Genomic DNA, 56738 nt, shown 5'->3' on the forward strand with positions numbered 1-56738 from the left:
GCCTGTACGGTCGCCGGTCGGCGAAGAACCGTGCCCGCAAGGCTTTGCAGGCCGCCGAGCATGGCTGACTCCACACTGCGCACGATCGAGGCGCCGTTCGTTGCGCTGGGCCCGTCCGGGGTGGCGATCCGCACCAGCATCAAGGGCATGTCCCAGCGGGACCGTGAGGTGCTGCCGCTGGTGGGCGCACACCTGGGTTCGCTGGCTTGTGCCGACCTCAAGGCCCGTTGCCGGGCGGGTACCGATCACGACAGCGACCAGTGGGCGGAGCGCAAGCGGGCCCTGACCAAGGAGTCGTCCTCCCGCTGGGCCGGGAGTATCACGAAGGCCACCCATGACCAGTGGGGCCTCTCACGCCGTGCCCAGCTCGCCCACATCCACAACCTTGAGGCCGGGGTGCGCACGATCGCGCACCGCCTGTCCCAGCCGGTCGGGGAGAAGGGCACGAAGCGGGCGCCGGGCGGCTACCGCACCAAGCAGGAGTGGTTCGAGAAGACCCGGCGCCTGCATGTGCTGGAAGAGCGGCTGGAACGCGAGCGGTCCGACCGTGAGGCCGGTGTCGTGCACGTGGTGCGGGGCGGGAAGCGACTGGCTCGAGGCCGGCACAATCTGGAAGCTGCCCAGCTCACCGAGTACGAGTGGCGCAGGCGCTGGGATGCCGAACGCTGGTTCTTCCAGGCGGACGGGGAGTCGGGGAAGCGTGTTGGGAACGAAACCATCCGCGTCAGCTCCGAGGGCGAGGTCGGCATCAAGCTCCCGGCTCCGCTGGCTCACCTGGCCAACGCCCCGCGCGGCCGGTACGTGCTCGACGGCCGGATCGGCTTTTGGCACCGCGGCGAAGAATGGGCCGACCGTGTATCGGCGAACCGTGCTGTCGCCTACCGCATCCACCTGGACGTGGACCGGGGCCGCTGGTACCTCACCGCGTCGTGGACGATCCCCCCGGTCCAGGCCGTTCCCCTGGCCGTAGCCAGGGCGAACGGGCTCATTGGTGTGGACACCAATGCCGACCACCTCGCAGCGTGGCGTCTGGATGAGCACGGCAACCCGACGGGTGAGCCCCGCCGGTTCTTCTACGACCTCGACGGGCCGGCCACCTACCGGGACGCCCAGGTGAGGCACGCCCTCACCCGCCTCCTGCACTGGGCACGGCGCGAAGGCGTCTCCATCGCGATCGAAGACCTGGACTTCGGCGCGGAGAAGACGCGGGAGAAGCACGGCCGCAGGAAGCGATTCCGCAAGCTGATCTCCGGCATACCCGTCGCCAAGCTGCGGGCACGGCTCGTGTCCATGGCCGCCGAACTCGGCATCAGCATCGTCGTCGTCGACCCCGCCTACACCTCCCGCTGGGGCGCCGAGCACTGGCAGAAGCCCCTCAGCAGCAAGAACCGCAAGATCACCCGCCACGACGCCGCCGGCGTCGCGATCGGACGACGCGCTCTCGGGCACCGCGTCCGGCGACGGACGGCACCGCCCCCACACGACCAGAGCGATCGTGTGGGGCATCGGACCGCCCAGGCCGGACACGGAGCCCGCGGGCGTGAGGAAACCCGCCCCCGCATCCCCGGACCACGGACACGATCCATGTCGCCGGACGCGGCGCGAACGCGGGTGACCAGTGCATCCACAACCGTTCGGGATACGCCAGTTGACCAGGTTTGGACCCAAGACCCACTCCTGCTCACTGATCAGGAACGGTAAATCCCCTGGTCCCTCTCCCTGCAGTCTTTCAGCCGCCGGACGCCGGGCAGCTACAGGTCCGCAGCCGACTCGCCCCCCACTGCCCGGCGACATGGCTTGTGCCGGGAGGGAACCGCGGCCTTGAGCTGGCTCGTGTCCTGGTACGTGTAGGCGGGAAACCGGGCGAGGTTCGGGGGGAATAATGCAGATCATCGAGGTAACCGGGTATGCCGTCCGATCTGCTGTGATCACCATGAGGCGGACAGGGACGCCACTTGAATTCGTGATCTTCCCGATGCTGCATGTGGCTTCGCCGACGTTCTACTCTCAGGTCCGCATCAGGCTCAGGGAATGCGACCTCATAGTCATGGAGGGAATCCGAGGGAAGTCGGTCGGAGTGAGTGCCCTCACGCTTGCTTACCGGTTCGCCCCACGGCGTCGGCGCAACGGCCTGCAGGAGCAGCGCGATGAGCTGCTGCTTCCCGAGTCCGTGCCGGTTATCAATCCGGATGTGACCGCGGTGGAGGCGATCGAGGACCTGAAGACACTGCCGCGGTGGACGTACCTCCTTCTCATGACGGCGGCTCCGGTGATGGGCCTGGTATTCGCGCTGCGCGGTCCGCGCGCTTTCCTCGACGAGGACCTGGTAGTCGACGATCTGCCGTTGACGCTGCGGGCGGAGATGATGGCCGACGATCCTGTGGCGCATGCGATGACCCGGCGGCGCGACCAGCGGTTGCTCGACGCGCTCGGCGAGATCCACGCGGAGCGCGCCGACGAGCCGATGCGGGTTGCCGTCGTCTACGGAGCCGACCACGTCCCGGCGATCGTGTCGGGGCTGATGGATCGTTACGGGTACCGGGCACGTGCAGCGGAATGGCTTACCGTCCTTGTCCCGGCGTAGATCGCCGGGGGAAACCGTTGCTGCGCAGTCCGGAGGCGATGTTGTCGCAGCCGGTCAGGCGGAGGGCGCCAATGGCCAGGCTGCGCAGGGATGCCATGGCGCGTGGGGGCGGTGCCGGTGCGTACGCGGGAGGCGTCCTCGGCGTACGTGGTGTCCCTGACGTCGCGGATCTTGTTCTCGATGTCCCAGTGGTCGCGGATGTGGCGGGCGACTGCGCCGACGCCAGCGGTGGTGAGCGCGGGACGCTCCGGCTTGACGTGAGAGAGGCCGGGATCGGTGTGAGACTGGGCGCGGAAGGGGTGATCCCCGTGTCGGACCCACTGCTGCACGCGTCCGCCGGTCCCGACGTCGCCGTTGACGAGAGTCAGCTGGAAGAACTGATCATCGACGCGCAGACGGCCCTGCCGTTCGAACTGCCCGCCCTGGCGAACCGGTGCGCTTTGGCCCTTGGCCTGGACACCGTCCTGATCTACCTCGTGGACCTGCAACAACGGCTGCTCATCCCACTCGACGAGGCCTTGGAGCCGCTGCCGGTGGCCGGCTCGTTGGCTGGCTGGGCGTACCGCACCGTCTCCCCGCGAGTGGACGACGCCGACGACGGCGTGATCGTCTGGATGCCTCTGGTCGACGGTGCGGAGCGGCTGGGGGTGCTGGCGGTGCGGGCCGTCTCGCTCGACGGGGTGCGTATGCGTCGCAGCCGGATGCTGGCCCATCTGTTCGCCATGCTGATCACCTCCAAGCGCGACTACAGCGACTGGCTCGCCGCCCGCATCCGCACCGCGACCATGCGGTTGCCCGCCGAGATGCTGCGGGCCTTTCTGCCACCCCACACTGTCGGCAGCAGCAAGTGCGTCTCGACCGCGGTCCTGGAACCGGCGTACGACATCGCCGGCGACGCCTACGACCACTCAGTGGTCAAGAACGTGCTGCACACCATGATCCTCGACTCCATGGGTCACGATCTGGCCTCCGGCCTGACGACGTCGGTCGCCATGGCGGCTGCGCGGAACACCCGCCGCGGCGGTGGCGACCTGGCCGACATCGTCGGCTCCGTCGACCAGGCGCTCGCCCAGTGGCTGCCCGACCATTTCTGCACAGGCGTGATGTGCCGGCTCGATGCGGAGACCGGGGTGCTGCAGTGGGTCAACTGCGGTCACCCTCCGCCACTGCTGATCCGTGCCGATCGGGTGCTCGACGGGGCGCTGGACAGCCGCCCGCAGCCCCCGATCGGCCTAGCCGGCCAACTCGCCCCGACAGCCCGGCAGGTCCACGAGACGACACTGAAACCGGGCGATCACGTCCTGCTCTACACCGACGGCGTCGTGGAGGCACGCGACACGGAAGGTCTGGAGTTCGGCCTCGACCGGTTCACTGACTTCATCATCCGCTCCTACGCCGCCGGCCAGCGCCCCGCCGAGGTGCTGAGGCTGCTCATCCACGCCATCCTCGACCACCAGCGCAACCAACTGCGGGACGACGCGACCATCCTGCTCTTCGATTGGCACCCGCACCACCAGTGACGCGGCATGGAGCCGAGCCTCGCTGCGCTCATTCCTCGCCCGAGCCGTGTATCAAGATCACTGCCCGCGGCTGTTGCCGGACCGGTGGCGACATGGTCCCTTCCAGGCGCTTTGGCGATAGCAGCGAGCGTGGCGGTCCTGGCGGCACTGGCTTTCTTCGCTTTCCCGTCGGTAACCGTCAGCTCGTTCGAGGGCCGCGCTTGTCCAGCCGATCGAAACCGACCTTGAGCGTATGCCAATGAAGTTTGAGCGACCTGGGTCCCGCCCACCGCGCGGAATGTTCGTGAGTTTCGGCAGCACCGGCCTGTCCAGCTGGTCGCTCGGCCTCCACCACCTCGCTGGAAACCTCACCTGCGCGAACGCTGGTGTGCAAAATGCCGCCCTGGACACAAGTGCACAGGGCGAGACCATCGTCGAAGCGGGCTGGCAGGCGGTTCGCGCGGGCGGCCGCGTGCGTGCGGAGCTGATCGAAGCGGCGTATGCGGAGCCACGCCTATGGCAGCTATTCCCCTGGACGGGCATGGCAGAGCTGCACTTCAGTCGCTGTACCGGCCACCCGTGGACGTGGGACATCCCGTACGTTCAGCCTGCTTTGGGAGGCGGCTACTGGGTCGCCGGCCCCCTTCGGGACGAGGCCGTGGGCCCAGCGGCAACAGCGGCACACGCCATCGCCATGGTGGTGGAGCGCCTCCCACCCCACTGCGGACCTGCCCTTGTCGGCGGTCCGAAGGAAAACGCCGCTCACGAAGCGGCTGCGCGTGCACAGACAGCAGCAGACAGCTGAAAGACAAACTGGCAAGGCACACCTACTCAACGGCCGGCCGATGGACGCTGTCCAAACTGAAGTCAGTAACCCGAGAGTGAGGGACGGCGCGCCGTCGAGGCCGTGTGGACGCGGGTGCGCCGCATGAATGCGGCGAGGGCGATGGCGGACAGCGCGGCGAGCCAGGCGAGGCTGTTGGCCAGCGGAGTGACGGTGAGGCGGTGAGTGAAGCCGGCCTGAAGGGCGGTCTGCAGGGAGCCGTAACTGGGCAGCAGCGTGATCAACGGGTTGTTGGCGGTGGTTGCGGCGACGGGGTTCTGGGGCGCGAGGTCGATGATGCTGGTCATGATGATGGCGACCATGCCTTCGACCTCGCCGGGCAAGAACAGCGACAGGAACAATCCCATAGCCCCATAGATCAAGGACGCGGCGAGCACGGCGAGGACGAGCAGGCCGGGCTGGAGCGGCCGCCAGTACAGCAGCATCCAGGCCACCGCATAGGCGCTGACCACAGTGGCGGTGGCGAGCAGCGCGGTGAGTTTGGCTGCCAGCAGCGCGCCGCGCGGGTAGCCGGCCGCGGCCAGACGCCGGTCGAAAGCACTGGTGCGGCGGGCGGCACTGAACATCCAGAACCCGACCAGCAACGACACGGCGTTGAGGGACCCGCTGATCATGGTGATCTTGTCACCGCCCGCGTGCAGGACCTCCCCGCTGGCGCGCAGCCGGAACGGGAAGAGGGCGGGAGTGGCGACGGTCTTGGCCACTGTGATCCACAAGGGCACGAAGACGGCCAGCAGGATCAGGGCGAGGCGGTTCTTCGCCTGAGCCAGCAGACTGTAACCGGTGGCGGTGCGGTAGGCGCTCACCCGTGTGCTCCCGTGGCCGGGGCCGGGTGGAGTCGGCCGTCGCTGAGCCGGTACAGGGCGTCCAGGCGCTGGGTGTCATAGGCGAGGTGGGAGACGATCACCACGGTGCGGCCGGCTTCCCTCAGGTGATGGGCGATGTCCCAGAAGCGCATATAAGTCTCCCAGTCGAAGCCCTGGTAGGGCTCGTCCAGCAGCAGCACCTCCGGATCGTGCATCAGCGCCACGATCAGGTTGAGTTTCTGCCGGGTGCCGCTGCTGAGCGTCTTGACCGGCTGCCGCTCATAAGCGGCAAGCCCGAGTTCCTGGAACAGGCTCTCGGCCCGATTCAGGCCGGGCAGCCGGTAGGCGATCTGGAACAGGCGCAGGTGCTGACGGGGCGTCAGCTCGTCGTCCAGCACCGGGTGCTGGGGGCAGTAGCCGAGCGTGCCGTCGACGTGGACGGTGCCGGCGTCCGCGTCCAGGTCGCCGCTGAGGATGCGCAGCAACGTGGTCTTGCCCGCGCCGTTCTCTCCGACGACGCCCACCAACTGCCCGTGGCCGGCGTGCAGGCTCGCATCGCGCAGGACGGCCCGCGAGCCGTAGCTCTTGGCCACATGCTCCACCGTCAGGACCATGGCCTGTGACTCCCTCACCGACCTGACGGGACACGGAACCAAGCGTGTCCGGGTCCGCGCCAGGCGCGGCAACGAAGACTACCCCTGGGAGTACGACGAAACCGACTCCACCACTCCCGGCGCGCAGGCCACGACGGTCATCACTGTCGAATGGCTCGAGTACGAGGACGTCGCCGTCCAGTCCCAGTGCTCCGCCTGCGACCGGCCCAGCCGGTCCACCCGCCTCACTACCGGGCCGGGCCGCTGCGGATGGGTAGGTGTACTGCCAGCCTGGTCGGCAGCGAGCCGGGTACTCACCGGAACCGGTGTTCTCGGGCTCTCCGCTGGGACTACACCGGAGCGTCGTCGTGGAGGCCAGAAGACCCTTGCGGAAGTCGATCGGAAGAACCGTCTGGCCGTCGAGGACTCGCCGTACCTGGTCTTGGGGGCGATCGACGGAAATACCCCCGATGGGGTGCATACAGTCGTAGGCTATCCGTATGACAGCCAAGGAGCGGGTGACGATCTCCCTCGACGCAGACAGGGCCGCCGCGCTGCAGCAGGCGGCCAGGGACGGGCGGATCGAATCGGTGTCGGCGTATATCGGCGCGGCGGTCGAGGAACGGATGGGCCGGGAGGAGCGAGCCCAGCGCATCATCGACGGCTGGGCCCAGACCGCCGAGCAGGATGACCCTCAGGCATGGCAGGAGGCCCTGGACTGGGCCCGCCAGACTGATCAGCGGGGCCAGGACGTGGCCGGCGCGGCCGCGTGATCGGCGGATACATCCTCGACGTCGGCGCGATCCGGCAGCTCGCCCTCGGGCGGCCGTTCATGGTTGCCCGAGTGGTCGTCTCGGTCGAGCACATTCAGGTTCTCCTCGTCCCCACCACCGCGCTCGCCGCTGGGCTGGTCGGCGGCGACATCTCGCCCCGCCGGCGCGAGCAGGTCGACGACGCGCTCGCCGCACCGGTCTTCGAGTTCCACAACCTGGACCAACCCACCGCGCTGGCGGTCTCGGAACTGGCGACTATGGCCGGTGTCGAACTCGCCGCCGCACACGCAGCCCACCTCGCCCTGCGTCGCCCCGGCTGGCCCGTGATCAGCGACCGTCCGGCCGAACTACACAAGGTGCATCCAGGGATCGAGACCGTCGAACTCCCCTGAACGAGCAGACGCGCGGGTCGGGCCAGTGCGGAGAACCGGCCCGGCCCGCTGCCTGTCCGGTAGCCGTGGCACCGGAGCGAACGCAGACTCGTCCAGGGGCGCCCGCCGCGTTATCGGCGGGCCAGGCCAAGGATGACCGTTACGAGCAAAGTGACGCGCCGCGCACCCGGTGGATCTCCTCCCACGACCGGCCGCGACGGCCCGGTGCTCGTTTCGGCTAACCCCAAGCAACTGATCACTGTGCCTCATCCACGCACAACGGCGAAGCGGACAAAGAGTTACATTCACCCTCTTAGGAGTCGCGCGGACAGGCGTGCGGTCACGGGCGTCGGTTCGAGCGTTCGTCCCAGCGGTGGATGGTCCAGGTCCATCGGATCAGGTTGTGCACGGTGCTGATCGTATGGGCGAGGTCGAAGAAGGCGTCGATGACGGTAGTGCGCCGCTCGTAGCAGCGGGCGAGCCGGTAGAAGGCGTTTTGCCAGGCGTGGGTGCGTTCGACGTGCCAGCGCCGACTGGCCTGGATCGGCGCCTTCTCGCCTTTGTGCGTGATACGGCCGTGCAGGCCGCGTTCATTGAAGCTCCGCCATCTTGAAATGGCTGGTCGCGGGGTGGCGTGTCCTCGTTTCGGGGTGCTCGTGCTGGTCGTGGGCGGCAGTCTGTGTTGTAGGTCGTCCGGCGGGGTGGTTTTGCCGATGAGTTCACCGTCCTCGAACGGTCTATCCAGCGACACGACCGTTCTCGACAGGGGTGCCATGTCCACCATCCAGCCAGTGATCGTGACTGCCGACCAGGACGTTCTGCTCGGCTTCTATACGAAATTGTTCGGCGCTGAGGAGATCTTCCGGGTGCCGGCGGAAGGCCCGGCCTTCTACCTCGGCTTGCGCATCGGCGACACCGACCTCGGGCTGGTGGCCAAGGCGAACCCGGGGACTGGGGCGGGGCCGCGGATCCTGCTCAGCATCGGTGTCGACGACGTCGACGAGACGCTCGGCCGGGTGGCGGCGCTGGGCGGCTCGGTCCGCGGCGGCCCCAACGACATGCCGTGGGGACAGCGCGTCGCCCACATCCAGGACCCCGACGGCAACCCGGTGAACCTCACTCAGCCGATCCCGGCCCGGTGACGCTGTTCCGGGGGCATGTGCTGATCGTGGGCTACCTGCGGTAGAGATCAATTGCCGGTAGTGGCCTCGATGTTCGTCAGGACGAGCAGCGCGCGAAACAGGTGGGTGGCGCGGGCGGGGTCAGTACGGAGCTTGGTGAGGATCCTCCAGTTCTTCAGGTGGGCGAAGCCGTGCTCAACGGGGGCGCGTCCGGCGGCGAGGACCCGGTCGGCCTCCGTCTCTGCGGGGGTGAGCTAGCGGGCGCGGGTCGCTTTGAAGCCAGTGACGACCACGGGGTCGTCCGGTTCGTCGTCCAGGCCGAGAGAGCCGAGGTCGGCCAGGGCGCCGAGGCCGGCGGTGCGCAGGTGGGCGAGGACGGGCGGGGGCGTCACTTCAGTTCCATGAGGATGTCGGCGCGAGCGTAATAGTCGGCCACCGGGAGACGGTTGCGGGTGATCCTGACGAACCCGGCTTCCTCGTACAGGTGGATGGCGGGAGCCAGCTTGCTGTTCGTGCCGAGGAACAGTCGGGCGGCACCAAGTGCCTGGGTACGTCCGATCGCTGCGGCTATGAGTTGGCGGCCGATGCCGCGTCCTTGCGCGGTGGGGGCCACGGCCATCTTCGCCAGCTCGAACACGGCGTCCGGATATGCCAAAAGTGCGACGCACCCGACGACGGCGCGGCTGCCCCGCTCGCGCGCCAGGAGCACGTCACCGCCCGGGCCCACGATGCGGCCGAACGGATCTCCGAGAACCGCCCGGTCCTCTTCCTGCAGGGTGAACAGCCGGGAGATCCACTCCTCGTTCAACACGCGGAACGCGTCGGCATCCCTTTGTGAGGCGATCGAGGAGACGACGGGCGGAGCACAGGCGTACGGCATGAGGCGGATTTCCCTTCAGGTGTAGCTTCCCGTTAGCCTCCGGCCCCCTCACCCATATGTCCAATACATGCAGTAGCCTCCATCAATAAGCTTGAACTATGGATCAGCGCATCGAGCTCCGCCACTTGCGGTACTTTCTGGCTGTGGCTGAGGAACTCCACTTCGGCCGTGCCGCCCTGCGGCTGAACATCGCTCAGCCCGCCCTGTCCCAGCAGATCAGGCAGCTCGAGAAGATCGTCGGTGTTGAGCTGTTCCGGCGGACCTCTCGAAGCGTTCGCCTCACAGACGCGGGAGCGACGTTCCAGCCACGGGCGAGGGACCTTCTGGGCCGTCTGGCGGCCGATCTCGACGAGGCCGGCCGCGTCGGGCGCGGCGAGGCCGGTCGCCTGGATGTCGCCTTCATCACCTCCGCCACCGCGATCGTCAGCGAACGGCTCCGTGAATTCTCCCGCTGCCGCCCAGACGTCCAGGTCAAACTGCACGACGGCTTCACCGTCGATGTCCTGGCGGCCCTGGAGCGGGGCACGGCCGACGTCGGGATCGTGCGGGATGCTGAGGAGCGAGACGACATCGACCTTTCGCTGCTGACAACGGAACGGTTTGTCGCCGTCGTCCCCACAGACCATCCCGCCGCAAGGGCTGATCATGTGGAAGCAACGGCGCTGGCCGCTGATCCGCTCATCCTGTTCCCGCGTTCAGCAGGTGCCCAGGCGTTCGACGTGAACACACAGCTGTTGCGGCACGCCGGCATCGACGTCCAGGTCGCGCAAGAGTTCTCGAACTGGCACACCATCATCATGTTCGTCGCCGCCGGCCTCGGCGTCACCATGGCCCCCTACAGCGTCACGACACTGCTTCCCGCAGGCGCCCAACGTCTTGAACTCGACGGACCTCCCACAATGAGCCAGATTTTCATGGCCACCCGCCGAGGCGACGACCGTCCCCTCGTACAAGCCTTCATCGCAGCCTCTGAGTCCGTGACAGGTCGTGGTCACGATCAGACGTCGAGACCACGTTGACCTGCCGAGCGAGCGCCTCCAAGTGCAAGGGTGCGGTCGGTCCCGACGGGCCGGGGACCGGCGGCAACTGCCGCCAGGTGCAGCCTGTCGTGGCGACGAAGATGATCGCTGCGAGGACTTCACGGTCACCGTGCCGACGTCGTCCCCCGCCCTGTGGGCGTGTGGGGGCGGGGGGCACCACCCGCTGGAAGAGGTCGTACAACTCGTCTGGCACCAAGCGTTCCACGATCAGCACAAGCCCACTACCGACCACCCCAAATGAGACGAGTCCTAGCACTGACACTGAACGGTCCCCGCCCGCCGCGGGCCGGCAGGGGGCAGCGGGAAACGCGACTCAGCGCCGGACCGGGCGGACCGGGAGCGCTTCGACGCTGTTGCCGATGAAGCTGCGCTGGCGGGGCAGTTCGGCCTCGGAGACGGCGAGGTCGAGGTCCGGGAAGCGGGTGAAGAGCCGTTCCAGGGCGATCGTGGCCTCTAGGCGGGCGAGCGGGGCGCCCACGCAGTAGTGCACGCCCTGGCCGAAGGAGAGGTGGCGGGCCGCGCCGGGCCGTGTGACGTCGAAGCGGTCGGCGTCCGGGCCGTGGAAGGCCTCGTCGCGCCCGGCGGCGGTGTAACCGGCGAGGACCGGGGTGCCCTGCGGGATCACGGTGTCGCCGAGGGCCAGGTCGCGGGTGGGGTAGCGGAAGGGGAACCAGCTGACCGGGCCGTCCCAGCGCAACGTCTCGTCCACCACGTCCGACCAGGTGGCCTTGCCTTCCAAGACCAGCGCCAGCTGGTCACGGTGGGCGCACAGTGCCCGTACGGCATTGGTGATCAGGTTGAGGGTGGTCTCGTGGCCGGCGACCAGCATCAGGCGCATCGTGCCGATGAGTTCGGCCTCGCTGAGCCGGTCGCCGCCGTCGTCGCGGACGGCTATCAGGGCGCTGGTCAGGTCGTCGCCGGGGGCGGTCCGGCGGGCAGCCGCGATCGTGCCGAGCAGCTCGACGAGCTCGCGTACGGCGGCCGTCACCTCCGCCGGGGTGGTGTCGGTGGCGATGACCACCGTGTAGGTGAGGTCGTGCAGCCGGCCGCGGTGCTCGGGGTCCACGCCGAGCAGCTCGCAGATGACGCTCATCGGGAGCGGGAGCGCGAAGTGGGTGCGCAGGTCCGCGATGCCGTCCGGGTCCTCGGCGGCGGCCTGGCCTAGGCCGTCGAGGAGGCCGGCGGTCAGCTCCTCGATGCGCGGCCGCAGCCGTTCCACCTGGCGGGCGTTGAAGGCGTTGCCGACGAGGGAGCGCAGCCGGCGGTGGTCGGCGCCGTCGGCGGTATGCATGCCCTGGGCGTTGGCGAAGACCCGCAGCGGCCAGTCCTCGGGGATCGTGCCGTCGTTCAGGGCCGGGCAGTGGCGGGCGTCCTTGGCCACGTCGGGGTGGGAGAGGAACTCCTTGAGCGCGTCGTGCCCCAGGACGACCGCTGCGGGCACCCCGCCGGGCAGGACGATGTCCGCAACGGGCCCCCGGGCCCGCAGGTCGGTGTTCACGGCGTGCGGGCAGCCGCCGACGGGGTCGACGACGTGGGCGGGCGCGGGAGCGGGGGTGTGGGAGGACAAGCCGGGACTCCTGACCGTATGAACGAATATCGGCCAACAGTGCAGTGTCGAAGGCCTGTTGTACAAGTCCGTCCCGCCGAGGTCTCGGCCGCTTACGAAGAAATCGGTGACGTACACCGTCAGCTACTGTCGAGCCTGTTCTGACCCCTGCCGCCGGCCCGCCTCTTCCTCGATTCCGAGCCACACTCGTTCGGCCCAACCAGGCGCAGCACGGCAGGGAAACGGGAGACCTGACGCCCCGAAAGCTACCTGGTGATTCCCACTGCCCCTGGCGACCGGCTCGTCTTCCCGCTGCCAGAGCGCCATCTCGAGGGCGTCCAGGACGAGTCGGGGGTCTCTATGTCGGCTCCGTGCTGGCCGGGCTTGGGCATGTTGCTGCCTCCCGGCGGGGGCCCGCCCGCAGGGGAGCCTCCGGGCGCAGCGGGCGGCACAGCGGCGGTGGAGGACCCGAAGAGTTTGGGCCTGCGCACCTTCAGGGCTGCAGCGACCTCGGCGAGGGCCGTCTCGTCGGCGCCGCGACCGGATCGGTGCCGGCAGGAGGCCGATAAGCTGTGGGCCGCTGCGGCTCCCCCCTCACCCGCTCCCGTGCGGGTGTTGCCCTGGCCTGCAGTGGTCGCGTCGTCTCATGGCATGAGGATGAAACACAGATGTTGATAGCGGGCCGGTACCGGCTGCACGACCCGATCGGGCGGGGTGCGATGGGGGAGGTCTGGCGGGGAAGCGACGAAACTCTCGGCAGACCGGTGGCCGTCAAGCTCCTGCTCGCCCAGGAAGCCGACCCCACGGCCGCCTCCCGCTTCCGCCTGGAAGCGCAGACCGCCGGCCGCCTCAACCACCCCCACGTCGTCAGCGTGCTGGACTTCGGCGAGCAGGAGGGCCGCCTGTTCCTGGTGATGGAGCTGGTCGACGGCGACAGCGTCGCCGGCCTGCTGTCCACCACTGCGCCCCTGCCCGCCGAGCGCGTCGCCCGCATCGCCGCCCAGGCCGCGGCCGGACTCGCCGCCGCTCATCAACAGAGCATCGTGCACCGCGACATCAAGCCCGCAAACCTGCTCCTGAACGCCGACGGCACCCTCAAGATCGGCGACTTCGGCATCGCCCGTTTCCTCGACGACCCGGCCGCAGCCCTCACCGCCACCGGGCAGATCATCGGCACCAGCCTCTACCTCGCCCCGGAACGCGCCCTGGGCAAGCCCGCAGTTCCCGCCTCCGACATGTACTCTCTGGGCTGCGTGCTCTACCAGCTCCTCACCGGACGCCCGCCGTTCCAGGCCGACACCGCCATCGCCATCCTCCACCAGCACCTTGACGCCACGCCCGTACCTCCCCGTGAGCTTGGCATCGTGCTCCCGCCCGCCTTCGAGAACTACCTGCTCGGCCTCCTCACCAAGCAGCTCGAGGACCGGCCTACCGCCCAGCAGATGGCCGACTGGTTCGCTGCCGGCGCCTGGCAGGGCCACCCCGTGCCACTGCCCTCCGCTGTCCCGGCTCCGGTCGCCTCCTTCGCCCAGGACCCTCCGGTCCCCGAACCCGGCCCCGCGACCACATACGTCCTCCCATCCGCCACTGTGCCCGCGGGCGGGCGCGGCCGCTGGGACCGCCGGCAGTGGGCCGGCGAGGTCCGCCGCCTCGTCGGCCGTCGGCCCAGGCTGCTGGGTACCCTCGCCGCTGCCCTGGTCTTCCTGGCCGCGCTGCTGCTCGGCATGACCTTGTTCTCACCGGAGCGGAGCTCGGCGGACACCCCCCAGAACGACCCGACGACCCGTACGACAAGCCCCGCCCCGGCGCCGCCACATTCCTCTCCGGAGCCGAGCACGGCCCCAGCCACGTCCCTCGCACCCGAGCCGCCTCCCTCCACCGACGAGGACCAGGACGAGGACGGCTGAGCGAGCTGACGGTGCGACACCTGCGCTCTGCTCAACGAACGCGCCGTCCACGGCCGCATCGCGCACAAAGGTGAGAAGGCACCGATCCAGGCCAGTGAGGTTTTCTCAGCGAAATGATCTCCGCGTAGTGGTGTGATTCGCCCGTTCCTGGATGGATCGGGTGAGCGGCATCCGGATGCGAGCAGACGTAAAGCCCCTGGTAGGACAGGTCTCACCACGAGATCATGTCCGTAACCACCAGAGGCTTCGCGTTGGTCGCCTATGTTGCCACGCTCGACGTCCCGCGCCACGTCGTGGACTACCTTTCGCGTCTGCTGGCCACGCGCCGGCGGCAGATCGGCACTCCGCGCTCGGACCGTTCCAGCAGGCGGTGCTGGTGCTGCGCTGGTTCCGGCTGCGTGCACTGCCTGGTCCGCGACACCGGCATCTCCCAGGCCACCGGCTACCGCTACCTGCACGAAGGCATCGACGCCCTCGCAGGTCAGGCCCCGGATCTGCACGAGGTCCTGGTGCCCGTTGTCGGCAGGAAAGCATGACGCACGTGGTCCTGGCCGGCACGCTATTTTCGCGCAGCGGTCGAGCGGTCGCCCCCCAAGGTACGTATGGTCTGTTGAGGGGCCACGGGCACGGCGGGCGAAAGGCGGCGGGCACGATGGTTCATGGCATTCGCAGGGACTCAGCTGTTGGCGAGGGCCGCGGGTGGCGGGACACCGCCACCCGCTACGCCCTGCTTCCCCTGCGCGTCTTCCTGGGCGTCACCTTGATCTACGCGGGCCTGGACAAGCTCACCAACAGCGCCTTCATGCACGCCTCGGGCGCCGGCTCCATCGGCGAACTGATGCGCAGTGTGCGCGGGACGTCGGCGATCCCCGCTCTGGTCGACCTGGCGCTGAAGAACCCCGTGGGCTTCGGCTACGCCATTGCCTTCGGTGAACTCGCCGTCGGCATCGGCACGCTCCTCGGCCTGCTGGCCCGCCTCGCCGCGCTCGGCGGCGTGCTGATCTCGCTGAGCCTGTGGCTGACTGTGAGCTGGGCCATCAGCCCCTACTACTACGGCAACGACCTCGCCTACCTGATGGCCTGGATCCCCTTGGTCCTCGCCGGCGCCCCCATGCTGTCCCTGGACGCCGCCATACGCGCCCGACGTCGCCAACGCACTGGCGGAAACCGGTGAGCCTGGCGGGTTGTGGGGTGGGGCATCGTCAGCACCTCGGCCGACAGCGCCGCCTGTGAAAGTTTCCACGCGTCCCTCAAGCGGCAGACGCTCCAAGCCGCCACCCTCGGAAGTTCACCTGTTCGCGGGCGACCGGATGGCCCACTTCCACAAGTCGGCCGTTCACCAGGCGACAGGCATGCAGGAAGGCCCCCGCAGCACCATGCCTTTCTTCCACTCCACAGCGTCGGCGTCCGGCTCCATCCTCAGCACGGGGAAGCGCCTCAGCAAGGTGTCCAGTGCAATCTCGATTTCCACCTTCGCCAAGTGGGCGCCGAGACAGGTGTGCGCGCCGTAGCCGAAGCCGAGGTGGGGGTTGGGAGTGCGAGTGAGATCCAGCGTGTGCGGATCGGGGAAGACGAGGGGATCGCGGTTGGCGGCGTGCAGGGAAATCAGGACCGGGTCGCCGGCCTTCACGGTGCACCCGCCCAGGAGGACGTTCTCGGTCGCGTAGCGCGGGAAGAGCGCGCCCGCGTTTCCGCTCGGGATGTACCGAAGGAGTTCGTCGACAGCACACGGCATGCGCTCAGGACGTTGCCTCAGAAACGTCAGTTGCTCGGGGTGAGTGAGCAGGAGGTAGACGGAGTTGGGGATCTGATTGGCAAGGGTCTCGTAGCCGGCGACCAGCAGGACTGCGGCAAGATGGAGAAGTTCGCCTTCCGTGAGACGATCGTGGTGATCACGAGCCTGAATCATGGCACTGAGGAGATCGTCGGCAGGCTTTTCGCGTCGCTCGGCGATCAATGCGGCCATGTAGTCGACGAGGCGTGCGATGCGTTCCCCTGTCTCTTCTTCGGACAGGCAGGAGGCAGTCACGAAAGCGTTGACCCAGTTTCTGAAGTCGTGGCGGTCCTCATAGGGCACGCCGAGGAGTTCGCAGATGACGGCGATGGAAAAGGGCAGTGCGAAGTTCTCGACGAGATCAGTGGGTGGGCCACACTCCGTCATGTGACCGACGTTTTCATCGGCGATCTTCTGGATGCCCGGTCGGAGCTGCTGTGCCCGGCGAGGGGTGAAGGCGCGGGCGACCAGCCTCCGCAACCGAGTCAGTTCGGGCGGGTCCATTCCCATAAGGCTGCGCTCTTCGCTCAGCTTCCGTGGTCGAATTCGGGGCTCGTCACGACCTCGGCCGGCTGCCAGGCTGAACCGCGGATCAGCCAGGACTGTCCGTACGTCCCGGTAACCCATGGCGAGCCAGGACTGTTCCCCATAGGGCATTTGGACCCTGCATACGGGCTCTTTTTCCTGGAGTTTCGTGTACAGCGGATCCAGGTCAAGCTGATGCGGTTCACTGAAGGGGTATGCACGTGCCGCGGCGGCGGATTTCGTTGCAGAGCAGGCAGCCGTTGGGCGGTTCGCAGAAGAGGCCACGATGACCTCCAGGGTTGCGAGGTTCGGAGCGGCGTCGCACGCATGGGCGGCACACAAATGGCACCTCTTGAGCTTGGCGGCGCCCGAGTATCGGCCTTGCGTCAAAAGGTCATCTTATTGCAAGCATTGAGTACAATCCAGGATATTCGGCCAGTCCATCTATGGACCGGCGCCTCAAGGCTCCAGACCCGCCGCCACGCAGTAGTGCGAACTCAGTAACACTCCAGCACGCCGAAGGGTTGTCCGATTGCTCAATGCGAAGACGGGGCACCTTGCATCGATCCTGCGCCTCTGATTACATGCGCATTGTGACCGATATCACACTTTCTGTACCCGGTGGTGCCCGCCGCCCTTCGAGGGCCACGGCCGAGGATCAGAGAGATCTCGGGCCTACACTGCCGTTCCCGGTCGGCTGGTTCTGCCTGGGCCTGTCCCGTGAACTGCCTCGTGGTGGCATTGTGACGCGCCGGCTCATGGACCAGGACTGCGTCCTGTACCGCACCCCCGACGGCGTCGCACGGGCGGTGGACGCCCACTGCCCGCATCTGGGCGCCCACCTCGGTCACGGCGGCAAGGTCGTCGGCCAGCTACTTGTGTGCCCCTTCCACCGGCTCGGCTTCGCCCCTGATGGAGCGTGTGTCTCGTCCCCCAGCGGGTTGCCGCCGCGCGCCCGACTCGGCCACCTGCCGCTGCGGGAGCTCAACGGGCTCCTGCTGGTCTGGCACGGGCCCGCCGACACGCAGCCCTCGTGGGAGCCGCCCGCCCTGCCGGGCTGGGCCAGACCGACGGCGCTTTGGAAGCGCGAGGTGGTCGCGCAGGTCCAGGACATCCTCGAGAACTCCTTCGACTGCCGACATGCCTCCGAACTGCACGGGCTGAGCATGCGGCCGGTGGCACCACCCGAGGCGGACGGCCCGCTGATGCGCGTCCGCGTGCGCATCCATCCCGCAAAGGGACGTCTTCTGCCCAGGCTGGACGGCGTCCTGGCCCACCAGACGATCACGATGGCCGGGTTGGGCATGCACACCACCGAGGTGATTGTGGACCGCCTCGGCCTGACGACATACCTGTGGACCCTGCCCACCCCCATCAGCCCCACCCGGACCGTCCTGCGCTTCGCGACCACGGCCGCCGTGACCGACACTGCGAGGATGCCTGGTGGGACAAGCCCGCTTCTGCGGACCGCTGCGTCCAGGGCCGCGTCACGAATCCTGCTGGGCACCGCCATCAAGTACGCATACGAAGACATCAGGATCTGGGCTCACAAGCGGTACCGGCCCCATCCAGGACTCGCCTCCGACGAGCAGGCGATCGGGCAGTTCCGGCACTGGGCCCGCCAGTTCTATCCCACGTCCTGAAGTCCCTTCACGAGCGCAGACTCCATGTGTTGGAGACGTACGCGGGGTCTGAACAGCACCTCGCCTGACTCCGTGATCTCGCGTCCCGGAGATCCGGCTCTCCGCACGCGCCGCCCGGGTGCTCGTTGGCCCGGCGCACCTTCGCCACGGCCTCCTCAACCGACCGCGCGTAGGGCCGGAAGGGGGAGGGACAGGGTGCTCTCCAGGCTGTGCACGTCCAGCAGGCCGCGCTGTACGCAGTGACCCCGGGTGGGGTCAGGCGCCTGCATATTCGCCGTCGCCGTGGTGTGGCCGGCGTCGGCCGCGACAGCGGTGGCGGTGGCGGTGGGGGTGCTGTAGGGGAACGGTTCAGTCCGATGCCGCGCACAGCCGCCGCGGCCGCCCGTAGATCGAGCCGATCTGCTGTCCCTTCGTGAAGTGCAGCCTGAATGTTTTGGGCCGCCAGGAGGCAGGAGCGGCCGGAACAGTGCCGTGCCCTTGCCGCCTTCCTGGACGGCTGGGGCGCAGCGGGCGACGGAGTGCCGCCCTGGCGCTGCACCGCGCGGCAGTGGAGAAGTGGACGCGATGTCCCGCGTCAACCGCGGCCCGGCCGAGTGCGACGGACAGGTTTCGTGATCTTTTCGGTGAAGGTGAGGATGGCACCGAGCGCGGCGCCACGGATCTGGTGGGAGAGCGCTCCGATCATGCCGCCGGTTCGATGGTGCCAGCAGCGGTCCAGGCCGGTGGGGGCACCCGGCTTGTGGTCGTGGCGGAGGAGAGTGTGTTCCAAGGTGGCGACGAGCCCCCGCCATTCCGGGCCAAAGGGAGACGGCTCGGTGGTGATGAGCGTGAAGCGTCCGGCGATCTGGGCTCCGCGGGTGCCGGACAGCAAATCGCTGTGCTCGATGTCGATGCCGGCATAGACGAAGGTCGCGGGGATGCGTCCGGAGAAGTAATTGAGGGTGGCGGCGACTTCGGCTCCGCCGCGGCTCGCGAGCGAGATGTTGTGGAGTTCGTCGACCAGGACCAGGCGGCCATGCCGAGGACGACAGATGGGTGATCAGCCTCGGCTTCCGCCGGCCGGTGATGATGTGCCCGGGATGCGCGGATTGCCGCAGATCGGTCCGGGAGCGCGACCCGGTTCCGGCCGCTGCTCGCCGAGTTGTCCGCGAACTCCCCCGGAATTGTCCGTGATTGGTAACGGACGCATCCGGTGGTCGCCGTCTTTCGTCCTGACAGGTGGTCGGAGGGCGACCAAGGATCGGCGAGGAACTGCGGGAGAGTGGGGCGGACATGGCACGGCACGGCGGCGGGCGGGGCTGGTACGGCAAGGTGCTCGGGGCGGCGCTCGGGGTGACGGCGCTGGCCGCCGGTGCCTCGGCGTGGACCGCACAAGCGGGTGCCGTGGGCGGCTCGTCGCCTCAGGCGGCCGCGTCGGCCACGCCGGGCAGTGACGTCAAGCCGGTGGCGGTGACCATCTCGCACGCCTCAGACAAGGGGACGCGCGGCGTCAACATCACCATCGACGACGGCCCCGACCCCGTGTGGACCCCTCAGGCGCTCGACGTGCTGCGGGAGTACGGGGTGAAGGCCACGTTCTGCATGGTGGGGACGCAGGCGCAGGCCCACCCGGACCTCGTGAAGAAGGTGGTCGCGGCCGGGCACCGGCTGTGCGACCACACGGTGTCGCACGACACCACCATGGACGCCAAGTCCCAGGCCTACCAGTCGCAGCAGATACTCGACGCCGAACGCATGATCACCGAGGCGTCCGGGGGCATCCGGCCGATGTACTACCGGGCGCCCGGCGGGGCCTTCACCCCCTACAGCCGCAAGCTGGCCGCCTCCCGGGGCATGCGCCCGTTGGGCTGGAACGTGGACTCCAAGGACTTCGAGCAGCCGGGCACGGACGCCATCGTCACCACCGTCGAGCGGGAGCTGCCGGGCGGGCCGACGCTCCTCTTCCACGACGCGGGCGGCGACCGCTCCCAGACCGTCGAGGCCCTGCGCCGGATCCTCCCCTGGCTCAAGGAGCAGGGCTACTCCTTCGGCTTCCCGGCGCGCTGAGCCCCGGCCCTGGCCGGTCATGGCGTTCGAGGTCCCGGCCCTGGAGCCAGGTACATCGGGCAGCTTGCCCGCCCGCGCATGAACATCCGAGTCGCGCGGAGATGCGTGGGAGGCCCCGCACCGAGCAGCTCGGATGCTGTTGGTTAATCCGGGTCCTTCCTACTTCGCCCCGTCGACCTTGTGGTCGGCGGGGCGAAGTGCTGCGAAGTGGCTGGTGCGGGTGCGGCCCCGGGGCGTGTCGGTGAGGTGGGCGTCGATGCGGGCGAGGTTGATCGCGGCGCCGGTGAGCTGGTGCTGGAGGCTGGTCTTCGCGAGGCCGCGGTAGCGGGATCGGCGCAGGCCGCAGCGCCCGACGGCTTGGGAGATGGTGCCCTCGACGCCGGCGCGGATCTTGTACCGCTCCTTCCAGGTATCGGTTCCCTGCTCGGCTCGGGCCGTTCGGACGGTTTCGTGTTCGTCGCGGCCCTGCCGAAGGTTGAGCTCACGGCGCTGGGCAGTGGGTGAGTTGACGCAGTCGCGCAAGTGAGGGCAGGGGCGGCAGTCGGCCGGGCTGAAGCGGACCCGGATCACGGGCAAGCCCTGCTGCGACTGCCGCCGGTGCCACTGGGTGCTGGTGATCCCGTTCGGGCAGGTCACCTGTTCACGGTCCCAGTCGATGGTGAAGGCGTCTTGTCCGAAGGGGCCGTCGGCCGAAGCAGCGGTGCTGGCGGCCATCGGCCCGTGCAGGCTGATCCCGTGGTCCCGTCGGGCGGTCACGACCTGGCCGGCGGTGGGGTATCCGGCATCGACCCAGTGCTCGGCGGGCAGGCAGTCCCGTGCGGCCAGCGCGAGCCGTGAATGTCCGCAACCGCCACGCTGTCGTGGACGGTGGCGACGGTGGTGGCCACGTTCGTGATCAGGTTCGGGGCGTCCGGCTCGCAGGTCTCGGTCAGGTGGACCTTGTACCCGTCCCACAGGGTGTCCCGTTTGACGCTGCCACGGGCCTCGGTGTCATACGGGGTGACCAGGCGCAACGTGCCCGGCGGGCGGTCTTTTGGGTCCCGCCGCCTCACCTCGCCCTCCACCAGGTGGAAGTGCTGGACCCAAATCTGCCGCAGGGTCTCCACCTCCGCCAGGGTGCTCAGGCCAGGCGGTGCGTCAGCGGCGAAGACCGCCTCAAGCAGGCGCATCCCGTCCCGGCCGACCCGCAGTCCCACCTCGTCGCGTCTGGCGCGGGCCTTGGGGAACCGGGAGTCCTCGGCTCTGGTGGCATAGTGCCTGAACCAGTCCGGCTCCGCGACCCGCGCCAGCCAGTCCGGGGCGGCCTGGGCGAGCGCGTTGAGCGCCGATCGCAGGGTCTCGGTCACCATCTCCAGCCAGGACAGCTCCCGTGCCGGGGGGCGGAACCCGGAGGACGATCTGCCGCCGGACGGCCTGCCCCGCACCGGGAACAGGTCCGCGAACTCCTCGTCCGTGAACAGCGACCCCAACTCGTCCCGCACCCGGATCGCCAGGCTCCCCTTCGGGAACGCGGCCCGAGCCACCCGCACCGTCTCCGCCGGGATCTCCCCCGAACCCTTCGGCTGCTTCGACATCCGCACCCACCCCAAACGACAACGACGGCCTTCAAGACCACAACCAGGTCTTGAAGGCCGACGTCACGCGAGGCCCCGGATTAACCAACAGCATCCGAGCAGCTCGGTGCGGGGCCTCCCACGGGTGCGGGGCGGTGGTCAGCCGCGCCGGATGGTCGCCGGGTCCTTGCACGTCCGTTCCTGGGGCCGGGTGGCGTCCTCCGGACGCAACTTCTGCCAGGCGGTCCAGGCCGACCGGGGAGCCGCGGCGTGAACGACTCCGTGTCAGTGGAGTTCCTCGACCGCTCGGCCCCCGGCCGGACCGCGTACGACGACGTGTTGCAACGGATGCGCCGACCCCCGAACTCACCGGGCGGCGGATGTGACGATGCCGGTCAGAACCGCCAGGACGGGCTGTTCGCGATGTCCAGCAGCGTGTCGGCGTCCAGCGGCACCTGCTTCGTCGGCCGATTCGTCCACTGCTGAAGGGCCACGGTCCGGCCGTCCTTGCGCTCCACCCGTACGTACTGGGACTCACGGCCGTCGGCGGGGAACCGCAGTGTCACCGATTCCGCCCGTGCGCCGTCGGCGAGTTCGACCGTCTCGCAGTCCTCCCTCGGCATGACGTCCTGCGGCTTCGTCCCGTCCCTGTGCGTGATCTTCGGCAGCGCGATCTTCGCGCAGAACGGCATGTGGGGCTCCTTGGCCGTGTACCCCACGCTGCCGATGAACGTGACCTCTTCGCCGCTGTTGTCCCAGTCCACTTGGAAGGTCCGGCCCTTGAAGTCACCGTCCCTGGTGGTCGTCCGGCCCTCGGGGAGCAGTGCGACGAGGGTGTCGGCAAGCCGCTTGCTGCTCCAGCGTGTCGTGTGCTCGATCCCCGGACCGAAGCTGTCTGGCCTCAGCGGGCGAGTCTCGTCGGTGCCGAAACCGGCCGGCACCAGCGGGCCGACGAGCGGGTCGGCGGCGGACACGCTCGTGGCCGGATCGGCACCGGGTGCGACCAGGGCCAGTACGGCAACCGCCGCCGCGGAGGTGACGCTCGCACCGGTGAACGCGATACGTCGCCGGGTCCTGACGCGCCGTCCGGCCGTGACCACGGCGTCCACGGTGGTCCGTACCGGTGGTTCCTCACCGATCCCGGCTTCCAGCAGATTCCTGACGTCCTGATTGCTCATGACAGAGTGACCTTCTCTCGGTTGTGGTGGGTGGACTGGGCGAGCGTCCCGATTGCGTCGGGGCTGTGGTCGTCGCCCAGGAGGGCCCGCAGACGGGCCAGTGCCCGCGCGGTGTGGCTCTTCACGGTGCCGATGGAGCAGCCCATGGCCGCGGCCGTCGCGGCGATGTCCAGGTCGGCCCAGTAGCGCAGGACCACCACGGCACGCTGACGCGCCGGAAGGCCGTCCAGCGCCGCGCGTACCTGGAGCTCGAGTGCCAGGTCCGCTGCGGGCACGGCATGGTCGGGAAGGTCCCGGGCGGGGTGCTCCCGCCGCCAGCGCCGCCGTGAGTGGTCGATGCAGGCCCGGGTCAGCACGCGGTGGGCGTACGCCTCCAGGTTCTGTATCCGTCGCCGTCGTCCCCACACGGAGTAGAGCTTGGTCAATGCCGTCTGCGTGATGTCCTCGGCGTGGTGCCAGTCCCCGCACATCAGATATGCGGTCCGCCGCAGATGCGGCAACCGCTCCTCGGCGAAGCCGCGGAAATCCTCCAGATCCCCGGTACGCAACACATGCCCTCCTTTCGCCTCTGACCACACCGACGGAGCGGACCGGCCGGCGGGATGTCACGAGGCACCGGAAACTTTTCGCGGGAATTCCCCGGCGCCCGGTGACATCCTCACGGCCGCACGCCGCCGCCGTCCGGTCGAAGACATGTGAGCAAGCGGCCCCGCGCCCCCGCCCGTTGGTTGCCGACGCATGACGGAGCGCTGCGGGGACCGCGTCATCGTGAGGAGGTATGCGAGGCCTACGTGCGTCGGACCCCTCGAGCGCCGCCGTGCCAGGCGCTCTGGTGGTCGGTACGACGCTCGCCCACCCGCCGGTGCGCCGCTGACCGGCGGGGTCACATCGGCTGCGGCCACGGCGGTCGGGACAGTGCTCTGGGGGTCCCCCCTGCTCGAAGAGCTTGGGGGAGCGTGCCACGCATTGCGACGGGGCGAACGTTGTCTGTTGGGGCACTAGGACACCACTTGACCTATACCGCGGCTAGTGTCAGCACCAGGTTGAGACATTCGCTCTCCAGGAGGCAGTTCCTATGTCTGTCAAGCCGGTTCCCCACGGCTATAGCACTGTGACGCCGTGGATCATCTCTCGCGACACGGTGCAGCTCATCGACTACATGAAGAGGGCCTTCGGCGCGGAGGAGATCGCCTGCCTGGTCGGCAAGGACGGCAGCATCGCGCATGCGGAGGTACGGATCGGCGACTCGGTGGTGATGATGTTCGACGCGCGACCTGAGTGGCCGCCGACCCCTGGTTTCCTCCGCCTCTACGTGGAGGACGCCGACGCCGTGCACCGTCAGGCAGTTGCGGCCGGCGGTACCTCGGTCACCGAGGTCACTCACCTGTTCTTCGGAGACCGGGTCGGCCGGGTGCGTGATCCGCTGGGCAACCTGTACTGGATCCAGACCCGCGTGGAGGACCTGAACCCGCAGGAGATGGAACGCCGCCTCGACGACCCGGAGTTCACCAAAGCGATGGAGTACGTCCAAAGCGCCGACTTCTTCCCCGGTCGGGCCTGTGTGAGTGACTGAGCTGCGACCGGCGGGCTGGCGCGTCCGCGAGTGACAGAGAGGGTGCCCAAGATCGTTGTGTGACGAATGAGAGCCTGGACACCCCCGACATGGGGCACTCGCGCGCCATGTCCGCAGGCGGATGCTCGGACTCGGTTGCCATGCGGTAGTCGGGTATCGGCGGCTGTTCGGTCGAAGCGAATGTCTTCATCCCCCGAGTGGGGGAGCCGAGTTGGACCTTGCGCATGATTCGGCGGGGCCGTCCGCCGGACAGCATGGGGCCATGGTCACGTGTGAAACACCTGCAGCCGCTGCCATCTCGGAGAGTCCGCCTCCTGCCCGTTGGGTGGTCCGGGTCGCGCACGTCGCGGCCCTCACTGCTGTGCCATCCGGGATTTGGCGGATCACGATGGGACTCGGCATCCCGGTGGGATTCGACACCACTGGATTGGACATCCCCGGCTGGTTCACCGTCATGTGCATCGCGATGAGTCTGGGCGTCGAAGGGCTCACGCTGCTCACCCTTGGCCTGGTCAAACCCTGGGGCGAGGTGGTGCCGCACTGGATCCCGCTCATTGGGGGGAAGCGCGTCGCGCCTCTGGCCGCCGTGATTCCGGCATCGCTCGGCGCGGCCCTTCTCATGCTGCTGACGATCCCCAACGCGCGCGGCTTCGGAGGGGCGCAGGGAGCTCCGACAGGGCCGGCACTCGTCGTGATGGACGCCTGTTACGCACCACTACTGCTATGGGGGCCGCTGCTCGGGGTCGTCACGATCTCCTACTACCGGCGGCGCTTGAACTGAGCAGGGGCTGACAGGGCATGGGCAACCTCGTTGCGGCCAGCCCACAGTGAAGATCGCGTGCAGGGTCTTCCAACCCATGCCGTAGCCGGCGGGCAGGTTGCGCCACTTGTTGCCGTTGTCGGCGACGTAGCAGATGGCGTCGATGACCAGTCGTCGGCAGTGCTCCTCCAGGCGCTCGCCGTTGCCGTCCAGCCAGGCTCGCCAGGGCAGCAGCGACGCGATGGCCTGCCACTCCACGTCCTTCATGTCCGTGGTGCAGAGGCGCAGACGGGCAGGCCGGTCGGCGCTGCGGCCGAACCGGCACGCGACGCAGGAGCAACCGACTTCCTCAACTGCGAAGACAGGGGACGGTGCGGTGGCGTACAACGACATGACAGGACGTCTTGGTGCAGCGGCCGGTTTGGACACCGCTGTTGCTACCAAGAGGTCCTCGTCCGGACGACTTCACCGAAACCACTCCGCCACCCGGCCATCAGTTCACGGACGGCACTCAGAGACCGGCGACTGCCGACGGACACGGGGCCCGGGGGCCGTTCGGTTCAGCGGCACAGGGCCGTGTCCACCACGCTGTCCATGTGCTCCTTGGTCGTCTGGCTCGGCTGCGTGGTCACTGCGACGTTGGCAGCGCGGCCGTTCCCGGTAATGCCACCTCGGGTCTCGTATCCCGTCATGCTGCCGCCGTGGCCCCAGTACACGCCGCCGCACGACAGCGGCCTGCTCACGAGGCCCAGGCCGTAGCGGGCACCGGCGGGGAAGGGGTAGGTGGCGGAGACGGTGGTGCGCATCTGATCGAGCTGGGCCTTCGGCAGGAGGCGGCCGGACAGCAGCGCTCTGAAGAAGCGGTTGAGGTCGGAGTTCGTGGAGATCATCTGGCCTGCCGCCCATGCCCAGGACGGATCCCATTCCGTGGCGTCGACCAGGGGCGAGCCCGCTGACTCCTGGTAGTAGCCCTTGGGGTGGCGCTCCCGGATGGTCGCGTCGCCGGGGGCGGGGAAGTAGGTGTGGCGCAGGCCGAGGCGTCTGACGATGCGCTGGTCGATCTGTTCGGCGACGGTGTGGCCGGTGACCTTCTGGACGAGCAGGCCCGCCACGAGGTAGTTCGTGTTGTTGTGCTCCCATTTCGCTCCGGGGGCGAAGTGAGCCTCGTGCTTCAGGGCGAGGTCCAGGAGTTCGCCGGGCTCGTAGAAGCGGATGTCGTCGCTGAGGTAGTTCACGTAGTTGGGAAGTCCGCTGGTGTGCTGGAGGAGTTGGCGGACAGTGATGCGGCGGCCGTCGATGCCGTCCCCGCGCAACAGGCCAGGCAGGTAGGTGTCGACGGAAGCGTCGAGTTCGACCTTGCCCTCGGCGACCAGTTGCAGCACGACCACGGCCGTGAAGGTCTTGGTGTTGCTGCCGATGCGGACCTGACCGTCCCTGGGGACCTTCGCGCCCGTGGCCACGTCGCCGACGCCCGCGGTGTACGTACGGGTGTGACCGTGGCGGTCCTGGACGCTCGCCAGCGCGGCGGGCACACCGTCCTCACGTACCAGTTGGTTCAGGCCCTTCGGCACGGAGTGCGTTTTGGAGGCCGGCGCCGCCGACGCCGCGGGCGACGCCAGAGCGCCCACCGTCATCACGCCGACGGCCGCCGCGGCCGCGGCTGTCACGGCCCTGCGCCGACCACCGCCCGACCGCCGTCCGGACGAACGCAACCTCTGCCCTGCCTGTTCGCGCACGAGTCAACTCCTATGGAAGTCCTGGGAACCAACGGCATGTGCCGGGTCCCAGCATTTCCGGAGGCGACCGGCCGGGACGATCCCGCTAACCGCCGAACTCCAGGTAGGGCTACCCCCAAGATCCCGTCGCCAGGTGGCCCCAGACCCCGAAGTCGTCCAACGCGCCCCCGGCGTCAAAGGGTTCAAAGTGATCCCTCGACGCCGGGTCGTCGAGCGGACCTTCGGCTGGCTCATGCACCACCGCCGACTCGCCCGCGACTACGGAAACCCATCCCGACCGCTCCGAAGCCATAATCCACGTCGCCATGATCGACCTCATGAGCCGACGCCTCACCCATGAATCCACCCTGAACTGGCGCGACACCTGAACCACGAACCAAACACCCCCGCCAGGACAAAACGCTCTTTGAGACGCTCACTAATCAACTCCGTCGTCGGTTCCGCCCCCGGTCCCCTCCAGTTTCGCGGCGATGTGTTCGAGGGCGGCGAGGTCATCGGGCGTGAGTCGGTCGACAAAGTGGCGTCGCACCGAGGCAACGTGGGCGGGGGCGGCGTCCTTGAGTGTGTCCAGGCCGTGCTCGGTGAGGGTCAGGAGGCAGCCTCTGCCGTCGGCCGGGTCGGGTGCGCGCCGGACGAGGCCGCGCGCTTCCATGCGGGTTGCGTGCCGGGACAGCCGGCTGCGCGACCAGGCCATTTTGGCGGCCTGTTCGCGCAGGGTGCTGGTTTGGTCGGGCCGCTCTGACAGTGTGCTCAGCACCTCGTAGTCGGACTCGGAGAGTCCGACCGCGGTCAGATCACGCGCCGTGCCGGCCTGGAGGGCGGTCACCATGCCGCGGAAGGCCCGCCACGCGCGCTCCTCGTCCGGGTTCAGCCAGCGCGCAGTGGTGGCGGCCGACGATTTCGTTGACATGGAAAGAGTCTATCGGCTAGCTTCGTTTCCATGTCAACGAAAAATACGCGCGTTCTCGTACTGGTGTGCAGCACCCGGCCCGGCGCCCTCGGCCCGTTGGTCGGGGCGTGGCTGATCGAGACGATCACGCATCGTGCCGAGGAACTCGGCGTCGAACTCGTGCCGCTGGCCCTCGGCGACCTTGATCTGCCGTTCCTCGATGAAGAGGAGCATCCGTCCTCCGGTGTCTACCGGCAGGAGCACACACGACGGTGGAGTGCGATCGCGGACGCGGCAGACGGCTTCATCGTGGTGACGCCGGAGTACAACTACGGGATGCCCGCGACCCTGAAGAACGCCCTTGACTACCTCGGCCGCGAGTGGGCGTGGAAGCCGATCGGCTTCGTCAGCTACGGCAACACCTCGGCAGGCACGCGATCGGTCCAGCACGCCAAACAGGTGGTGACCACGCTGCGTTTGGTGCCGCTGGGCGCCACGGTCGCTATCCGCATCTCCGACGCGACGGAGCAGGGCCGGGTACGTCCGAACGCCGCTCTCGCCGGGGCGGCCGTCGGCGTACTGGACGAGCTGGTCCGGGTTGCCCACGCCCTGCGGCCGATGCGCGAGAGGGATCGAGCGGGGACGCTGCCGGTCCCGTTGCCGGGGTCGTACGTGCGGCGACTGGTCCCCGGCGACGCACCCGAGGTCACCGTGCTGCAGCGATGCTGCTGGGTGGACGAGGCCCTGGCCAACGACACGCTGGCGATCCCGGCCCTGCATGAATCAGTGGATGAGGTGCGCGAGTGGCTTGCGGACTGGCACGCCACGGGCCTGTGGCGGGACGGCCGACTCCTGGGCATGGTGCGGGCACGTCGCATCGACACCGACTGGCACGTGGGTCGGCTCGCCGTCGTCCCCGACCTGCGGGGCCATGGCCTGGGCCGCTGGCTGCTGCACATCGCGGAGTCCGCAGCCGAGCAGATGTGCCGCCGCATCGTGCTAACCACTGGCAGCGCCAGCCGCCGGAACATCGGTCTCTATGAGAGCGAGGGGTACCGGTCGCTGTCGCACGCCGGTGCCGACGGGACGATGTGTCTTACCAAGGACACAGAGGCGACGTCTTCGAGTGGGCCCATGGGTCGTCCCGCACTATCCGGTTCCTGCCCAGCCTGATCGCAAGGGGCCGGCCAGAAACGCGCCGCAGCCGACGCCCCGTTGCGGGCGCGGGCGGTGTGCGAGGCGATGGACGTGGAGATCACGCCCAACAACGTCAACGACGTCCGTCTGAAGCTCAAGCGGCTGGTCGAGCGCGGGATCCTGATCGAGATCGAGCAGGGGTTGTTCACCCGGCCGCGGCCATAGCCGCCCAGCGAGCCCGCGACCAGACCGCTTGCCCCAACCGAAAGGGCAAAACGGGCGTCAGTCCACGTACCGCCCCCTCAAGTGAGTATCTTTGCCTGGTTCATTTTGGCCGTCATTACCTGGATGGCCTACTCGGTGTGGCGTATGCGCCTCCTGCCCGCTCGGAGACGCGCGGTTTCCGTCCCGCATCGCGGGCGCGGTGACCGGCCGTTCGCCCGTCACCGCGCCCGCGGTGTCACTTCTCGTTATGTGTCGCTATGTCAGACGGCCGGTGCCGGGAACGGGTCGAGGTCCGGCTTGAGCACCTGGCCGGGCTTCGGAACGGCCTGGTCCACCAGGTAGGAGGTCACCAGCCCGTTGAGGGCCTTGCTCCGGCCGACCGCGCAGTGCTCGATCATGTCGACCGTGACCAGCACGGAGTCGCCGAGCTCCCGCTGCATGTTCTGGGCGAACTTGTACTGGGTGGCCGGGTCGAAGGTGTTGCCGATGACCATGACCGGGTTGGCGGTCCGCTTGTTCCACGGGCCGGGGTACTGCTCGGCGGAACGCGCCGGCGACGGCCAGGTCGCGCACGCGGGCGCGTCGTAGGCCTGGTACCGGCCGAAGGTGGGGGCGTTGAGCTCCCAGGCGCGGGCCAGGTTCGCGAACACCTTCGGGTTCGTCGGGTACGGCTTGTCCTGACAGTTGACGCCGTAGTAGGAGTCGTCCGAGGTGTACGGGGAGTCGGCGGGCGCCTCGCGCAGTGCTGCCGGGGCGACCTTGGCCAGCCGGTCCGCCTCGTCCGTGGGCATCGTTCCGGCCACGGCGCCGAAGCCCGGCTGCGGGTTGATCACCTTGTCCAGGGCCTGCAACGAGCGGGCCAGCGGCGCCAGCTGGGTCTGCGCGTACAGGGCGTTGGCGACCTGGCTGGTGAAGCTGCTCAGAGTGACCTGTGAACCGCTCGGCAGGGTCACGGGGCTCGTGCGAAGGTGGTCGCGGATCGCGTCGAATCTGGCGCGGGTGTCGCCCTCGGCGAACGCGCAGCGCGGCGCACCGGCGGCCTTGCAGCGCTTGAGGAACTCGTCCAGAGCGAGCTCGAAGCCGCCCGCAGCGCGCTGCCGGTCGTACTCCAGGCCGTTGTGCAGGCGCAGGTGCGGGTCGACGTTGCCGTCGATGATGAGGGCGCGCACCTTGTCCGGGTACATGTTGGCGTAGGTGGCGCCGATCAACGTGCCGTAGGAGAAACCGGCGAAGTTCAGCTGTGTGTCACCGACGGCCTGACGCATCCGGTCGAGGTCGCGCACCACGTTGATGGTGGACATGTGCTTGATGAGCGCACCCGCGTTACGGGCGCACGCGTCGGTGTAGTCCTTGGTGGCCGTGAGAGTGCTGTCCACCTCCGCCGGTGTGACGGGCACACCGGTCATCCGGTCGAAGACCGCGTCGGCATCCTCCTGGGTCTTGAAGCACTTCAGCGGATTGCTGCGGGCCACGCCGCGGGGATCGAAGCCGATCAGGTCGAAGTGCTCCATGACGCGGGGCTCGAACCGGGTCGTGGTGGCCCACAGGTAACCACTGCCGCCGGGTCCGCCGGGGTTGAGGAACAGCGATCCGATGCGCTTGGCCGGGTCGCCGGCCCGCCGCCGCATCATGGCGATGCCGACCTTCTCCCCGGACGGGTTCGCGTAGTCCAGCGGCACCGGGTAGACAGCGCAGTCGTAGATCTTCGGGTCAGGCTTGGACGGGTCCGGATTGCAGGGCGTCCAGACCACCGGGTCGACCTGCTGACCGGCTGTGGCCGGGGCGGTCGCGGGGGTCGTTGCCCTGGCGGGTGCCGCCGGGGCAGCCGACGCCGTGACGGTGACGCCGGAAACGAGGGCGAGGGCGCTGGTGAGCGCTGCCGTCAGAGTCGATATGCGGGACAAAGAGCCTCCTTCGGTTGTCAAACCCGGTCAGGATGGCAGCACTTGAAGGCCCGGTAAAGATCGTGCGCAAGATGTCGGTGGGTTGAAATGCAAGTGGGGTGACGCCTGGTTCGGCACCACCCCACTTGCTGCGCGCTACGTTCTGGCAGCGCCTCGCCGCCGACATCGAGCGCGTATGTGACACCGGCATCGCCGTCGAACACGCGTGATGACGAAGAGAATCGACCGCCTGGAGCGAGCCGGACTCGTCACCCGCCGCCGTTCAGAGGACGACCAACGCGGCCGGATCGTCGCCCTCACCAAACCTGGACGTGAACTGATCGACCGGGCGTTCACCGACCACCTGCGCAACGAACGCCACCTGCTGGATGTACTGACGCCCACCGAGGCCGATTCACTTGAGACGCTGCTCACGACCTGGCTCTCCCGCATGGAGCATCCGCGTCCTTCTCACGGCGAGTGACCCGCCCCCGGGGCTGCGACCAGCGCCTTGGCGGCTCGGACGGAAGTCCTCACGAGCAGAGCAGGACCCGCTTGCGCAGGAGGCAAAAGCCGGCGCGGCCGAACATCGGCCGTTCGAGCGTCTTGATCCGATTGACTGCTCCTTCGACCGGGCCGGAGTTCCACCTGGTGGTCAGCCCGGTAGTCACCGCGTCGGAGTCGCTGTTCAAGCCGGCGGCGAAGCTGCTGATGCCGGGCATGTCGGCGTCGGTGGCCTCGTTGACCATGTGCTGCCAGCGGGTGGCGCGGGCGTATGGCTGGACGGTGTGCCGACCCCATCCCAGGGGGTGGGCGATGTAGCGGATGCCCATGCCCTGGCCGAGGAGATCGTGGGCGAGGGCCAGCCGTGAGCCCGGCAATGATTCGCCGGACGTCGCTGGGAACGGGCTGTCAGGCCATCGCGAACTTGGCAACGTACTCGTCGAAGGGCTCGATGCCGACTTCCGCGCGGAGTTCGTCCATGCGCTCGGGCTCTTCGCAGGGCCACGGAACCGGTGCCCCGCCATTCACGCCGGCGATCTGAGTGCCGTAGATCTGCTTGCGGCCCTCGTTGGTCAGCGTGCGGTCGCGCAGAAAGGCCAGCTCGCGTGGGCTGGCCGAGCCTGCCGACACCGCCTGCTGCATCAGCTGGAGGGCGCGTCGCTGGACGTCGAGCTGCCGGTCGGCGTGCTGGGCAATCAGCCATGCGGCGCGTGCGGCCTCCTCTCCGGCGATTTCTGCTGTCGGCCAGCCGTACTCATCCATGATCTCGCTGAGTCGGTCACCGTGCCGTGCGGTCAGTCGGCGCCACGCCAGCTGCTCGGCGGGGTCGTCGCTATGCGCGTGGACTGAGGACTGGTGATCGGCCGCGGCCATGGCCGTGAGTTCCTCCGCCAGCGCGGCAACGTCGTGCGTCACTGTCAACTCCCTGGTCAAGTCGATGCGTTGTGCTGGTTGCCCGCAACCCTAGAAGACCATATCGGGTGCAAAGATCATTCCGGAGAACGGTGACGGGTACCTCCGCGCACCGCAGATAATGGATCTGCCCCTGGAGCCACGCGGCCTGGGCCACTTCGCGGCCTGTCGGCTGTCAAGCAGCCGCTATTCGTTGACCAGCACCGGGATGGTGACCACGGCGGCAGTGGGGCTGCCCTTGAGGCCGTTGGCGGGGATGGTGAAGTCGATCCCTGCGTTCTCGGCCTGCGGGCCGGAGTGCTCGCTGTGGTCGTGGGCCGCCTCGTCATTCTCGGCGTGCTCGAAGGTGCCGGTGCCCAGCAGGCGGCCCTGGGCGTCGTAGTAGGCGGCACGCAGCTCGAGGTCGATGAGGTGGCTGACGTCGGAGGTGACGGCCAGGTGTCCGGTGACGGCGGCCGGTCCCTTGGCAAGGGCAAGCTTGGTGATCCGGACCCGGTCGGTGAAGGGCCCGTCCGAGATGCGGACCTCACCGGGGGTGGCGGCTGGGCTGAGGCTGGCCGCCGGAGCAGGGGCGGACCGGGGCGAGGGCAGGGCGATCTTGGCGGGTGTGGCCGACGGGGCCGTGCTGTGCGGCCGACGGCCCTGGCCGCTGTCGTGGCTGTCGCTGCCATTGCCGGTGCAGCCGGTGAGTGTGGCGAGCGCGAGGACACCCACAGCAGTGGCGGAGGCGACGCGGACGCGGGTACGACTGCGGGGGCTGGCGGGGAGGTTCATGGGTGGGGACTCCTGGTACGTACTCGGGGCGGTCGGCGCCCGGCCGACGGCTCCCGCGACCCTGGGCTGCCGACACTGGCCGGTCGGCCGTCGTCAGGAGCGGGTGCGGAAACCGGACGGGGCCGGGAGCGCGGTATGCGCTCCTGGCCCCGCTTCAGCTGGTGATCAGTGCTGCTGCTTGGCCGGCTGCGAGCGGAACAGCGACGTGTACATCTTCCGGTACAGGTCGGTGTTGTCCTGGCTGGCGGCGAAGCCGTCGGCACCGGGACCGTAGGCGTAGAGCGGAACGTCGGCACCGGTGTGGTTGCCCGAGAGGTAGGTCAGCCACAGGCTGGCCTCCGGGCTGCCGTCCTTGACGCCCTCGGGGTCGTCGGGGGTGCGGAAGGTGGCCGGAGCGAAGTTCTTCGGGTCGTTCGCGCCGGCGCCGTTGACGATGCCGGTGGAGCGGGCCGGGTCCTTCACGTTGCCACTCGCGCGCGACGGCGTGGAGTTGTTCGCCGTGTTGCCCGAGTCGACGTTCACCGGAGGCGCGGCCGCCTCGGCGTTGGTGAAGGTGCCGCGCTCGATGATGTTGAACCCGGCGCACTCGTGGTCAGCGGTGACGACGACCAGGGTGTGGCCGTCCTTCTTGGCGAAGTCGACCGCGGCCTTGACGGCGTCGTCGAACGCCTTGACCTCGTCAAGGGTCTGCGCGGCGTCGTTGGCGTGCGAGCGCTTGTCGATCTGCGCGCCCTCGACCTGGAGCAGGAAGCCCTTCTTGGAGGCGCCGTCCAGCAGGGAGATGGACTTCTCGGTCATCTCCGCCAGAGTCGGCTCCTGCTTCTCGGCGGCACCCGCCGGAAGCTTGGCCTTGGCGTTCTCCACGGTCAGGTTGCCGCGGTTGAACAGGCCGATGACCTTGCCCTTCTTGACCTGGTCAAGCTCGGACTTGGTGGCAACCTGCTGGCTGGCGGCGGTCTGCTGGCCGAGCTTGGCGTCACCGAAGTTGCCGAGGACCTGGTAGCCCTGGTCCTTCATCGCCCTCTCGTCGTCCGGCTGGAAGCGGGACAGGCCGCCACCGAAGATCACGTCAGCGACGCCGTTGCGGGCGATCTGCTGTGCGATCGGGGTGATCAGGGTCTTGTCGGCCGGCTTGTCCTCGTAGGTGCCGTCGGCCTTCTTCGGCAGGCACGAGGCGTCGGAGTAGGTCGGGCCCTGGCAGCCGCGGAGCAGAGCGTGGCTGAACATGCCGGCCGGGGTGGCGTCGGTGATCTCAGCGGTGGAGACGTTGCCCGTGGCGAAGCCGGCCTTCTTGGCCTGCTCCATCAGCGTCGGCATGGACTTCTCGTACGAGTCCACGCCGATGGCGGCGTTGTAGGTCTTCACACCGGACGCCCAGGCGGTGGCCGAGCTGGCGGAGTCGGTGACCAGTGCGGGCTGGTCGCTGCCCTTCTCGACGGCGTACGTCGAGACGGCGCCGTAGAAGGGCATGCGCTCCATGTTGAGCTTGCCCTCGGCGCCGTAGAAGCGCTCACGCCCGGCGGTGACGTGGGTGCGCCCCATGCCGTCGCCGAGCAGGTAGATGACGTTGCGGATGTCCTTGCCCTTGGCAGGGGTGTCCTTGGGCGCGGAGTTGGCCGCCGCCGGCATGCTGGCGGCCAGCGCGCCCGCAGTGGCGAGGACCGTCAGGATTCTGACGGGTTTGCGCATCACCGATGCTCCTCGATCGATGAGGCGTTCACGGCCCCCCCTTGTGGCAGCCACGAACGCACCCGGTGGGATACCGGGTAAAGGCACGTTAAAGGCGGGTGGTGAACCGATTGCCACCGCCGGGTGTACCGAGTGCGAACGGGCCCCGAGGAATTGATGCGACAGTCCGTCAATTCATTCCTGTCGGTACGCGTGAGCCGCGAGTGTGGCAGCCGTGGGGGGCGCTTTCGGCGAAGTCCACCACGGCGCCCCCTACAGGTAGACCGCCAGCACGCACCTGACGATGCGCCGGTCCTCCTCGGCGAGTTCGGCGACGCGCAGGCGCTGGTGGGTGCTCAGGGCGGTGGCATCGAGGGCTTGGAGAGCCTCGCAGGCGCCGGAGATGTCCGCTCCGGTTTCGGCGGAGTGACGGGCGGCCTCGGCGAGTCGGCCGAGGTCGACGACGTCGGGGTCGGTGACGGCGAGCAGGGCGAGGGCGGCGGCGGGGGCCTTCTCAGGGCCGGCGAGCAGTTGTTCCAGCCGGGGGATCAGGAGCCGGGCGGCCGCGCCGAGAAGGGCGGCGGCGCGGATGGTGCGGACGACGGTCCACCGGTACCAGAGCTGGTTGCCAGCGGTGCGGTCGAGGACGGAGACCAGGATCGTGATGGCTTCCTAGGCGTCGCCGTCGACCACAGGGCGGTGGCGATCGCGAGATCACCACGCCAACGACGAAGGGCCCTGTCCTGTCAGGACCTCCGCCCACCAGCCATTTCACCCCCTGCGAAACAGGATGAAAGAGGTTCAGTCATATCAATTGTGACTGAGTGCCCCAGCTGGCCACTGAGCGCTTCAGTTGGCCGCTCTGATGTCGGCCATCACCGGGAACCACTTCGCCCCACGACCCCGGAACTCGGTGACAGTCGTGCTGGCGACTATGGTCCAGCTGTGCTCGCCCGCTCCGCTTGGCGTCTGCGGGCGAGCACAGCCTCGTGGGGGCCCGGTTACTCAGAACGCCCACCGCGTATGGGTGTAAACCCCGCTGTCCCGGCCGAAGCCGTACGCGGTGGCCGGGGCGACCGCAAACACCACCGCGTTCCCCTTCCGGAACGCGTCCCCGATCCCGTGGAAGGTACCCTCGGGCGAGGTGATGTGCGGCCCGTACTTCACCTCGTACGCCGCGATCACCTCCTCCAGTACCGCCGGATCGGCAACCGGCTCCGCCTTCCCCTCGACCACGAGGTCGAGCCCTTCGGTGAGCGAGTTCCCACCGGTGGTCAGCGCGCAGTGCGCATCATGTGCGAGGTTCCTCGCCTTCTGCTCCCCCGGGCCGGTGGAGAAGTACAGCACCCCGTCGTGCCAGGCGGCGATCACGGGTGTGACGTGCAGCCTGCCGTCGGGCCGCACTGTGGACACCCAGAAGATCTCGGCGGCCTCCAGTTGCCGTTCGGCCTCGGCCCACGTGACGGCGGTGACGTCCGCGGCACCGGGGCGGGGATTGAGTGCGGAGCTATAGCGGGCGTCGAGCTCGGTCGCGGGTTGCTTTGCGGGTTCCTGTGTTGGCATGGCGGTTCTCCTTCCTCTTCTCCCAATAACGACTCGCAGCCCGCGCTGAAATCATCGCCACGTCCGTTTGGGGATGCCGGTTCAGGGACGGCTACGGCCCCGACGGGCGGCACTGGACGCCCAGGACCACCTGGCCGAGGTCGAAACCACCGCGATCCTCGACTGGCCGGGCACTACTGGCCACTGAGCGCCCGAGGAGCCAGCCGTCCCCGACGCTCCGCCCGCCGTCTTCCTCACCACCACTTGGAGTTCCCCACCGCCTGTCCTGCCCACCGCTGACCCTGACCCGGCGCCGGGCTCACATGGTGGGATGTCGGTCTTCACTGCGAGAGGCGACCTTGGCGGCGGGGTCCGGGGTGCTGTGTCGAGTGACCCTCGGACGGCAGCGCCTACCGCGAGTACGTACTGACTTCGAAGGGCAAGTCGCTCTTCCCCGTCATCGTGGCACTGCGGCAGTGGGGCGAACAGCCCCGGCGAACCCCACTCACAGTTGGTCGACCGCCGAGAGGAACGTCCCCTCCGAGCACTGGAAGTGCTGTCTGCGGACGGGCGACGGCTGAACCCCGACGACACCACCGTCCACAAGATCTCCACCCAGTGATCTGAGCCGGAGACCCGGCGCCGACACGCCACTCGAGCGGCAACTCCCGTGTGTCACCTGCCCGCTGACCAGCGCGCGCCTACCTGGGGAATCAAACCCCGGCTATTCAGTGGAATTGGGTGAGCTGACGCCCTGACAGCAGAAAGGTGCCGCTGAACTGCAAGGATGCGAGTGTCGAGTTCGTATCCGGTGCAAGAGTCAGGACACCTGTCTGGTGATCGAGCGTACAGGGTGGGACCGGGGGCTGTCCGTGAAGGCCGACGGGAAGGGGCTGGTGGGGCGTGCGGGGGCGGTGCTGCTGCGCCGACTGGCGGACCGGATCGGGCTGACACGAGGGCTCGCGGGTGTACTGCCCTCCAGCAGAGCGAGCGACTGGCGGCAGCGGGCCGGGGTGCTGGTCCAGCTCGCCGTGGCAATCGTGCTCGGGGCCATAAGCGCAGTCGGCACGCGTGCTTCTGGATGAGGCTGCCGAGCGGCCATCGCACCGCGGTCGTCCGCAGTCGGGCCACCGTCTTCACGGTGAAGTAGTACAGCGGCGAGACGACGAGCAGGCCGGCGATGAAGGAGATGTCGGTGTGGCCGAGCGCCTTGGCGATCGGGCCGGTGTAGGCGGTCCCGACGATCATGAATGGGATTTGCACCGCGACACCGATCAGGTAACAGAGCACCGCGGGCCGGTTCACCCGGCCGTAGCGGCCGCCGTCGCGCTTGAAGAAGTCCTCGACGGCGTAGTCACCGTGGCGTACCAGGTAGAAGTCGACCAGGTTGACCGCGGTCCACGGGACCAGGGAGCCGAGCAGCAGGGTGAGGAAGTTGTTGTAAGTGGCGACGAAGCCGCTCCCCGAGGTGAGGGCTACGGCGAGCGCAATGGTCCACAATCCGGTCGCGACCACCGCGCGCTCGCGGCTGCGAGCCGTGAAGCGCGGCAGGAAGGTCTGCACGATCGTGATCGTGCACAGGGTGCCGCAGTACAGGTTCATGGCGTTCGTGGCGGCGACCCCGATGCTGAACACGGCCACGACCAGCAGGCTGATCCCGGCGGTTGCCTCGGTCAAGGCAGCGATGGGGTCCGCGCCGGGCAGGAGCAGCCCGATGCCCGCGCCCAGGAACATGGGCAGGATCGAGCCGATGCTGGTGCCCCAGTAGCTCATCCAGAATGCCGGCCTGGAGCCGGTCTTGGCCGGCATGTACCGGGAGTAGTCCGAGACGTACGGCGCGTAGGCGATCTGCCAGACCGCGGCCACCGACACGGTGCTCGCGAACCCGGACAGGGTGGCCTCCCCGGTGCCGAAGAAGGTGTGCGGCACCGGGTGGACGACGAACGCCCAGACGAACGCCAGGAGCAGGACGGCACCCGAGGCGTAGGTCATGATCCGCGCATAGGCATGGATCAGGTTGTAGCCCCAGATCGTGGCCGCGAAGCTAGCCGCCGCGAGCAGCACGATGCCGGCCTTGCTGCTCAGGTGCGGAATCACCGCCGCCAGCGACTGTCCTCCAAAGACCAGGATCGAGATGAAGAACCCGAGGTACATGACCACCACGATCAGGACGATCAGCAGCGCACCCCAGGAGCCGAACTGCCCCTTGGTCTGGACCATCTGGGGGACCCCGAGCCGCGGCCCCTGGGCGGAGTGCAGCGCCATGAAGACGGCTCCGAAGAGGTTCCCGACGACGATCCCCAGCGCGGCCGACCAGGCCGGTTGGCCGAACAGGGTGGTGGCAAGTCCTCCGGTGACAATGGACAGGATCATGATGTTCGTGCCGAACCAGATCGTGAACATGTCCCGGTTCGTGCCATGCCGCTGGTCGAGCGGGATCGGCTGGATCGTTGCCGACTCGATGCCGGAGGCGGACTCGCGCCGCCCAGCCGGTTGCGCACTCATGCCTGCCCCCTCGTCTCAGCGCATCGGACCCGGTTGAACATGACGTCCTGGTCGATGCTCGCCCGCAGCGCGTCCATCAGGTCCACCACGTTGGTGGACTCGGCGGGCTGCTCCGCTTTCTCGACGGTCTTGCCCTTCTTCTTCGCCTCGACGAGCCGCCGCACCTTCTCCTGGAAGGTGTCGTGGAAGTCCTCGGGCTCCCGGTCCATGCTGAGCGAGTCGACCAGCTGGTCGGCCATCTTCAGCTCGCGGTCGGCGAGGCTCTTGTCGTCCGGGAGGTTGGCGACCTCCTTGTGTGGGTCCCGGATCTCGTCGGCCCAGTGCAGGATGTGCAGCTTCAGGATGCCCCCCTCGGCCCTCACCACGACCAGGTACTCGCCGGTTGCGCATGACGAACGTGGCGATGCCAGCTTTGCCGCAGTGTTCCAGCGCCTTCTCCAGCAGGGTGTAGACCTTCGCGTACTGGCTGCTCTTGGGCCCGAGGTAGTACGTCTTGTCGAAGAAGGTGGGCTCGACCTGCTCCAGGTCCACGAACCCCTGGATCTGAAGGTCCCGGGAGCGTCCGGGCGCGATTCATCCAGGTCGCCTGGACGCTCCCAGGACGTACTCGTCCCCGGCGTCGAAGCCCTTGACGATCTCGTCGAGGGGGACTTCCTCCCCGGTGCGCTCGTTCACCGGCTTGTTGCGCATCCGGTACGACGTTCCGCGCTGCAGCTGATGAGAGCCGATGGTGTGGGTGTCGGTGGCGGTGAACACCTGCACGGGCAGGGACACCAGGCCGAAGGTCAGAGCACCGTTCCACACCGCGCGCCATGGCTGCCACCTCCTCACGGTGCTGCTTCCATGGCACTGCGGGAGGGAGCTGATCGCATCCGCTCGCACGCTCGGTGGGGCTCAGCCCGCGAGGACGCCACGATGTGCCCGGTCAGGCGGTGCGTGCTTCACCCGAGCAGTGGGCGTAGGTGGTCGTTGAGGAAGACGTCGTTGGGATCGAACTGGCTGCGGATGGTGCGGAAGCGGTCGAGTTCGGGAAACATGCGCTCTATGCGTCTGCGGGTAGTGAAGTGCAGCTTGCCCCAGTGCGGGCGAGCGTCGAAGTCGTCCAAGACGGCGTCCACGTCGCGGAGGTACGGCCAGTAGTCTGTGCCGGCCGCCACTGTGATGGTGATGGCCATATTGTCGCGGCGATACTGGGGCGACAGGTAGGCCCCGTCTGCGGCGACCCATCTCACCTCGACAGGGAAGACTTGCTCGGGATACTTCGTCCGGATGAGCTGCCTGATCTCCGTGAAGGCCTCGCGTCCCCGCTCGGTCGGCACGAAGTACTCCAGTTCGTTGAAAATTAGTCCGAACCCCCCAGGGTAGATGCGGTACGAGCGGTCGACCCGTCGCCCTTCAGTCGTTTCGATACCACCGGGCTCCTCGATCTCTACGGCGTCGTAGACCTTGGTGTAAGCACGGTCCGCCATCCGCACACCTTTGGGCGTTGGCAACTCAAAGAGCTCAGCGGCGTTGTCGGTGGGGCACCACAGGAATGAGAAATGCCGGTGAGTGTCAGGGTTCACATCCCATCTGTCGAGCAGCTCGTCAACGTGCGGGAAGGTGATGGTCTCGCGGAGGTGATAAGAGGGCGAGACGTCGAGTTCCACCTCGACCACGACACCAAGCGCACCCAGGGAGACCTGTGCCGCTCGGAGTTCCTCGATGTCCCGCTCATCGATCTCGACGACGTCACCTGTCCCGTCGATGATCCGGACGTACCGAACAGCCGCGGAGAAGCTCGTCAGCTTGGTGCCTGAGCCGTGCGTGCCGGTGGCGATGGCCCCTGCGATGGTCTGCTTTTCGATGTCACCCTGGTTCGACAACGCCAGCCCATCCCGCCACAGTGGATCACCGAAGCTGCTGATCGGGGTGCCGCCCCAGGCCCGCGCGCGTCGTCTGGCCAGATCTGTGCCGGTGATACCGCTCAGATTCTCAAGGCTGAGGAGCAGGCCACCGGTCTGTACCAGCGGCGTGCTGGAGTGGCCGGTTCCGGCCACCCGGATGTTGAGCCCGTCCCCGAGCGCCTGCCTGACCACGCAGACAAGCTGTTCCTCGCTCCTGGGTGCGGCGAACGCCGCAGGGCTGAAGACTTGGTTCTGCCCCCAGTTGCGCCACACCATCCCGCGCTTCAGCTCCGCCCCGGAGGCGGAGGCGCCGACCGGCCCCGTCATGATTGCTGTCCTGTGGATCCGGCTCCTGCACGAGTCTTGTTGACCACAACGTGCTTGGTGCGCGCGTAGTCGTCGCGAGGGTACGTCGACAGGTCGCGGCCGTAACCCAAGGCTTTGAAACCGCCCCGGAGCATATCCGTGGCGAGCATGAGGTGGTCGTTGACCCGGACTGCGCCGAAGTCGAGCCGTCCTGGCATGTCTGCTGCTCGTCGAGCGTCCTGCGTCCGGGCCAAGGAGACGGCGTCCTCGTCGTCCCGGAGCGTCTCTGCTCTCATCACGGGTCCGAAGATCTCCTTCCTCGTGCACTTCGCCCTGCGGTGCGTCGACCAGGCTGGTGGGAAGAACGAAGTAGCTGTCGCCCCCGCGGGCGATCGCCGATGGCGACGCGCGCTCCCCCCACATATGCTCGATCGTTGAACCCGACCACGCTGTCACGATGCGCGCGCGAGAAACTCCCGTGAATTAGTCTGATTATGTGGCCGTATCGCCCCGACGGAGGCCACTCGGTAGGTATCCATGAGTTCCGAGAGTGCAAAGTTGGGAGGCTGCGGGCCTTTCCGTGTCGCCCCGACAGCGACTGTGGTGCTAGACGCCCGGGGGACGGTCATCGGGTGGAGCCCGGCGGCCGAGGAGCTGTTCGGTTACGCGTCAAAAGAAGCGCTTGGCAGCCCTGTCGGCGACCTTCTGGGGGACACTGCGCGGGTGGCTCCACCTCAGGAACCTGGAAACACATATGCAGTTCGCTCGGTGCTTCATCGGGACGGTCGCACTGTACGGGTCGCACTGCTGATCAGCCCGCTGGAGCAGGACGAGGGCGCTGCTGCCTGGCTGCTGTCAGCCGTCGACGTAGCCCATCTCGAACAGTGGGCCAGCGATCAGGCAGTACTGAAGGGGCTGAGCGATCAGTCGTCCATTCTCATCACTCTCTACGATACACAAAGCCGGTTTAAGTGGTTCAATACCGCCGTCGAGAAGCAGTTCGGCTTGACGATGGAAGACTGCGTCGGTCGGTGCGTAACGGATGTGGAACCTCATGGCGAGGTCCTTGTCGAGGACGGTGACGGAGTCCCGGCACCAGGGCTGCAGAGGCTCATCGAGCGAGTCGTGCACACTGGAGAATCCATCACCGACGTCCGCTACCGCACCCCGATCCCTGCCGACCCGCATCACGATCACGTCTGGTCCTTCTGCTACTTCCGGCTGCAGGATGACGAGGGACGGCCACTGGGTGTGTGTGAAGCGGGGCTCGACATCACGGACCGTTACGTGGTCCGGCAACGCCTAGCACTGCTGAGCGGAGCCGGCGGCAGAATCGGCGGGACTCTCGACATCGTGCGTACCGCCGGTAACCTGGCCGATCTGGCCGTTCCGGAGTTCGCGGACCTCGTCCAGGTGGACCTGCTCGAGCCTGTGCTCCGCGGTCAAGAACCCGGTCCGCGGACAGATGAGACCAGCCGCGACCTGCGGCGGGTGGCGGAACGGGGCGCGGACCACGACCGTCCGGCGGCAGCGGCATCGCCGCGTCCAATCGGATATCCACCCGATTCGCCGCAGCTGCGCTGCCTTGCCCATGGGCATTCGGTCGCCTGCGACCAGGTCGTGGTCGTTCCGCTGCAGGCCCGGGGAACCGCACTGGGCCTGGCGACGTTCGAAAGGTTCCCGCCGCGGGCCCCTTTCGACCCCGAGGAAATCGCCCTCGCGGAGGAACTGGTCTCCCGGACCGCAGTGTGTGTGGACAACGGACGCCGCTACGCTCGAGAGCATGCGATCGCGCTGATGCTGCAGCACGAGCTGCTCCCGCATCGCCTAGCGCAGCCCGCGGCCGTGGAAGTCGCTCAACGCTACCTTCCCGCGGCCGGACCCGTGGGAGTGGGCGGGGACTGGTACGACGTTATCCCGCTCTCCGGGGCACGGGTCGGCCTGGTCGTCGGGGACGTCGCCGGTCATGGCATGCGCGCCGCCGCCACCATGGGTCGGATGCGCACCACCGTGGCGGCGCTCGCGGCAATGGACCTCGCACCGGATGAGCTGCTCGCCCGGCTCGACGACCTGGTCGCGCAGCCCCCCGGGGGCGAGGATGACCGGGCCGTTGGCGTGACCTGCCTCTACGTCATCTACGACCCGGTCGAGCGGCACTGCGTCATGGCCCGGGCCGGCCACCTGCCCCCCGCAGTGGTGGCTCCTGACGGCCGCGTGGAAATCCTCGACCTGCCCGCTGGCCCACCGCTCGGCCTGGGCGGCCTGCCGTTCGAAAGCGTCGGTTTCGACCTTCCCGAGGACAGCCTCCTGGCCCTGTTCACCGACGGCCTCGTGGAGGCCCGCGACCGGGACATCGACATCGGCCTGAACGAGCTGTGCGACGCACTGTCCGTACCAGGCCGACAGCTAGAAGATACCTGTGACAGTGTTATGAGCGCTGTACTGCCGAAGTCCTCAGGAGACGACGCAGCCCTGCTCCTGGTCAGGGTCCATGCGTTGAGCGATGACCAGGTGGCAAGCTGGGACCTTCCCGCCGATCCCGCAGAGGTCGCCAGGTTCCGCTTCCTGGCGGTCCAGAAGCTGGCTGAGTGGGGGCACAACGAGGCGGTGTTCGTCATCGAGCTCGTGGTGAGCGAGCTGGTCACCAACGCGATCCGGTACGGCGGCGCTCCTGTGCGGCTGCGGCTCATTCGGGACTGCGGCCTGATATGCGAGGTCTCAGACGGGGGCCACACCTCCCCGCACCTGCGGCGGGCCGCGCAGGAGGACGAGGGAGGCCGCGGACTGTTCCTCGTCGCCCAGCTTACGGAACGCTGGGGCACCCGCTACACACCACAGGGCAAGACGATCTGGGCCGAAGTGCCGCTTGATGCCCGGCCCTGCAGCTGACCCCACCCCGCGCACCCCGAAGCTGCTGGCGGGCCTGGCCGGGCGGCTTGGCATGCTGCCTGCTTCCCGCCCTGATCACCGCCGGCGTCGTCGGCGCCGGAGCCGACGCGCTGGTCGGCTGGCTGCCCGCCATCGCTGCGGCCCTGGCTACGCTTCCCGTGGTGGCTTGGCCAGCGGCACCGCCGCGCCGTGCGACTGCGGCAACATCACCGGCCACCAGCCGCCAAGCCGCTCTGGACCTCGCTGCCATCGCCCGCAGACGTAGTCCTACAGAGCATCTCGCGCCATTCGGAGGCGAGTTGCACGACGTATGGGGTGGGGAACCACACCCTGGTTCGTCCGGCCTGCGGCAGGGTGATGCGGTCGACCAGCCCCTCGGCGCGCAGCCTGGCCAGCCGCCGCCAGGCGGAGGAGGAAGCTGCCGTCTGGGCGGCAGCGGAAGCGAACATGCCCCGTGGTATTTTCCGCTGCCGCCGTTGACCCGACCGCTCTGCGGCAAGTCGTCGTCGAGCCTGTGGTCGCACCCCGTCCGTGGGCCCGACCACGTCGTCTGACGCCCCGGCCACAGCAAGTCAGCGCGTCGCCCCGGGCTGCCGACGCGTGCCGGGCCGGCGCCGGCCGCGGACCCTCCCGGCCGGGATCAACTCCCGCACATCTCCCACACATCCGGCCCGACCGTCCCTCCGGCCCATCCCCCCATCACCACGAAAACCGTTCTGGCCCCACCGCTTACGCGGCGGGGCCAGAACCCAAGATCTGAATGAGCCTTCTAGGCGGGGGAGGAGGTCACGACGGGATCACTTCGACCTCGGCGAGCGACAGCGGGTCGGTGGTGGCGAGCTGGATCCGCACGTAACGTCCGGTGGTCTTCACCGGGACGACCGTCGGGGTGCCGGCAGTGTCGGTCCGGTGGACGGCGGTCACGCCGGGCTGGGCCAGCGTCGTGGCGAGCGACTGGCTGGTGAACGGCGTGTCGGAGACGAGGACGTAGTAGTCGGTCAGCCGCTCCGAACAGCAGTCGCTGCGGTTCCATACCGCGACATCGGAGATGGCCTTCGACGCCCCGAGGTCCACCTGCCACCAGGGCTCCGGGGAGCCGTCCTCGGCGGTGTGGGTGACCGAGCCGACGGTGAAGTTGCCGTCGGTGTTGCCGTCGACCGCCCGCGCGGCGACGCCGCCCCAAGCGGTGCTCTTCTGCGTGGCGGGCTTGCCATAGGACAGCGATGTCACCTTGAGCGCGATCGTCGTGCTGCCGAGGGATTCGCCGGTCGACCTGTCCGTCATCCTGAACTCGACCGGGTGCAGTCCGGGCTTCGCGGAGCCGTCCGCGGTGACCGTCACCGGGGTGGTGGCCCGGCCGCCGGCGTCGACCGCCAGCCGGCCGGATGCCGGAGACACCGTGATGTCGGCGGAGGGGACGGCGCTGAACGCGACCTCGGACGCGGAGCCGGAGAGATCGGCGGCCCCCACGGTCGCCGTGAGGCTCTGGCCCGGCTCCAGCAGGGCCGGGCTCGTGTCGGACACCGACGCGAACGGCCGGACGCCGAGGTCCGTCGTGCCGTGCCGAGGCGGCTGGTTGCCGCTGCCGCGGCCCCAGGTGGTGCTCGCCGGGTCGGAGGTGAGGTCGAACCGGATCGTGCCGGCGCGGAGCAGATCGGCGTGTGTGATCCACGACTTGGGCGAGGCGGCACCGCCGACGTTCACGGAACGCACGTACTGCAGCTTCGACCGGTCCGCCCCGGGGGCGGTGATGTCGATAGGGCGGCCGCCGTCCGGCTGGATGCGGACCCGGTCGAACATCGGCGCGGACAGGACGTACTCGGCCGAGCCCGGCATCACCTCGTACATGCCGATCATGGACCAGACGAGCCAGGACGAGATGGTGCCGAGGTCGTCGTTGCCGGGCATGCCCTGGGCGTCGTCGGTGAACAGCGGCTGCGCCGCGCGCAGCACCGCGGAGGTCTTCCACGGCTGGTCGGTCCACGCGTACATCCAAGGGGCGTGCAGGTCGGGCTCGTTGTTCGGGTTGAAGGCGAAGTTGTTGTGGTAGTCGTATGCGCCGACCACCCACGATTTCTTCGCAACACCCTTGTGGTCGAGGAGCAGTTCGGGCATGTCGAAGAAGGTGTCGAGGCGCTGCTCAGCCTTGGCCCTGCCGCCCATCAGCGCGAACAGCCCGGGCACGTCCTGCTGCGCGAGCCACTGGTACTGCCACGGCGTGCCCTCGTGGAAACCGGTGCTCTGGGTCGGGTCCGCGCTGCCCACCCAGGTTCCCTCCGGTGTCCGGGATCGCGGGAAGCCGTCGAATCCCTTCGAACCCACGCCGAAGTCCCACTCGTTGGCGAAGTTGCCGCACCGCTTGCCCAACGCCGTCGCCTTGGCCGACTCACCGAGTCCGCGGGCCATCTCGGCCAGACCGCAGTCGGCCAGAGCGTACTCCAGCGTCGCCGAACCGGCCTGCCGGGAGTCGCCCCAGACGTAGCCGCCCTTGTCCTGGTAGCCGATCCATCCGTTGCGCACATAGGTCGGGTTGCCGTCACGTCCGCGGAAGACCGACTGGTCGGCCGGAACCTCCGTGACGTTCTTCCACAGTGCCTCGAACAGGGCCCGGGCGGTGGGCTTGTCGAGCAGCCCGCGGGCGTACAGGGAGGTGATGAATGGTGTCGGCCCCTCCCCGCTCATCACGTTGGTCTCGCTCGCACCGAGCGCCCAGCGCGGTAGCCAGCCACCGTCCTGGTAGACGCGCAGGAGCGACTTCGCCATGTCGGCGGCGCGTCGTGGTTCGAGCAGCGCGACGAGCTGGTTCTGCGCGCGGTAGGTGTCCCAGAGCGAGAACATCTGGTAGTACGGCCGGTCGCTGCGGTGGACCTGCTTGTCAAAGCCCATGTACCGGCCGTCGACGTCGGAACCGACCGACGGGTGCAGCGTCGCGCGGTAGAGGGAGGAGTAGAAGGTGCGCAGGTCGGCGTCGCTGCCGCCGGCCACCCGCAGTCGCTCCAGCTGGCGCACCCAGGTCCGGTGCGCGGCGGCCCGGACGGAGTCGAAGGTCTTGTCCGCGCTCTCCGTGCGGCGGTTCAGCCGGGCGCCGTCGACCGAGGTGTAGGACACGCCGACGGACGCGCCGACCTGGCCGCCGCCGCTGAACCCGACCATCGCGCCGCCGTCGGCCCGGGATCCGTTCGACGACGTACCGCTGATGTCCGCCGACCGGCGGCTCGACGTGACGTGCCCGCCGTCCGCCCAGGTGCCGAACTTGTCAAACCGCCGGTCGAACTTGGCGCTGAAGAAGACCTTGTACCGCTCCTTGCCCGTCTCCCAGCAGAAGTTGCCGCCGGTGATCCAGCCCTCGACGGTGTCGTCGTTCACGACGTCCACATGGCCGGCGTAGGTGTAGCCGTTGCTGGAGCCGACGTTGACCACCACGGTGCGCTGTGACGCGTCCGACGGGAAGGTGTACCGGTGCCAGCCGGTCCGCTCGGTCGCGGACAGCTCGGCCGTCACCCCCGATTGCAGGCCGACCTTGTAGTACCCCGGCTCGGCGTGCTCGTCGGCGTGACGGAAACCGGCCGCCTGCTGACTCGGCTGCGTCCCCGGAAAGTCGCCGGGCACCGGCATCAGACGGAAGTTGCCCGCGGTCTGGCAGCCGACTCCGGACAGGTGGGTCTGGCTGAATCCCAGGATCTGCGAGTCCGCGTGATCGTACGAAGCATAGGAGTTGAGCCGGGTGTCCGGGCTGTTCTGCACCATCCCGAAGGGGAGCGCCGCGCCCGGGAACGTCGTACCCGAGCCGTTGTTCCCGATCGATGTGTTCACGTACGCCGTCGGATCCTCGGGGAACTGCGGTCCTACCGTTGGGGATGCTCCCGCGGCAGTCGTCGACAGGCCACTGATCATGAGGGCCGTAGCCGCGACGGTGGATAGAACACGGACCAGACGGACTGGTCTCGGTATGTGCATGGGCGTTCCTTCATCGGTCCGACGGGTGACGTGGGCGACATCGTTGTCAGGACGAGAGGGCTCGTCAAGTCCACGCGCCTTGCAGATTGTTCGGCGCGGAGGGCGGCTTCACAGCCAGATCCCTAGTGGACTAGACCACTAGGGGGTAGCGTGGCGCGTGACCTGGGCGAGGTTCTGCCGAAGGGAGTACGCGGACGATGGAACGGGCGGAGGCGGCGGTGCAGGGGGCGAACGTCGTCGCTCCGGTGCCACGTATCGTGCTGCACCCGGACTCCGCGATGAGCCTGCGGCCGGCCGCGGAATTGCTTGCGGAGGGACTGGTTACCGAGGGGCACCTGGCGCGGGCCCCGCGGGGGTCCTGGCCCGCACATCGAAGTCGGCGCCCATCTGTCCGCGTGGTGCGACCCGCCGCAGTCGATGGGGGAGGGGGAACGCCAGGCTGCTGCAGGAGTGGCTGAAGTTGTTCGCGCAAGCGACTTGGGGCTCTCCCCGTCCGTTTGCCACGCCGGAGGAGTTCCGGGCCGAGGTTCTGGAACGGGTGGGAACCGCGCCCGTGATCGACAGTCGGGACTGAGGCGTGGCTCGCCCAAGCGGCACCCGTGTCCTGCAGTTCGACACCGGCACCCGCTACAGCCGGCAGGTCGAACGTCTTGACAGCGAGCCGAGTCCGACCAGTAGCCTCTTAAGGCGAAAGTGGTCTAGACCACCTGGAGGGATTTTCATGAGAAGGCGCAGAACGGCACTCGGCGTGTTCGCCATAGCAAGCTGCGTGACGCTCGGGGTGTTCACGCCCGGAGCCGGTGCACAGGCCGCAGAATCCACGGACGCGCGGGGCGCCGTCTCGGCGGGCGCCCGTCCCCTGCCGCCGGTCTCCCCGACACCGCAGTCCATCTCCCGTTCGGGCGACGACCTGACCGTCACCGGCCGGGTGCTCCTGGTCGCCGACGCGCGCACGGATGCAGCCGCCCGCGACCGGCTCGTCCGCGAGCTCAAGAACCACGGCGCCGCGCGCGTTGACAACGTTTCCCCCGACAGCGTCCCGCAAGCGTCCAAGGGCCTGCTCACTGTCAGACTCGGACCCGCCGATCGTGCGGACATCGGAGAGGCGTTGGGTGACACCGCCGTGCCCAGCCACTCCGAGGGCTACGCCCTGCGAGTCAGGGGGCGGCAGTCGCATCCGGAGATCGCCCTCGGTGGTACGGACGCCGCAGGCCAGTTCTATGCGGTGCAGACCCTGCGCCAGCTCTTTCAACACGACGACGGAGACTGGAAGGTGGCGGGCGCTCAGGTCAGCGACTTCCCCTCGATGCCGCTGCGGGGCACCATCGAGGGCTTCTACGGCCCGCCGTGGACGGCGGCCGAGCGTCTGGACCACATGGACTTCCTCGGCGACATGAAGTCCAACACCTATGTCTACGCGCCGAAGGACGACCCGTACCACCGGGACAAGTGGCGTGAGCCCTACCCGCCGGCCAGGCTCGCCGAGTTGCGCGAACTGATCGACCGCGCCCGGGCCGATCATGTGCGCTTCACTTTCGCCGTCTCACCCGGCGCGTCCATCTGTTACTCAAACCCCGCCGACACCAAGGCACTCACTGACAAAATGCAGTCCATGTACGACGCGGGCGTGCGGTCGTTCTCCGTTCCGCTGGACGACATCAGCTACACCAGCTGGAACTGCCCCGGCGACACGGAGAAGTTCGGAGCGCCGGGCCGCGGTGCGGCGGCCCGCGCCCAGGTGAGTCTGCTGAACACGGTACAGCGCGATTTCGTCGCCAAGCGGCAAGGGGCCAACCCGCTGCAGATGGTGCCCACGGAGTACGGCGATCTGACCGACACGGCGTACAAGCAGACGATCCGTGCCACGCTCGACCCCGCAGTGCAGGTGATGTGGACCGGGACGGACGTGGTGCCGAAGGACATCACCAACGCTCAGGCATCCAAGGCCGCCGAACTCTTCGGCCGGAAAGTCTTCGTGTGGGACAACTACCCGGTCAACGACTTCGGCCGGACCGCGGGTCGACTGCTGCTGGCGCCGTACGACAAGCGTGAGCCCGGTCTGTCCGACCACCTCAGCGGCATCGTCTCCAACCCGATGAACCAGGAGGCCGCCAGCAAGCTCGCGGTCTTCACCATGTCGGACTTCTCGTGGAACGACCGGGGCTACGACCGGGACCGCTCCGGACGCCAGGCCGCTCTCCACCTCGCCGCGGGGGACCGCCAAACGGCCGACGCGGTGCAGGTGTTCGTCGACCTCAACCACGCGGCCCCGACCTTCGGCTCCGAGCTGTGGCAGCCCCAGGCACCGGTGTTCAGCGCCGAGTTGGAGCGGTTCTGGAACGCCTACGGAACCGATGCGCGGGCCGCGATCAGCGGATTCCTCCCGTCCGTGCGCGCGGTCACGCGGGCGCCGGCCGTCATCCGGGAGGGCGTGCCCGACAAGCTGTTCCTCTCCGACGCCTCCCGCTGGCTGGACGCCACGCAACTGTGGGGACAGGCGATGGAGCACGGACTGAACACCCTCGCCGCGATCGATGCCGGGAACGCGACCGAGGCGGCCAAGGAGCGCAAGTCCATGGGCTCCGTAGCCGCCGCGGCCTCGCAGATCACGGTCGACCCGGCGGAGCACCACCAGCACGGCCAGGTGAAGATCGGCGATCCGTTCATCGAGGACTTCGTCACGCGGGTGGAGAACCTCCACGACGAGTCGATGGGACTGCCGCCCCTCAGGGAGCTCGCCCACGGTAAGACGGCGACCCAGATCTCCGACTACGACTGGGGCGGCAAGTTCCCCTTCAGCGCCGACAAGGCCGTCGACGGTGACCGCTTCAACTTCTCCACCACCAGCGGCCGCGAGGCGCAGCCGTGGTGGCAGGTCGACCTCGGATCGAGCGCCGACCTCGAGAAGATCAAGATCTACAACCGGACGGACTGCTGCGCGGAGCGGACGAAGGACTACTACGTCCTGGTGTCCGACCAGCCCTTCTCCGGGACGCTCGCGGACCAGTTCGGCAAGCCGGGCGTCTGGAGCCACCACGAGACGGACCAGGCCGCAGGCCCCACCACCGTCGAAACCACCGCCCGGGGCCGTTATGTGCGGGTGTGGCTCGCCAGTAAGACCCCCGTCGAACTCAACATGGCCGAGGTCGAGGTCCTCGGCCGCGTGAAGCAGGGCTGACCGGTGATCTTGCGCGCAAGCCCCATCTCTTCAGGGCGGGGTTATTAGTTAGGCGTTCAACGTCGCAGGTCACTCGACCTGCTGAGATCTCCAGGATCCGGCGGCACGTGACGCGGCCGTTCTTCACGCTTCGAGATGTCGAGTAACGAAGCACGCGAGAACGGCCGCTTCCTCTTAGTCTCCCCCTCGATGTGCCCGCAGGCGAGGCATTGAGCGTGTTGTCCCGCTTTCGGGTCGAATTCTACGGCTGCCTGTACAGCCGCGCCGATGCGCTTTTCGAGCTCACCGACGCGATCTTGTGCGCGGACGGGCCGGTGAAGCCCCTGGTCGAGCGCTCCGTCATGGAGCGGCGGGTGCAGACCTGTCGGCGTCAACTCCTGAGTTGCACGTTGATATGGAATCAGCGTCATCTGCTCCACGCAGTACGCGAGTTCGAACGCTTCTCCAACTCGCATCGACCGCATCAGGGCATGGGCAACGTCCGCCCACTCTGCCCGTTGGCGCCGCGTGCTGGGGGTGCGCACGCTGACCGAGGCATAGGATGAAGGCTGCGGGCGCGCTGTGGAAACGCCCGCAGCCGTCGGCTGGAAGAGAGAGCGAGCGCAGTGCCCCCGTCCGGCAGTCCCGGATCCACCGGACCCGCGACGACGCCCACGATGCGGGATGTCGCCGCCCGTGCAGGCGTCAGTGCCATGACCGTGTCGCGGGTGCTGAAGGACGAGCGCGTCAGCGCTACGACCAGGGAGCGGGTGCTCGCTGCCGTACGCGAACTGGGCTACCGTCGCAACGAGGTGGCCCGCACTCTGCGTCTGGGCCGGCCCAGCGGCATGATCGGTCTGGTCGTCACCAACCTCGGCAACCCTTTCTACTCCCGTCTCGCGCTCGGCGCTGAAAGCGTCGCCGAGGAGTATGGGCTTCGGCTGGTGCTGGGCAACACGGCGTCACAGGTCCAGCGCGAACGTGAATTGGTGGAGGATCTGATATCCCGCCGGGTGGACGGCGTGATCGTGGTTCCGGCCGGCGCCGCACACCCTCATCTCAGTCCTGCCACCCTCGGCGGCACGCCCGTGGTCTTCGCCTCCCAGCCGCCTTCCGAGATCGAGGCCGACGCGGTTCTCGTGGACGACTTCGGTGGAGCCCGCGAGGCCACCGCACAAGTGCTGTCCGAAGGGCACCGGAGCGTTGGTTTCCTAGGCAATCCACCCGGTCTGTTCACCGCAGCAGAGCGCTTCCGCGGCTACTGGGCCGCGCATGAGGAAGCCGGTCTGACACCGCACGAGGAGTGGGTGCGCCGGGGCCCGCACGACATCTCCACCGCAGAGGCGGCGGCCATGGAGCTGTTGGACGGCGAGGATGCGCCGACAGCACTGTTCTGCTCCAACAACCGCATCACGCTGGGCGCTTACCGGGCGGTGTGGCGCCTTGGCGCCAGCACCGCGCTCGCGGGCTTCGACGACTTCGAGATGGCGGACATGCTGCAGGTACCGGTCACCGTCGTCTCGTACGACGCGGAAGAGGTCGGACGCCGGGCGGCCCGGCTGCTGCTGGACCGGATCGAACAGGGGCCGGACGCGTCGGCGGGCTCGGCGCGCCGGACGGTGGTGCCGACGTCGGTGGTGCGCTACGGCGCGTAGCACGGCCGGGCAGCGGGACGCGGCGCCGGCACGCTGTTCCGGGCCCGGTCACGCGCTCCGGACGTCGGCCCGGCAATGAAGGCCTGCCGGTACAGCATGAGGGCGACGGTGCCGCCTACGTTGCCGCCTTGGAATCGCTCAGCCCTTTGTCGCCCCACCGGTGAGGCCCTTGACAAAGTGCTTCTGGAAAGCCAGATAGAAGACGAGAATGGGCAGCGTGGCCAGGAACATCAGCGCGAAGACCGTGCCGAAGTCCGCCTGGTGCTCGCCGATGGCGCGATAGATGCCGACGGTCACCGTGGTACCGGTGGCCGGCCCCAAGATGATCAGCGGATTGAGGAAGTCGTTCCAGATCCAGACGCCGAGGAAGATGAGAACGCTTGCCGATGCCGGCCGCATCAGAGGGAAGACCACCTGCCAGAAGACGCGGAACGGGCCTGCGCCGTCGAGTTCGGCTGCTTCTTCGAGTTCCCGCGGGATCGTCTTCACGAATCCGGCGAAGACGAGGACTCCGAACGGCACGTAGTAGCCGACGTATGCCACGATCAGGCCGGGCACGGTGCTCATGAGGCCGAGGGCCCGGAGTACCTCCGTAATGGGGGTGAGGATGACCGCCGGTGGGACCATGAGCCCGCACAGCAGCGTCACCATGGTGACCTTGGCTGCGACGCCGGCCGACCGTGCGAGGTAGTGGCCGAGCATGGCTGAGACCGCGGTGACGAGCATCATGGAGATCGCAGTGACCTCCGCGCTGTTGATCAATCCGTACCAGAAGAGATGGTCCGGGCGGGACAGTACGCTGTGAATGTTGTCCCAGGTCGGTGGGATCGGGAGTCCCACCGGGTTCGAGACGATCGCCGAGCCGTGCTTGAACACGTTGACCAGCACGAGGTAGACCGGCAGGAAGAACAGGGAACTTACGAGGAGCGCGACCAACGGTCGTAGCCAGGCTCGGAGTCCGGTCATGATTAGGAAGACACCTCGCGTTTCTGCAGAAGCCTGAGCGCGATCACCGATATGGTCGCGACCATGGCGAGCATCACCGCGGCCATCGCGGAGGCATATCCGATGTGGTTGCCGGTGAACGCGGTCTGAATCACCTGGAAGGCAAGTGTGGATGTGGTTCCCGGGCCGGGACCGCCGTTGGTGAGGACCTGGACTTGGTCGTACGCCTTGAATCCGCCGATCAGGGACATCACGGTGTTGATCGTGACGGCAGGCGCCAGCATCGGCCAGGTGACGTGACAGAACCGCATCACCGGTCCGCAACCGTCGATAGCCGCCGCCTCGTACAGCTCTTTGGGAATGCTTTGAAGCCCGGCCAGGTAGACCACGACACAGAACCCGAGCCCTTGCCAGGCGATGACCCAGGAGACCGTGTAGAGGGCGAGGCTCGGGTCGGAGAGCCATCCCGGTGGGTTGCCCATGCCCAGCTGCCGCAACATGGAGTTGAGCAGGCCGTCGTCGACGAGGATCGTCTGCCAGATGACGCTGACCACCACCGCGCTCAGGACGACCGGGATGAAGAAAACACTCCGCAGTGCGTTGTAGAACCAGCCGCGTCGATCGAGGAGCACGGCGAGGGCCAGACCGCCTGCGTTGGTTACGAGAGTCACGATCCCCGCGATGACGGTGGTGTTCTTCAGCGCTTGGAGGAACTCGTCGTCAGAGGGCAGGCTGGTCAGGTTGTCCAGCCCTACCCATCGGGTCGGGGGATTGAAGGGATCCTTGTTGGTCAGGCTGTAGGCAATCGCAATGCCGATCGGCACCAGCACAAGAGCAAAGTAGGCCAGGAGCCCTGGGGCTGCGAATACAGCGAAGCGACTCAGCTTGTCTCGTGAGCGCGCCCGCCGGGGCGGGCGCGGGTACCGTTTCGGGCCCATGACCGGCTGCCTCCCTCCTGCTGCGCCTGGACGACCGGGCGCAGCAGGAGCACGATCCAGTGGAAAGCGGGTAGCCATCCGCACTACCGGGTGGCCTTGTCCCATTGCGCGTCCATGTAGGCGCCGAATGCCGAGGCTGTCATGCGGCCGCCGAGCAGCTTCTGGACACCCGCGGCAGCCTTGTCGGCCAGGCCTGGTGGCAAGGAGCCGTCGCCGGTTTCCTGGGAGAAGGAGTTGACGATTCCGTCCGCGCTCAGCGCTTCTCGGTACGCGGCCACGGTAGCGTTGTAGACGGGACCCATGTTGCTGGGGGGACGGTAACCCTTGATGGCGATGATGAGCCCGTCAGCCTTGACGGCGGCATCGAGGTTCTTCTGGTCCTCCATGAAGGCCCGCGCCCATTTCTTGGCCAGACCCACATCCGGTGCCTTGGAGCTGACGGACATTCCGCCGCCCGTGACGCTCGGGAGGGCCGGCGAGCCATCATCGGTGGGCCACGCGAACACACCTGTGTCGAAGCTCGGTTTCTTCGCGTCCGCGGAGGCGGAGAACCAACTGCCCATCGGGTACATGGCCCCCTTGCCGTCGCGGAACGCCTGCTCGGTATCGGCGTAGGAGCGCGACAGCCCCGCCGGGTCGATGTAGCCCTTGTGGGCCACATCAGCAATCTTCTGAGCGGCGTTGACGAAAGCCGGATCGGTGAACTTGACCTTGTCGGCGCTGCGTTGCGACAACCAGTCCGGCGTCTCCTTGTAGACGTCAGTGGCCACCGTGCACATCAGCGGGAACATGTCGGCCCAGGTGTCCTTGCCGCCGCCGCCGACCACAAAGGGGTTGATCCCCTTTGCCTTCAGTTTGGCGCTGTCCGCGAGCAGCTCACGGTACGTACGCGGTGGCGCATTGATGCCTGCCTTGGCGAAGTCGCTCTTGTTGTAGTAGACGAGCGTCGCCTGGGTGGCATAAGGCAGTTGGTAGACCTTGCCGCCGTACGGGTTGGCGTGCGGATCGACATAGTTCGCCAGCTCGCGGTCCGTCCAGGGGGCCAGCTTGCCCGCCTCGGCGAATCCAGCCGGGTTCAGACCGATCATGATGTCCGGGAACTGACCGGTGCTGTCGAGCTGTTTCGCGTATCCGGTGCGGTCGGCGCTGGGTGACACGAGCTTTTTGATGGTCACGCCAGGCACCTTCGCCGAAGCGCGGGCGATCGCCGCATCCCAGTACTTCGCGTCGAGGTTGGGTGTCTCGAAGGTGAGAAAGGTCAGGGTGGCTTTGTCACCCTTGGAAGCGCTCTCGCCGGTGCCGCCTGCCGTACATCCGGTCAGCACGAGAGCACCGGCGAGAGCGGCGGTTTTCAGGACCATCGGATTCCGCGTCATGTGTCTCATTCCCCTACCCGTCAGTGCCGAGGCCGGTGGTGGTGTCACTGCTTTGTCGTTCCATGACGAGCTGGGAGGTCACCTGTTCCCATCTGCCCTTGGATACCGCCACATAGTTCAGATTCTTTCGGGAAACGCGCGCGTTCTGGAGAGCGACCGCTCGTTCTGAGCGTTCAGCCATCAAGAGCGCTCAGGGTATCGGCCCCGTTCTCGGCGGCGTCAAGACATTAGACGGAACTATCGCTCTCTGTCCGCGACCAGATAGATGTGATACATCTCTACATGCCACACAAGGTCCACACCAGCCTCCGACGTGGAACGGGATACGACGACAGGTCTTCGGTTCAGGCACGAGGTGTCATCTCCCTATGCAGGGGCGGCCATACGGGCCCGAACGGAGGCCGGGTCTACTGAGGGGCTGCTGGCGGGAACCGCAAGCCGCAGTGAGCTACATCCGATGACCTGAGGGGCGAGATGCGTATCACCGACGTGACCGTTGAACTGGTCGATCTGCCGGCCCAGCCCGTCTTCCGGTGGCGCCGGGGTCTGCCCGGCTCGGAAGGGGCGATTGTGGGCGGAATCCTGCGCATCCATACCGATCAAGGCCTGTGCGGGGAAGCGCACACGCGGCGTGGGACCATCCTCAACGACCTGGTGGAACGCCGCATTCGGCAGGATCTACTGGGCCGTGATCCCTCCCATCGCGAGCTCCTGTGGCACCGTCTGTGGGAGCTGGACCGCATCGAGGAGTTCCCGATCTACGTCCTCGGGCTCGTCGACATCGCCCTGTGGGATCTCGCGGGAAAGGCGGCTGGGCTCCCCGTGCACCAACTGCTCG

At 68.0% G+C, this 56738-nt stretch carries 45 protein-coding genes and 10 pseudogenes (1 of these 55 running past the window's edge); 23 read left to right on the plus strand and 32 right to left on the minus strand.

What is annotated here, in order from left to right; translation table 11 throughout:
* Positions 1-60 precede the first annotated feature (60 nt).
* From BIV24_RS17685 to BIV24_RS32040, 4 genes are all read left to right on the plus strand, one after another.
* The gene (locus BIV24_RS17685) at positions 61-1701 is read left to right on the plus strand and encodes an IS200/IS605 family element transposase accessory protein TnpB (protein ID WP_071367303.1); all 1641 of its coding nucleotides are present in this window, start codon (positions 61-63) and stop codon (positions 1699-1701) included.
* A gap of 181 nt (positions 1702-1882) precedes the next feature.
* Positions 1883-2584: a hypothetical protein gene (locus tag BIV24_RS17690; protein WP_071367304.1), complete on the plus strand. Its 702-nt coding sequence runs from the start codon at positions 1883-1885 to the stop codon at positions 2582-2584.
* A gap of 299 nt (positions 2585-2883) precedes the next feature.
* Complete coding sequence (locus BIV24_RS17695; RefSeq protein ID WP_177198755.1) at positions 2884-4104, plus strand: PP2C family protein-serine/threonine phosphatase; 1221 nt, start codon at positions 2884-2886, stop codon at positions 4102-4104.
* Positions 4105-4387: 283 nt separating this feature from the next.
* Positions 4388-4888 (plus strand): DUF6193 family natural product biosynthesis protein, encoded by a 501-nt coding sequence (locus BIV24_RS32040; RefSeq protein ID WP_245766850.1) that lies wholly within the window; start codon positions 4388-4390, stop codon positions 4886-4888.
* Between the two features lie 62 nt (positions 4889-4950).
* Here the strand turns inward: BIV24_RS32040 and BIV24_RS17700 are convergent, their stop codons facing one another.
* A complete protein-coding gene (locus BIV24_RS17700) occupies positions 4951-5733 on the minus strand; it encodes a hypothetical protein (protein WP_071367305.1) in 783 nt (260 codons plus the stop codon).
* On the minus strand, positions 5730-6347 hold the full coding sequence (locus BIV24_RS17705; protein WP_071367306.1) for an ABC transporter ATP-binding protein: 618 nt from the start codon (positions 6345-6347) through the stop codon (positions 5730-5732). Before BIV24_RS17705 ends, BIV24_RS17700 begins: the two co-directional genes overlap by 4 nt.
* Before the next feature lie 479 nt (positions 6348-6826).
* Here BIV24_RS17705 and BIV24_RS17710 point away from each other — a divergent pair, with 479 nt between their 5' ends.
* Positions 6827-7099 (plus strand): ribbon-helix-helix protein, CopG family, encoded by a 273-nt coding sequence (locus BIV24_RS17710; RefSeq protein WP_143064621.1) that lies wholly within the window; start codon positions 6827-6829, stop codon positions 7097-7099.
* Entirely contained in the window at positions 7096-7491 is a 396-nt protein-coding gene (locus tag BIV24_RS17715) for a hypothetical protein (protein ID WP_071367308.1), read from the plus strand. Before BIV24_RS17710 ends, BIV24_RS17715 begins: the two co-directional genes overlap by 4 nt.
* Positions 7492-7810: 319 nt before the next feature.
* Here BIV24_RS17715 and BIV24_RS32045 read toward each other — a convergent pair.
* Positions 7811-8071 (minus strand): annotated as a pseudogene (locus BIV24_RS32045) (IS5/IS1182 family transposase); the annotation flags it as partial.
* Between the two features lie 172 nt (positions 8072-8243).
* Here BIV24_RS32045 and BIV24_RS17725 point away from each other — a divergent pair.
* The gene (locus tag BIV24_RS17725) at positions 8244-8612 is read left to right on the plus strand and encodes a VOC family protein (protein ID WP_071367310.1); all 369 of its coding nucleotides are present in this window, start codon (positions 8244-8246) and stop codon (positions 8610-8612) included.
* A gap of 47 nt (positions 8613-8659) precedes the next feature.
* On the opposite strand, the pseudogene BIV24_RS35470 reads toward BIV24_RS17725, so the two are convergent.
* The 3 genes and pseudogenes from BIV24_RS35470 to BIV24_RS17735 all read right to left on the minus strand — a co-directional run.
* Positions 8660-8833 (minus strand): annotated as a pseudogene (locus BIV24_RS35470) (transposase family protein); the annotation flags it as partial.
* Positions 8834-8845: 12 nt separating this feature from the next.
* Positions 8846-8983, minus strand: coding sequence for a hypothetical protein (locus BIV24_RS35475; protein WP_245766851.1), 138 nt, complete (start codon positions 8981-8983; stop codon positions 8846-8848).
* Entirely contained in the window at positions 8980-9471 is a 492-nt protein-coding gene (locus tag BIV24_RS17735) for a GNAT family N-acetyltransferase (protein WP_071367311.1), read from the minus strand. The genes BIV24_RS35475 and BIV24_RS17735 overlap by 4 nt, the downstream gene beginning before the upstream one ends.
* Before the next feature lie 98 nt (positions 9472-9569).
* Here BIV24_RS17735 and BIV24_RS17740 point away from each other — a divergent pair, with 98 nt between their 5' ends.
* Entirely contained in the window at positions 9570-10490 is a 921-nt protein-coding gene (locus BIV24_RS17740; RefSeq protein WP_071367312.1) for a LysR substrate-binding domain-containing protein, read from the plus strand.
* A gap of 31 nt (positions 10491-10521) precedes the next feature.
* Here BIV24_RS17740 and BIV24_RS36060 read toward each other — a convergent pair.
* Both BIV24_RS36060 and BIV24_RS17745 read right to left on the minus strand, forming a co-directional pair.
* Positions 10522-10725, minus strand: a pseudogene (locus BIV24_RS36060) (transposase); the annotation flags it as partial.
* Positions 10726-10824: 99 nt separating this feature from the next.
* Positions 10825-12078, minus strand: a complete 1254-nt coding sequence (locus BIV24_RS17745) for a cytochrome P450 family protein (protein WP_071367313.1) — start codon at positions 12076-12078, stop codon at positions 10825-10827.
* Positions 12079-12725: 647 nt separating this feature from the next.
* Between BIV24_RS17745 and BIV24_RS17750 the strand changes: the two genes are divergently transcribed.
* From BIV24_RS17750 to BIV24_RS17760, 3 genes are all read left to right on the plus strand, one after another.
* On the plus strand, positions 12726-13964 hold the full coding sequence (locus BIV24_RS17750; RefSeq protein ID WP_071367314.1) for a serine/threonine-protein kinase: 1239 nt from the start codon (positions 12726-12728) through the stop codon (positions 13962-13964).
* Positions 13965-14188: 224 nt separating this feature from the next.
* On the plus strand, positions 14189-14500 hold the full coding sequence (locus BIV24_RS36475) for a hypothetical protein (protein WP_071367315.1): 312 nt from the start codon (positions 14189-14191) through the stop codon (positions 14498-14500).
* A 116-nt stretch (positions 14501-14616) separates the two neighbouring features.
* Complete coding sequence (locus BIV24_RS17760; protein WP_071367316.1) at positions 14617-15138, plus strand: DoxX family membrane protein; 522 nt, start codon at positions 14617-14619, stop codon at positions 15136-15138.
* A gap of 162 nt (positions 15139-15300) precedes the next feature.
* Here BIV24_RS17760 and BIV24_RS17765 read toward each other — a convergent pair whose 3' ends face one another.
* A complete protein-coding gene (locus tag BIV24_RS17765) occupies positions 15301-16548 on the minus strand; it encodes a cytochrome P450 (RefSeq protein WP_079168346.1) in 1248 nt (415 codons plus the stop codon).
* Between the two features lie 299 nt (positions 16549-16847).
* Between BIV24_RS17765 and BIV24_RS17770 the strand changes: the two genes are divergently transcribed.
* Positions 16848-17906: an aromatic ring-hydroxylating oxygenase subunit alpha gene (locus tag BIV24_RS17770; protein ID WP_281247754.1), complete on the plus strand. Its 1059-nt coding sequence runs from the start codon at positions 16848-16850 to the stop codon at positions 17904-17906.
* A gap of 574 nt (positions 17907-18480) precedes the next feature.
* On the opposite strand, the pseudogene BIV24_RS17775 reads toward BIV24_RS17770, so the two are convergent.
* Positions 18481-18918: pseudogene (locus BIV24_RS17775) on the minus strand (ATP/GTP-binding protein); the annotation flags it as partial.
* Between the two features lie 260 nt (positions 18919-19178).
* Between BIV24_RS17775 and BIV24_RS17780 the strand changes: the two are divergent.
* On the plus strand, positions 19179-19952 hold the full coding sequence (locus BIV24_RS17780) for a polysaccharide deacetylase family protein (RefSeq protein WP_071367318.1): 774 nt from the start codon (positions 19179-19181) through the stop codon (positions 19950-19952).
* Between the two features lie 159 nt (positions 19953-20111).
* On the opposite strand, the pseudogene BIV24_RS17785 reads toward BIV24_RS17780, so the two are convergent.
* The 3 genes and pseudogenes from BIV24_RS17785 to BIV24_RS17795 all read right to left on the minus strand — a co-directional run bounded on the left by BIV24_RS17785 (position 20112) and on the right by BIV24_RS17795 (position 23234).
* A pseudogene (locus BIV24_RS17785) lies at positions 20112-21526 on the minus strand (transposase).
* Between the two features lie 374 nt (positions 21527-21900).
* Positions 21901-22683 carry a hypothetical protein gene (locus BIV24_RS17790; protein ID WP_071367319.1) on the minus strand — a complete coding sequence of 261 codons (783 nt, stop codon included), beginning with the start codon at positions 22681-22683 and terminating at the stop codon, positions 21901-21903.
* Entirely contained in the window at positions 22680-23234 is a 555-nt protein-coding gene (locus BIV24_RS17795) for a SigE family RNA polymerase sigma factor (protein ID WP_071367320.1), read from the minus strand. Before BIV24_RS17795 ends, BIV24_RS17790 begins: the two co-directional genes overlap by 4 nt.
* 524 nt (positions 23235-23758) lie before the next feature.
* On the opposite strand from BIV24_RS17795, the gene BIV24_RS17800 reads away from it, so the two are divergent.
* Entirely contained in the window at positions 23759-24256 is a 498-nt protein-coding gene (locus tag BIV24_RS17800; RefSeq protein WP_071367321.1) for a VOC family protein, read from the plus strand.
* Positions 24257-24644: 388 nt separating this feature from the next.
* Complete coding sequence (locus tag BIV24_RS17805) at positions 24645-25037, plus strand: hypothetical protein (protein WP_245766853.1); 393 nt, start codon at positions 24645-24647, stop codon at positions 25035-25037.
* On the opposite strand, the gene BIV24_RS32055 is transcribed toward BIV24_RS17805, so the two are convergent.
* Together BIV24_RS32055 and BIV24_RS17810 are read right to left on the minus strand one after the other, a co-directional pair.
* Positions 24978-25409, minus strand: coding sequence for a transposase (locus BIV24_RS32055; protein WP_079168337.1), 432 nt, complete (start codon positions 25407-25409; stop codon positions 24978-24980). The two genes, BIV24_RS17805 and BIV24_RS32055, sit on opposite strands and share 60 nt — an antisense overlap.
* A gap of 167 nt (positions 25410-25576) precedes the next feature.
* Positions 25577-26752 carry a serine hydrolase domain-containing protein gene (locus BIV24_RS17810; RefSeq protein ID WP_071367323.1) on the minus strand — a complete coding sequence of 392 codons (1176 nt, stop codon included), beginning with the start codon at positions 26750-26752 and terminating at the stop codon, positions 25577-25579.
* A gap of 148 nt (positions 26753-26900) precedes the next feature.
* Here BIV24_RS17810 and BIV24_RS32060 point away from each other — a divergent pair.
* A pseudogene (locus BIV24_RS32060) lies at positions 26901-27120 on the plus strand (transposase); the annotation flags it as partial.
* A 50-nt stretch (positions 27121-27170) separates the two neighbouring features.
* Here BIV24_RS32060 and BIV24_RS17820 read toward each other — a convergent pair.
* Positions 27171-27662, minus strand: a complete 492-nt coding sequence (locus BIV24_RS17820) for a MarR family winged helix-turn-helix transcriptional regulator (RefSeq protein WP_071367325.1) — start codon at positions 27660-27662, stop codon at positions 27171-27173.
* A gap of 30 nt (positions 27663-27692) precedes the next feature.
* Between BIV24_RS17820 and BIV24_RS17825 the strand changes: the two genes are divergently transcribed.
* On the plus strand, positions 27693-28814 hold the full coding sequence (locus BIV24_RS17825) for a bifunctional NAD(P)H-dependent oxidoreductase/GNAT family N-acetyltransferase (RefSeq protein ID WP_071367326.1): 1122 nt from the start codon (positions 27693-27695) through the stop codon (positions 28812-28814).
* 449 nt (positions 28815-29263) lie between these two features.
* Here BIV24_RS17825 and BIV24_RS17830 read toward each other — a convergent pair whose 3' ends face one another.
* Positions 29264-30907: an alpha/beta hydrolase gene (locus tag BIV24_RS17830; protein WP_107459545.1), complete on the minus strand. Its 1644-nt coding sequence runs from the start codon at positions 30905-30907 to the stop codon at positions 29264-29266.
* A gap of 199 nt (positions 30908-31106) precedes the next feature.
* Between BIV24_RS17830 and BIV24_RS17835 the strand changes: the two are divergent.
* A pseudogene (locus BIV24_RS17835) lies at positions 31107-31370 on the plus strand (MarR family winged helix-turn-helix transcriptional regulator); the annotation flags it as partial.
* A 49-nt stretch (positions 31371-31419) separates the two neighbouring features.
* Here the strand turns inward: BIV24_RS17835 and BIV24_RS36480 are convergent.
* From BIV24_RS36480 to BIV24_RS17860, 5 genes and pseudogenes are all read right to left on the minus strand, one after another.
* Positions 31420-31590, minus strand: a pseudogene (locus tag BIV24_RS36480) (ISL3 family transposase); the annotation flags it as partial.
* 208 nt (positions 31591-31798) lie between these two features.
* On the minus strand, positions 31799-32305 hold the full coding sequence (locus BIV24_RS17845; protein WP_071367328.1) for a DUF6624 domain-containing protein: 507 nt from the start codon (positions 32303-32305) through the stop codon (positions 31799-31801).
* Positions 32306-32488: 183 nt separating this feature from the next.
* Entirely contained in the window at positions 32489-33076 is a 588-nt protein-coding gene (locus BIV24_RS17850) for a hypothetical protein (RefSeq protein ID WP_071367329.1), read from the minus strand.
* A 165-nt stretch (positions 33077-33241) separates the two neighbouring features.
* Positions 33242-34765, minus strand: a complete 1524-nt coding sequence (locus BIV24_RS17855) for an alkaline phosphatase (protein WP_071367330.1) — start codon at positions 34763-34765, stop codon at positions 33242-33244.
* Between the two features lie 984 nt (positions 34766-35749).
* Positions 35750-36307 carry a pyridoxamine 5'-phosphate oxidase family protein gene (locus BIV24_RS17860; RefSeq protein ID WP_071367331.1) on the minus strand — a complete coding sequence of 186 codons (558 nt, stop codon included), beginning with the start codon at positions 36305-36307 and terminating at the stop codon, positions 35750-35752.
* A gap of 375 nt (positions 36308-36682) precedes the next feature.
* On the opposite strand from BIV24_RS17860, the pseudogene BIV24_RS32070 reads away from it, so the two are divergent.
* Positions 36683-36908: pseudogene (locus BIV24_RS32070) on the plus strand (winged helix-turn-helix transcriptional regulator); the annotation flags it as partial.
* A 53-nt stretch (positions 36909-36961) separates the two neighbouring features.
* Here BIV24_RS32070 and BIV24_RS17865 read toward each other — a convergent pair.
* The 5 genes and pseudogenes from BIV24_RS17865 to BIV24_RS17880 all read right to left on the minus strand — a co-directional run bounded on the left by BIV24_RS17865 (position 36962) and on the right by BIV24_RS17880 (position 41408).
* Positions 36962-38791 carry a purine-cytosine permease family protein gene (locus BIV24_RS17865; RefSeq protein WP_079168340.1) on the minus strand — a complete coding sequence of 610 codons (1830 nt, stop codon included), beginning with the start codon at positions 38789-38791 and terminating at the stop codon, positions 36962-36964.
* Positions 38788-39153 carry a Ku family protein gene (locus BIV24_RS35480; RefSeq protein WP_245766860.1) on the minus strand — a complete coding sequence of 122 codons (366 nt, stop codon included), beginning with the start codon at positions 39151-39153 and terminating at the stop codon, positions 38788-38790. Before BIV24_RS35480 ends, BIV24_RS17865 begins: the two co-directional genes overlap by 4 nt.
* A gap of 22 nt (positions 39154-39175) precedes the next feature.
* Positions 39176-39673 (minus strand): annotated as a pseudogene (locus BIV24_RS35485) (Ku protein); the annotation flags it as partial.
* Positions 39674-39732: 59 nt separating this feature from the next.
* A complete protein-coding gene (locus BIV24_RS17875) occupies positions 39733-41004 on the minus strand; it encodes a D-arabinono-1,4-lactone oxidase (protein WP_071367332.1) in 1272 nt (423 codons plus the stop codon).
* Entirely contained in the window at positions 41001-41408 is a 408-nt protein-coding gene (locus BIV24_RS17880) for an aldehyde dehydrogenase family protein (protein WP_107459548.1), read from the minus strand. Before BIV24_RS17880 ends, BIV24_RS17875 begins: the two co-directional genes overlap by 4 nt.
* 112 nt (positions 41409-41520) lie before the next feature.
* Between BIV24_RS17880 and BIV24_RS17885 the strand changes: the two genes are divergently transcribed.
* Positions 41521-43872, plus strand: coding sequence for a SpoIIE family protein phosphatase (locus BIV24_RS17885; RefSeq protein WP_071367334.1), 2352 nt, complete (start codon positions 41521-41523; stop codon positions 43870-43872).
* 206 nt (positions 43873-44078) lie between these two features.
* Here the strand turns inward: BIV24_RS17885 and BIV24_RS17890 are convergent, their stop codons facing one another.
* Together BIV24_RS17890 and BIV24_RS17895 are read right to left on the minus strand one after the other, a co-directional pair.
* On the minus strand, positions 44079-44321 hold the full coding sequence (locus BIV24_RS17890) for a hypothetical protein (protein ID WP_071367335.1): 243 nt from the start codon (positions 44319-44321) through the stop codon (positions 44079-44081).
* A gap of 337 nt (positions 44322-44658) precedes the next feature.
* Positions 44659-47829 carry a GH92 family glycosyl hydrolase gene (locus BIV24_RS17895; protein ID WP_143064622.1) on the minus strand — a complete coding sequence of 1057 codons (3171 nt, stop codon included), beginning with the start codon at positions 47827-47829 and terminating at the stop codon, positions 44659-44661.
* Positions 47830-48550: 721 nt separating this feature from the next.
* Between BIV24_RS17895 and BIV24_RS17900 the strand changes: the two genes are divergently transcribed.
* Both BIV24_RS17900 and BIV24_RS17905 read left to right on the plus strand, forming a co-directional pair.
* Complete coding sequence (locus tag BIV24_RS17900; protein WP_071367337.1) at positions 48551-51007, plus strand: glycoside hydrolase family 84 protein; 2457 nt, start codon at positions 48551-48553, stop codon at positions 51005-51007.
* 656 nt (positions 51008-51663) lie between these two features.
* Complete coding sequence (locus BIV24_RS17905; protein WP_071367338.1) at positions 51664-52641, plus strand: LacI family DNA-binding transcriptional regulator; 978 nt, start codon at positions 51664-51666, stop codon at positions 52639-52641.
* 138 nt (positions 52642-52779) lie between these two features.
* Here the strand turns inward: BIV24_RS17905 and BIV24_RS17910 are convergent, their stop codons facing one another.
* From BIV24_RS17910 to BIV24_RS17920, 3 genes are read right to left on the minus strand one after another with little or no spacing between them, the layout of a single operon-like run.
* Positions 52780-53607 (minus strand): carbohydrate ABC transporter permease, encoded by an 828-nt coding sequence (locus BIV24_RS17910; protein WP_071367339.1) that lies wholly within the window; start codon positions 53605-53607, stop codon positions 52780-52782.
* A 2-nt stretch (positions 53608-53609) separates the two neighbouring features.
* Entirely contained in the window at positions 53610-54602 is a 993-nt protein-coding gene (locus tag BIV24_RS17915) for a carbohydrate ABC transporter permease (protein ID WP_079168351.1), read from the minus strand.
* A 5-nt stretch (positions 54603-54607) separates the two neighbouring features.
* Positions 54608-55909: an ABC transporter substrate-binding protein gene (locus BIV24_RS17920; RefSeq protein ID WP_071367340.1), complete on the minus strand. Its 1302-nt coding sequence runs from the start codon at positions 55907-55909 to the stop codon at positions 54608-54610.
* Between the two features lie 465 nt (positions 55910-56374).
* On the opposite strand from BIV24_RS17920, the gene BIV24_RS17925 reads away from it, so the two are divergent.
* Positions 56375-56738: the beginning of an enolase C-terminal domain-like protein gene (locus BIV24_RS17925; protein ID WP_071367341.1), read on the plus strand. 701 nt of this gene lie beyond the right edge of the window; 364 of the gene's 1065 nt are visible here — the first part of the coding sequence; it begins with the start codon at positions 56375-56377; the stop codon falls past the right edge of the window.

This window comes from Streptomyces colonosanans, from assembly GCF_001866645.1.
Taxonomy (GTDB): Bacteria; Actinomycetota; Actinomycetes; order Streptomycetales; family Streptomycetaceae; genus Streptomyces; species Streptomyces colonosanans.

What these genes read in the sequence shown, in the direction of transcription:
- BIV24_RS17685 (WP_071367303.1), top strand. Translation starts at nt 61, where the DNA reads ATGGCTGACTCCACACTGCGCACGATCGAGGCGCCGTTCGTTGCGCTG.
- BIV24_RS17690 (WP_071367304.1), top strand. Translation starts at nt 1,883, where the DNA reads ATGCAGATCATCGAGGTAACCGGGTATGCCGTCCGATCTGCTGTGATC.
- BIV24_RS17705 (WP_071367306.1), bottom strand. Translation starts at nt 6,347, where the DNA reads ATGGTCCTGACGGTGGAGCATGTGGCCAAGAGCTACGGCTCGCGGGCC.
- BIV24_RS17710 (WP_143064621.1), top strand. Translation starts at nt 6,827, where the DNA reads ATGACAGCCAAGGAGCGGGTGACGATCTCCCTCGACGCAGACAGGGCC.
- BIV24_RS17725 (WP_071367310.1), top strand. Translation starts at nt 8,244, where the DNA reads ATGTCCACCATCCAGCCAGTGATCGTGACTGCCGACCAGGACGTTCTG.
- BIV24_RS17735 (WP_071367311.1), bottom strand. Translation starts at nt 9,471, where the DNA reads ATGCCGTACGCCTGTGCTCCGCCCGTCGTCTCCTCGATCGCCTCACAA.
- BIV24_RS17740 (WP_071367312.1), top strand. Translation starts at nt 9,570, where the DNA reads ATGGATCAGCGCATCGAGCTCCGCCACTTGCGGTACTTTCTGGCTGTG.
- BIV24_RS17750 (WP_071367314.1), top strand. Translation starts at nt 12,726, where the DNA reads ATGTTGATAGCGGGCCGGTACCGGCTGCACGACCCGATCGGGCGGGGT.
- BIV24_RS36475 (WP_071367315.1), top strand. Translation starts at nt 14,189, where the DNA reads ATGTCCGTAACCACCAGAGGCTTCGCGTTGGTCGCCTATGTTGCCACG.
- BIV24_RS17760 (WP_071367316.1), top strand. Translation starts at nt 14,617, where the DNA reads ATGGTTCATGGCATTCGCAGGGACTCAGCTGTTGGCGAGGGCCGCGGG.
- BIV24_RS17770 (WP_281247754.1), top strand. Translation starts at nt 16,848, where the DNA reads ATGCGCATTGTGACCGATATCACACTTTCTGTACCCGGTGGTGCCCGC.
- BIV24_RS17780 (WP_071367318.1), top strand. Translation starts at nt 19,179, where the DNA reads ATGGCACGGCACGGCGGCGGGCGGGGCTGGTACGGCAAGGTGCTCGGG.
- BIV24_RS17790 (WP_071367319.1), bottom strand. Translation starts at nt 22,683, where the DNA reads ATGAGCAATCAGGACGTCAGGAATCTGCTGGAAGCCGGGATCGGTGAG.
- BIV24_RS17800 (WP_071367321.1), top strand. Translation starts at nt 23,759, where the DNA reads ATGTCTGTCAAGCCGGTTCCCCACGGCTATAGCACTGTGACGCCGTGG.
- BIV24_RS17805 (WP_245766853.1), top strand. Translation starts at nt 24,645, where the DNA reads ATGGGACTCGGCATCCCGGTGGGATTCGACACCACTGGATTGGACATC.
- BIV24_RS32055 (WP_079168337.1), bottom strand. Translation starts at nt 25,409, where the DNA reads ATGTCGTTGTACGCCACCGCACCGTCCCCTGTCTTCGCAGTTGAGGAA.
- BIV24_RS17820 (WP_071367325.1), bottom strand. Translation starts at nt 27,662, where the DNA reads ATGTCAACGAAATCGTCGGCCGCCACCACTGCGCGCTGGCTGAACCCG.
- BIV24_RS17825 (WP_071367326.1), top strand. Translation starts at nt 27,693, where the DNA reads ATGTCAACGAAAAATACGCGCGTTCTCGTACTGGTGTGCAGCACCCGG.
- BIV24_RS17850 (WP_071367329.1), bottom strand. Translation starts at nt 33,076, where the DNA reads ATGAACCTCCCCGCCAGCCCCCGCAGTCGTACCCGCGTCCGCGTCGCC.
- BIV24_RS17855 (WP_071367330.1), bottom strand. Translation starts at nt 34,765, where the DNA reads ATGCGCAAACCCGTCAGAATCCTGACGGTCCTCGCCACTGCGGGCGCG.
- BIV24_RS17860 (WP_071367331.1), bottom strand. Translation starts at nt 36,307, where the DNA reads ATGCCAACACAGGAACCCGCAAAGCAACCCGCGACCGAGCTCGACGCC.
- BIV24_RS17865 (WP_079168340.1), bottom strand. Translation starts at nt 38,791, where the DNA reads ATGAGTGCGCAACCGGCTGGGCGGCGCGAGTCCGCCTCCGGCATCGAG.
- BIV24_RS17875 (WP_071367332.1), bottom strand. Translation starts at nt 41,004, where the DNA reads ATGACGGGGCCGGTCGGCGCCTCCGCCTCCGGGGCGGAGCTGAAGCGC.
- BIV24_RS17885 (WP_071367334.1), top strand. Translation starts at nt 41,521, where the DNA reads ATGAGTTCCGAGAGTGCAAAGTTGGGAGGCTGCGGGCCTTTCCGTGTC.
- BIV24_RS17890 (WP_071367335.1), bottom strand. Translation starts at nt 44,321, where the DNA reads ATGTTCGCTTCCGCTGCCGCCCAGACGGCAGCTTCCTCCTCCGCCTGG.
- BIV24_RS17895 (WP_143064622.1), bottom strand. Translation starts at nt 47,829, where the DNA reads ATGCACATACCGAGACCAGTCCGTCTGGTCCGTGTTCTATCCACCGTC.
- BIV24_RS17900 (WP_071367337.1), top strand. Translation starts at nt 48,551, where the DNA reads ATGAGAAGGCGCAGAACGGCACTCGGCGTGTTCGCCATAGCAAGCTGC.
- BIV24_RS17905 (WP_071367338.1), top strand. Translation starts at nt 51,664, where the DNA reads ATGCGGGATGTCGCCGCCCGTGCAGGCGTCAGTGCCATGACCGTGTCG.
- BIV24_RS17910 (WP_071367339.1), bottom strand. Translation starts at nt 53,607, where the DNA reads ATGACCGGACTCCGAGCCTGGCTACGACCGTTGGTCGCGCTCCTCGTA.
- BIV24_RS17915 (WP_079168351.1), bottom strand. Translation starts at nt 54,602, where the DNA reads ATGGCTACCCGCTTTCCACTGGATCGTGCTCCTGCTGCGCCCGGTCGT.
- BIV24_RS17920 (WP_071367340.1), bottom strand. Translation starts at nt 55,909, where the DNA reads ATGAGACACATGACGCGGAATCCGATGGTCCTGAAAACCGCCGCTCTC.